Raw genomic sequence first — 57,671 nt, 5'->3', positions numbered from 1 at the left:
GAGCGGCAGGCCGAATGCGCGCAGGGCGTTGAGCTGGGCGTCCGTGGCGCCGGCCAGCGCCGCCCCGATCACGAGCGGCGCCTGAACGCTGTACTTCGCCGATTTGTAGACGATCACCCGCAGGGCCCGGTCGAGCAGCTCCGCTTCCGGCTGGGCCAGCCAGGCGCGTTCCTCGAGAATATCGAGGTATTGTCCGGCAATGACCTCGGTGCGCATGTGGTTGAATTCCAGCCGCGCCCGCCGGGCCGAGACCCGATCGGTGAGGTCGTAGAGCGCCTCGTCGAGCAGCTCATCGCTCCAGCCGAGCAGCAGGTCGCCGAGCAGAATCGCCGACGCCCGCCCGAACGAGACCGGATCGCCGGCCCAGCCCTCATTCTCGTGCAAACGTTCGAACAGTTTATGAGCGCTCGGCGCACCGCGACGAGTGTCGGAATTATCGATGATGTCGTCGTGCACGAGCGCCGCGGCATGAAAAATCTCCAGTGCGCTGGCGGCCGACACCACCGCCTCCGGCCCCGCCGTCAGCCCGGTCGCGGGGGGTGCCAGGGCAGCGGATGCGCCCCCCCGGTCGACCGCGGAATCCGATGATGCGCTCACCGTCGGCTGGCCCGGCTCCGGTCGGGAATCCGGGGCCAGAATGCTCTGGGTACCCCAGTAACAAAACTGGGCCCTGAAGCGCTTTCCACCGCTGAGAAACTGCCGTGAGTAGTCGATTAGAGGAGCCAAATCAGAGCTGATCAGGGTCACAATTGGTTCGCGGGACATGAGGTACTCGTCGATGCGGGATTGAACCAGATCGACCAGGCGTTTGCTTTCGGGCACCCGTATAGCCTAGCCATCACGGCGGGGTTAGAATTGGGCAGTTAGATTTAACTGATTTGAGCTTGTCCGGTCGATTATGTCAACCCACCCGCTCGATCCCGTAACTGGAGGGAATGAGATGCCGCTTTCGGAACAGGAGCAGCGACTCCTTGAAGAGATGGAGCGAAGCCTCTATCACAACGATGCCGACTTCGTCGCCAGCGTTGGAGCGTCGAGGCTTCGTCCGAACTATCGTTCCATCGCGATCGGCGTTCTGCTCGCCGTCGCCGGCATCGTGGCACTCATCGCCGGAGTTGCCATCGCGCAGTTGTGGCTGGGGATTCTTGGCTTCATCGTCATGTTCGGTGGTGTGCTCATCGCTGTGACGCCCGGCAAGGCCATTCGGTCCGTACCTGGACCATCCGCTCCCGGTCGTCGCCCGGCGCAAGCCAAGTCAAACCAGGGCTTCATGGATCGCCTCAATGATCGGTGGGATCGTCGTCAAGACGGTCAGTAACTCGACCGTTTCGAAACCCGGCCCCTCCATCGGGCTCCCATAACTCCATAGAAAAGCTGTTTCGCAGGGCCGATCATCTGATCGGCCCTTTTTTTATGCCCAAAACCAGGGCGGCGTCAGGTTTTTTGATGAAACACGCTCCATTTTCCTCCACTGGCAGATCGCAGTGAATTCGGGAATAAATCATGACAAATCGCGAAAATAGTCGCTAAATCTTAGGTTGGTGGTTGAAGGTGGAGTAAAGTGGAGTAAGACCTGAATCTGGCCGGAAGAAAGGGGTGGTGCGTGTTCCTTGGTACCTACGCCCCCCGGCTCGACGAAAAAGGTCGCATCATTCTTCCCGCGAAGTTTCGGGACGAACTCTCCACCGGCGTGGTGATGACGCGGGGACAGGAACACTGCATCTACGTGTTCAGCACCCGCGAATTCGAGACTCTGCACGACAAGATCCGCCAGGCTCCGGTCACGAGCAAGCAAGCGCGCGACTACCTCCGGGTGTTCCTGTCCGGGGCGAGTTCAGAAACGCCGGACAAACAAAACCGCGTCACCATCCCCGGCAACCTGCGCAGCTATGCGGGGCTTGACCGGGAACTGACCGTCATCGGTGCTGGCAGCCGTGTCGAGATTTGGGACAGCGAAGCGTGGGCCACGTACCTCGCCGAGCAGGAAACCTCGTACGCCAACACGACGGAGGAGGTGATTCCGGGACTCTTCTAGCCCCTGACGTCTGACTCCCAGCCGTTTTTGCCCTGACACACTTCCCCGGTGCCAGGACGAAATGGAGGGGAATCAGGCCTCACGGACTTTCCCGGCATTATGGCCAGCAACAATATTCCCAGCAATGAAATCCACACCCCGGTGCTGCTCGAACGCTGCGTCGAACTGCTCGCACCCGCGCTGGAACGGCCCGGCGCCGTGCTCGTCGACGCGACACTCGGCATGGGCGGCCACGCCGAAGCGATTCTGTCGCGCTTTCCCGACCTGACTCTCGTTGGCCTCGACCGCGACACCGAGGCCCTCGCCATCGCCGAGGAACGCCTCAAAGGTTTCGCAGGCCGGGTACACCTCGTGCACACCGTCTATGACGGCATCGGCGAGGCCCTCGACGGCCTCGGCATCACCGAGGTCGCCGGCATACTGTTCGACCTCGGCGTCTCCTCCCTGCAGATCGACCGCGTCGAACGCGGCTTCTCCTACTCCAAGGATGCCCCGCTCGACATGCGCATGGACGGCACCGCCGGCCTGACCGCTGAGAGCATCCTCGCCGATTACAGCGAACGCGATCTCAAACGCATCTTTCAGGACTACGGCGAGGAAAAACTGTCCGCGCGCTACGCGAAAGCCATCGTCGAAGCTCGCGAAACGACGCCCTTCGTGCGGTCGGCCCAGCTCGTCGACGTGATCACCAAGGCCACCCCGGTCGCCATCCAGCGACTCGGTCACCCGGCCAAACGGGTGTTCCAGGCCCTGCGCATCGAGGTCAACCAGGAATTGGCCGTGCTCGAACGTGCCATTCCCGCCGCGCTCGACCGGGTCGCCGTCGGCGGTCGCATCGTCGTCATGGCCTACCAGTCGCTCGAGGATCGCATCGTCAAGCGTGCCCTCGCCGCGGCATCCGGTTCAACGGCACCCGCCGGGCTTCCGGTGGAACTGCCCGAACACAAACCGCTCTTTTCCCTGCTTCTGCGCGGTGCCGAACTGGCGTCCGACGAAGAAAAGGCACTCAACCCCCGCGCGACGCCGGTTCGGCTGCGCGCCGCTGAAAGACTGAGAAGGGCCGCCGCATGAGCGACAACCTGGCACGCGCGTTCATCGAACACGAGTCGAGTGAACGTGAACCGTTCGCTGCGCCGGCCCGCCGCGGCTTTCGACTCGTCGCGCCCGCCCCGAGCCGCCGGGCCCGGCCGCGCATCTTCTACGCCCTCACCGCGGTGGCCGGCATGGCCGCAATCATCGTCGCGCAGCTGCTGCTCAGCGTCGGAATCTCCCAGGGCGCCTACGAGATTTCCAGCCTGCAGTCGAGCCAGTCCGAGCTGGGCCGCACGGCCGCAAGCGTGAGCGAAGACCTGGTGCGGGTGTCGTCCCCGCAAAGCCTGGCCGCCAACGCCGAGGCACTCGGTATGGTCACCAACTCCAACCCCGTCTACCTGCGCCTGTCCAACGGCGCTGTTTCGGGCGCTCCGGCCTCGGCGTCGGGTTCGCAGGCCGGAGCGGCCAGCCTCGTGCCCAACGCCTTGTTGACCGGCAGTACGCTGCTCACCCAGCTTCCCGATGACGCGGCCGCGACGAGCGGTGCCGTGACGATCACGAGCGCCCCGGTAGTTCCTGCGGGACTCGCGGCACCCACTACCCGATAGTTTGCTCGAGTCGACCATGATGGGCAGATGAGCGTGCGCAACAGCAGTGCCCGTACGACCGGCACCCGAAGCAACCCGACCAATTCCCGGTCCAGCCGTCGCCGCACCTTCTTCACCGTGGCTGTGCTGTTCGCGGTGATCGGCGTGTTCCTGGTGCGGCTCGTGGATATTCAGGTGGTGCAGGCCGATTCGCTCACCGCCGACTCCGTGGGAAACCGCTCGGTCGGTCAGGTCGTCTACGGTTCCCGGGGCGAGATCGTCGACGCCAACGGCGTCGTACTGGCCGGAACGGTCATGCGCTACAACATCACCATGTCCCCGGTGAACGCGACGCCGTTCAAGCGCATCGTCGACGGTGAGAAGGTGGAGATCTCGGTGGCTGAGGCCGCTGCCGAAATCGGTGCGGCGACCGGCCAGACCGGTGATGCCATCTTGTTGACCTTGTCGACGGCACTCGAAGCGAACGCCAAGGCGAACTTCGCTTATATCGCCCAGAAGGTCGACGTCGACGTGTTGCGCGCCGTGCAGGACCTCCACATTCCGTGGACCTACTCCGAGAACAGCCCGAGCCGGGTATACCCGAACGGAGCCGTCGCCGGAAACGTGCTCGGTTTTCTGTCGGGGGAGGGGGTGCCGCAGGCCGGCCTGGAGTCCGGGCAGGATGCCTGCCTGGCCTCCACGAATGGCTCGGAAACCTATGAGAAGGGTGCCGACGGGGTGCGCATCCCCGGCAGCAGCGTCACGAGCACCGCAGCGGTCGACGGCGGTGACGTCGTCACCACCATCGACTCCGACCTGCAGTGGTTCGTGCAGCAGACCCTCGCGGCGCGGGCGCAGGAGACCGGGGCGGCCTGGGCGACCGCGGTCGTGCAGGACGCCAAGACCGGCAAGCTTCTCGCCGTGGCCGACTATCCCTCGGTCGACCCGAACAACGTCGGCGGCACCGAGAACCCCGACGATCGCGGTTCGCGCGCGTTCACGCAGTCCTTCGAACCCGGCTCGACCTTCAAGGCGCTCACCGCGGCATCCGTTCTTGATGCCGGCGTCGCAACGCTCGGAACGGGTGTCGTGGCGCCGTACCGCTATCTGCCGTCTAACGGCGCCAACATCAACGACAGCCACTCACACCCCGACCAACAGATGACCATGACGGGTGTGCTGATCGACTCCAGCAACACCGGCATGTCCAAGTTCGGCGAACTGCTCACCGATCAGCAGCGCTACGACTACATGAAAGCCTTCGGCGTCGGCAGCACCACCGAAACCGGGTTCCCCCGCGAAGATGGCGGAATCCTGCATCCCGCCGGCGAGTGGGACAACCAGACCAGCTACGCGACCATGTTCGGGCAGGGGCTGACCACGACGGCCCTGCAGGTCTCGAGCATGTACCAGACCATCGCCAACGACGGCGTGCGGATGCCGGTGCAACTGGTGGAAGGCTGCCGCCAGTCCGACGGCACTGTGACCAACGTGCCGGATGCGACCGGCACCCGGGTGCTGTCGGAGAGCGCGGCGAACGACACGAGCGACATACTCGAAATGGTGTACCAGAAGAGCTGGGTACAGAGTAAGTGGAATATCCCGGGGTATCGCGTCGCGGCCAAAACCGGAACCGCGCAGATGCCCGACGGCAAGGGCGGGTACTCCAACGGGTATCTGGTCTCGGTATCGGGCTTCGCTCCCGCCGACGATCCGCAGTATGTCGTCTCGGTCAGCATCGCCGACCCTGTTAAACTGAATACGTCTGCCGCACCGGCTCCGGTCTTCCAGGAGATCATGAGCCAGGTGTTGAAAAAGTACCGGGCGGTTCCCTCGGGCGCGACTGCGCCTGACCTCCCTTCCACCTGGTAAGAAAGCGAGCCCTGCGTGTCTGAATTGGCGCCGTCGGCTCTCCGTCCCGAGCACCCCGTTCCGCGGTCGTTGTCGGGATTGGTTGCCGAATTTGATCTAGAACTACGTGGAGACATCGACGGTCTCGAAGTCACCGGTGTGAGCCTGAGCTCGCGCACGGTGCAGCCAGGCGACCTCTACGTCGGCGTCCCCGGCCAGCACCGGCACGGCGCGGCCTTCGCCGAGGCCGCCGCCGAGGCCGGAGCGGTGGCCATCCTGACCGATGAGGCCGGCGTGTCGCTCGCTGCAGCCAGCGGTCTGCCCGTGCTCGTGACACCGGATGCCCGCGCCGCGCTCGGCGCTGTCGCCGCCTGGGTCTACCGCACCGCCGACAACCCGGCGACCCTGTTCGCCGTCACGGGCACGAACGGAAAAACCAGCGTCGTCTACCTGCTCTTCGGCATCCTGAACCAGCTCGGCGTCGTCTCGGGGCTGACCTCCACTGCGGAACGCCGCATCGGCGACCTCGCCGTCACGAGTGCGCTGACCACCCCGGAGGCCAGTGAGCTGCACGCACTGCTGGCCCGCATGAACGAAGCTGAGGTGCGCGCCGTCGGCATCGAGGTGTCGGCGCAGGCGCTGAGCCGTTACCGGGTCGACGGCCTTGTTTTCGACGTCGCCGCGTTCACCAACCTCAGCCACGACCACCTCGATGACTACGCGGCGATGGACGACTACTTCCAGGCCAAGCTCGAGCTGTTCCAGCCCGACCGATCACACCGCGGCGTCGTCACCGTCGATACCGACTGGGGCCGGCGCCTCGCCGACGAGTGTCGCATCCCGGTGACGACCATCACCAATCGGGCCGATGTGGACGCCGACTGGCGCATGACCGTGGTCGGTGAATCCGCCAGCCACACCGAGTTCATACTCGACGGCCCCGACGGTCGCCGCCTGCACACCCGGGTGCCGCTGCTCGGCTGGTACATGGCCGCCAACGCCGCCCTGGCCATCGTCATGCTCGTCGAGAGCGGGTTCGACCTCGACGCGATCGCGCACACGCTCCGTCGGGACGGCGGCATCGTGGCTTTCATCCCTGGGCGCGCGGAGCGTATCTCCGGCGATCGAGGCCCGCTCGTCTACATCGACTACGGCCACAGCCCCGACGCTTTTCTCAACACGCTCGCGGCCCTGCGCAAATTCACCCCGGGCAAGCTCATCATGCTGTTCGGCGCCGACGGTGACCGCGACACCACGAAACGCGCCGATATGGGTCGCATTGCCGCCCAGGGCAGCGATATCGTGGTCGTGACCGACTTTCACCCGCGATTCGAAGATGCCGCGAGCATCCGTGCCGTGCTGCTGGCGGCAGCGCGCGACGCCGTGCCAGACGGCGAGTTCTACGAAGTGGCCAACCCGCGTGCGGCATTCCGCACGGCGTTGTCACTCGCACACGAAGGAGACACCATTTTGTACGCCGGCCCAGGCCACGAGGATTACCACGAGGTACAAGGCGTGAAATTGCCGTATTCGGCCAGAGAAGATTCCCGCCAGGCACTGCGCGACGCAGGGTGGCTGTAAATGATCGCCCTCTCCCTGGCCGAGATGAGCCAGGCCGTCGACGGTGCGCTGCACCTCACCGCCGGCGCTGCACACACCGACCTCGTCGACGGTTCGGTGCAGACTGACTCTCGGCTGATCGAACCCGGCTCCATCTTCGTCGCCAAGCCCGGAGCGGTCACCGATGGGCACCTGTTCGCGCCCATCGCCGCTGAGCGCGGTGCCGCACTGCTCATCGTTGAACGACTGCTCGACCTGCCGGTGACCCAGATCGTCGTCACCGATGCTGTCGCCGCGCTCGGCGACCTGGCCGCCGCGGTCGTCGCGCGGGTGCGCGCAGCCGGAGCGCTCAAAATTGTGGCCGTCACCGGGTCCAACGGCAAGACCACGACGAAGAACCTGCTGCGCAGCATGCTCGAACGGGTCGGTCCCACCGTCGCCCCACGCGGATCCTTCAACAACCAGGTCGGCGCGCCGATGACGATGCTCGAAGTGACCGCCGACACCCGGTTCCTCGTGATCGAGATGGGTGCCAGCAGCGAAGGCGCCATCGCGCACCTCGTGCGCCTGGCCCGGCCCGACGTCGGCATCGTGCTCACCATCGGGCTCGCCCACGCCGGCGAGTTCGGCGACCTCGACGCCACCGTGCGCGCCAAGTCGGAGATGGTCACCGACCTTCTCGAAACGGATGTCGCGGTGCTGAACGCCGACGACCCGCGCGTCGCGCAGATGGCCGCGCTCACCCCCGCCCGCGTCGTTCGCTTCGGCGAGTATGGCCAGGTCGACGTGCGCGCGAGCGACCTGCACCCCGGACGCACCGGTACCACTTTCACCCTGCACCTCGCCGACGGGCAGAGCGCCCCGGTCGCCTTCCCGGTGCTCGGCGAGCACCACGTCATGAACGCGCTGGCTGCCGCCGCCGCCGCCGAGGTACTCGGGGTGTCGTTGACGAACATCGTCGCCGCACTCGAAGCGACCACCAGGGCCGAACGCTGGCGCATGGAGGTGCTCGGCGGTAAAGACGATGTCACCGTTATCAACGACGCCTACAACGCGAGCCCCGACTCGATGAGCGCCGCACTGAAGACGCTCGCCCAGATCGGCACCCCCGGCCGACGCACCATCGCGGTGCTCGGTGAGATGGCCGAACTCGGAGAACTGGCCGGTGAGGAGCACGATCGCATCGGCCTGCTCGCCGTACGTCTGAACATCTCCCAGATGATCGTGGTGGGTCAGGGTGCGCGTCGCATGCACATCAGCACCATCAACGAGGGATCCTGGGACGGCGAATCGGCCTATGTCGACACGCCGGACGAAGCCTTCGAACTGGTGCGCAACAGCGTGAATCCGGGAGATACGGTACTGGTGAAATCGTCCAATTCCGCGGGTCTGCGATTTCTCGGCGATCGACTGGGAGACTTGTTCTCGTGAGAGTCCTTCTGCTGTCCGGCGCGTTCTCCCTCGCGTTCACGCTGTTTCTGACGCCGCTGTTCATCCGACTGTTCAAGAAATTCGGCTGGGGCCAGTTCATTCGCGACGACGGCCCCAAAAGCCACCACGCCAAACGCGGCACCGCCACCATGGGCGGCATCATCATCATCCTGGGCGTTCTGATTAGCTATTTCACCGCCATGCTGATCGAACAACGACCGTTCACGCCGTCGCCGCTGCTCGTACTGTTCATGATGGTCGGCCTCGGACTGGTCGGCTTTCTCGACGACTTCCTCAAAACCCGCAATCAGCGCAGCCTCGGCCTCGGCGGCTGGTCCAAGGTGCTCGGGCAGGTCATCGTCGCCGGTGCCTTCGGCATCCTCTCCCTACAATTCGCCGACCGCAACGGCCAGACTCCGGCATCGACCAGCATTTCGTTCATTCGCGACCTGCCGCTCGACTTCATGAAACTCGGCACCACTATCGGCGTCGCCGTGTTCCTGCTCTGGATCTGCCTGATTGTCGCCTCGACCTCGAACGGCGTCAACGTCGCCGACGGTCTCGACGGCCTCGCCACCGGGGCCTCAATTTTCGCCATCGGATCCTTCGTCGTGATCGGCTTCTGGCAGTCCAACCAGAGCTGCTTCGGAGGAGCGGATGCCGCCGACCAGTACAAGTGCTACCTCGGCCCCGACTCATTCGACCTCGCCATCGTGGCCGCGACCATCGTCGGCGGCCTGATCGGCTTTCTCTGGTGGAACACCTCACCGGCGAAGATCTTCCTCGGCGACACCGGTTCGCTCGCCCTCGGCGGCGCCCTGGCCGCCCTGGCGATCCTCAGCCGCACCGAACTGCTCCTCGTGCTCATCGGCGGCCTGTTCGTGATGGAAGCCGGATCGGTGATCGTGCAGCGCATCTACTTCAAAATCACTCACGGTAAACGCATCTTCCTGATGAGTCCGATCCATCATCATTTCGAACTCAAGGGCTGGGCCGAAGTCACCGTCGTCGTGCGGTTCTGGATCATCGGCGGACTGCTCGTCGCCGCCGGCGTCGGTTCGTTCTACCTCGAATGGCTGTCGCGCTAGTGAGTGTTGACGCTGCCTCACCCGACCGTCTGGATTTGCTCACCAGCTGGCACGCCGACTGGAGCGGTCTGCGCGTGGCCGTCCTTGGCCTCGGCGTGACGGGTTTCGCCGCCGCCGACACCCTCGCCGAACTCGGCGCCAACGTGCTCGTTCTGGCCTCACCCGGACCCGACGAACGGTTCGACCTGCTCGACGTGCTGGGGGTGCCGTTCGTGCAGGCTGACCTGCGCGAGGTGCCTGCGGAGCTCGCGGCGCAGCATCCGGAGGTCATCATCGTCTCGCCCGGCTTCCATCCCGACCACCCGCTGCTCAACTGGGCGGCCGCACACGACGTGCCGGTCTGGGGCGACATCGAACTAGCCTGGCGGCTGCGCGACAAGGTCGGTGCTCCGGCCGAGTGGATGCTGGTGACCGGCACCAACGGCAAGACCACCACCGTGCAGCTCACCGCCACCATGCTCGCCGCCCACGGCAGCCGCGTCGCCCCCTGCGGCAACATCGGTGTGCCCGTACTCGACGCCATTCGTGACCCACAGGGCTGGGACGTGCTCGTCGTTGAACTCTCGAGCTACCAACTGCACCACCTGCCGCAGAGCGGACCGGGTGCTCTGGCACCCTGGGCCAGCCTCTGCCTCAACGTCGCCGACGACCACCTCGACTGGCACGGTTCCGCCGCCGCCTATCGCGCCGCCAAAGCCAAGGTGTACCTGAACACCGCCGTCGCCTGCGTCTACAACACGGCGGATGCCGCGACCCTCACGATGGTGCAGGAGGCCGACGTTCAGGACGGCGCGCGGGCGATTGGGTTCGGCCTCGGCGTGCCCGGACCGAGCGAACTGGGCATCGTCGACGGTATCGTCTGTGATCGGGCCTTTCTCGAGGACCGGTTCGAACGCGCCCTCGAGCTGACCACCGTGCCGCACCTCGTCGAGGCCGGCCTCGGTGCCCCGCACGTGATCATGGACGTGCTCGCCGCGAGCGCCCTGGCGCGGTCGTACGGGGTGTTGCCGGCCACCATCCACACGGCGTTGGAAGACTTCCACCTCGACGCGCACCGCATCGAAACCGTCGCCGTCGGCGACGGCGTGGAATGGGTCGACGACTCCAAGGCCACCAACCCGCACGCCGCCGACGCCTCCCTCGCTGCCTACGAGTCGGTCGTCTGGCTGGTCGGCGGGCTGCTCAAGGGCGTCGACATCGACGAGCTCGTGCAGAAACACGTCGGTCGCCTGCGCGGCGCGATCATCATCGGCGTCGATCGCCTGGCATTGCGCGAGGCATTCGCGCGACACGCCCCCGACCTGACCGTGTTCGAGATCGACCCGGACGACACTGGATCGAACAGCAGCGGATCGAACGGTACCGAAGCGGTGATGACGGCGGCGGTGCGCTTGGCAGCTCGAATCGCCAGGGCCGGTGACACGGTGCTGCTCGCACCGGCGGCCGCGTCGATGGACCAGTTCGAGAGTTACGCCGAACGCGGCCGGCTTTTCAATCAGGCAGTACACGAACTTCTAGGCAGGTGACGCGGATGGTACAGGTGCCGCGCAACCCCGCTTCGCGTAACCCCGTCTCGCGCCCCTCCGCCGGGCGCCTCGGGCCGGTGGCTCACCAACCGGGCAGCACGCCGTCTCGCGTTTCCCGACCCACCCCCGGGGCGCGCCAGGCTGCAGGCGGGCGGCCGTTCGCCGCACCCACGAAACCGGCGGCGGAGCACACCCCGGCCGGGCCGCAGGTTCGCATCAACCTGGGTCGGGTGTTCAAAGCCGAAGGCGGCAACTACTTTCTGCTGCTCGGCACCACCCTGTTCCTGGTCATTTTCGGTCTCGTCATGGTGCTGTCCTCGTCGTCGGTGGACTCCTTTCTGGCCGACATGGGCTTCTTCGGCGGGCTGCTGCGGCAGGGCATGTTCGCCCTGATCGGCATCCCGCTCATGCTCGTCGTCAGCCGCCTGCCGCTCGCCTTCTGGCAGCGCGTGGCCTGGCCGTCGCTCGTGATCACCTGTTTTCTGCAGTTTCTGGTCGTGGCGACCGGGCTCGGACGCGGCACCGGAGGCAATACCAACTGGCTGAACATCTTCGGGATCCAGTTCCAGCCGTCTGAGGGCATCAAGGTGGCCCTGGTCATTTGGCTCGGCGTGATCCTCTCAAAAAAACAGCACCAGCTCGACGACTGGAAGCACGTGTTCATCCCGGTGTTCGGGGTCGGCGGCAGCGCGGTGCTGCTCGTCATGATCGGCGGTGACCTCGGCACGGTGATGATCATGGCCGGCATCCTGTTCGGGGCGCTGTTCTTCGCCGGAGTCAAGCTGCGCCTGCTCGCTGTGCCACTGCTGATCGGGGTTGGCGGTGCCGTCGTGCTGGCCATCGCGAGCCCCAACCGGCTGACCCGCATCATGAGTTTTCTCAACGAGGGCTGCACCGAGCTGAGTGGGGAGATTTCGCAGAGCTGCTGGCAGCCCCTGCACGGCACCTGGGCGCTGGCCAACGGGGGAGTGCTCGGTGTGGGCCTTGGCAACTCCAAGGCCAAATGGTCGTGGCTGCCGGCTGCCGACAACGACTACATCTTCGCCATCATCGGCGAGGAACTCGGCCTGATCGGCTGCGTCGTAGTGCTCGGCATGTTCATCCTGCTGGCCTTCGCTTTCCTCCGCATCATGCGCACGGCAACGACCGTGCAGGCGAAGGTCTCGACCGCCGCCGCCATGGTTTGGATCATCGGCCAGGCCTTCGTCAACATCGGCGTCGTGCTCGGAGTGTTCCCCGTGCTCGGGGTGCCGCTGCCGCTCATCTCGGCCGGTGGTACCGCTCTGCTCACCACCCTCGTCGCGATCGGCATCGTACTGTCCTTTGCCCGCGGCGACCGTTCGAGCGAACCCCCCAACGACTTCATCGAGGCTGACCGGGCATGACCACGTACCTTTTGGCAGGCGGCGGAACCGCCGGCCACGTCAACCCCCTGCTCGCGGTCGCCGACCGCATCCGTGCGCGTGAAGCGGATGCCACGGTCCTCGTTCTCGGCACCAGTGAGGGTCTCGAGGCGCGCCTGGTGCCGGCCCGCGGCTATGAGCTCATCGTCGTACCCCGGGTTCCGTTTCCGCGCCGGCCGAACGCGGCCGCCGTACGTTTTCTGCCGCGCTTCGCCGCCGCGGTGAACGCCGTCGCGCAGGTTCTGCGCTCGCGTCACGTCGATGTGGTGGTCGGCTTCGGCGGTTACGTCTCGACGCCCGCCTACCTCGCCGCCCGGCGGGCCGGGGTGCCGATCGTCATCCACGAGGCCAACGCCAAGCCGGGGCTGGCCAACAAGCTCGGTGCCCGGCTGACCCGGCATGTCGGTGTCGCCTTCGACGGCACCCCCATTCGGCACGCCCGGTTCGTCGGCATGCCATTGCGGCCCGAAATCGAAGAACTCGACCGTTCGTCGACCCGCGATGCGGCGCTCGGGTTCTTCAATCTCAGTGTGCACCGACCCGTGTTGCTCGTCACCGGCGGCTCGCTCGGCGCACGCCGACTCAACGCCACCATGGTCGAGTGCGCCCCCGCTCTCGCCGCCGCCGGCTGGCAGGTGCTCCACATCACCGGCCTCAAAGCTGAGGTGGTCGACCCCGGTCTGCCCGACTATCACCTGGTCGCGTATTGCGACCGGATGGACCTCGCTCTCGCCGCAGCCGATTTTGCCGTGACCCGAGCGGGTGCGGCGACGGTCAGCGAACTGTGTGCGCTCGGCATCCCCGCCGTGTACGTGCCCTACCCGGTCGGCAACGGGGAGCAACGCTTCAATGCCTCGCCTGTGCTGGCAGCCGGAGGGGGCCTGCTGGTCGACGACGCCGACTTCGTGCCGGCCTGGGTTCAGGGTGAGCTGGTGACATTGTTGGGTGACCGGGCGAAGGTGGCGGCTATGGCGCGGGGAGCGGCATCCGTTGGTGTGCGCGACGGAACGGCCCGCATGCTCGACCTCGTTCACGGCGCCCTCGCGTCGCCGCGCGAGCGGCCGCACGCGTAACGTAGTGCCCGCACGACCTGTTTTATTGGCTGCACATTTACTAGCCGACATCTGTTGGCTGCAATCGAGAAGAGCGCACCACCGTGATCAAACCAGACCTCACCCTCACCATCCCCGACCAGCTCGGACGTGTGCACTTCGTGGGCATCGGCGGATCCGGTATGAGCGGCATCGCCCGCCTCTTTCTCAACCGTGGCTACACCGTCACCGGCTCTGACGCGAAGGAATCGCCCAACGTGCAGGCGCTGCGCGACCTCGGTGCCACCGTGTTCATCGGGCACGACGCGGCCAACGTCGGCGCGGCTGACACTCTCGTCGTCACCGGCGCCCTCTGGCAGGACAACCCCGAGTACGTGCTCGCGAATGAACGCGGACTTCCGGTGCTGCACCGCGCCCAGGCCCTGGCCTGGCTCATTCGGGACCAGCGCCTGGTAGCGGTGGCTGGCGCGCACGGCAAGACCACGTCGACCGGCATGATCGTCACCGGGCTGCTCGGCCTCGGCCAGGACCCGAGCTTCGTCAACGGCGGCGTGATCGAATCCCTCGGGGTCAGCTCCGCGGGCGGCGCCGACGACCTGTTTGTGGTCGAAGCAGACGAATCCGACGGCTCCTTTCTGCTGTACCACACAGCGGTTGCGCTGGTCACGAACGTCGACCCCGACCACCTCGACCACTACGGCTCGCTCGAAGCGTTCGAGGCCGCCTTCGTCGAATTCAGCCGCAAGGCGACCGAACTCGTCGTCATCTCCTCCGACGATGTCGGCGCTGTGCGGGTCACCGAGGCGATCACAGCAGCGGATGCCGCGGCCCGCGTGATCACGTTCGGCGAGCACCCGGATTCCACCGTTCGGGTGCACTCCATCACCACGACCGGGCCGGTGAGCTTCAGCGTCGCCTGGCAGGGCCAGGATTACAGCGCCACCCTGCGCATCCCCGGCAAGCACAACGCCATCAACGCGGCCGGAGCCTTCGCCGTGCTGGTCGGCCTCGGCTTCGACCCGGTGGCCAGCCTCGACTCCATCGCCGGATTCGGCGGCACCCAGCGTCGGTTCGAACTGCACGGCACGGTCGGCGGCGTCAGCGTCTACGACGACTACGCCCACCACCCGACCGAGGTCGCCGCAGCCCTCGCCGCGGCCCGTACAGTCGTGGGTGAGGGCCGCATCATCGCGGTGCACCAGCCGCACCTGTACAGCCGCACCCGGCTGTTCGCCCAGGAATTCGCCGACACCCTCGAGGCCTCGGCAGACCAGACCATCGTGCTCGCCGTCTACGGCGCCCGCGAAGACCCGGAGCCCGGCGTCACCGGTGCGCTCGTCTCGGAAAAGTTCCGCGACCCGTCCCACGTCGCCTACGTGCCCGACTGGCAGGATGCCGCCGACTACCTGGCCAGCATCGCCCGCGACGGTGATTTCGTCGTGACCCTCGGCTGCGGCGACGTCAACCGCATCGTGCCGCAGCTGCTCGCCGCCCTCGAAACGGTTCGCGGATGAGGCGACGGTGAGGCGGCCGGCCGGCTTCGACCGCCCGGCGCAGCCGCCGCCCGAGCCGGCCCGGCCGGCGATTTCGGCGGCAAAACGGGCCGCGACAGCGGCCGATAAAGCGGGAGCGAAGGCGCCGCGCACCAAGCCGACGCCCGAGCCGCGGCCCTCGCCTGACGCTTCTGCACCGACGGTGCGGCCGCCGAAGACGACGCAGCCCGGCGGGACGCAGCCCGGCGGGACGCAGCCCGGCGGGACGCAGCCCGGTACGACGAAGCCCGATGCGACGAAGCCCAAGCGCGCGCGCCGCGGCGGCGGCACCGACCCTGCCCGCACGCCGAGAGCCTTCGACCCCTCGGACACGACGACGGAACCGATCCTGCTCACCGGGGGAGGCGCATCCGCTTCGCCGATCACGGTTGTTCCCACGCCGACGCTGCGGCCGACTGCTTCTGCGGTACCGGCAGCGAGGGCCGAGCCGGCCACGAGAGCCGAGCCGGCCACGAAGGCGGAGCCGACGACACAGCGGTCCGGCGGCACGGCGGGCGCGCGAGCGGCCCGGTCGGTGCTGCGGGCGGCGCAGCGTACCCGTAAGCGATTCGAACGCGCCGAGGTGCGCCGGTTCACCGGGCGCGCCCGGCGGCGGCGCACCGCGTGGATCGTCGGTCTCAGCTCGATCGTGCTCGCCTTCGGCCTCATCATCGGTGCGGCCTACTCACCCCTGATGGCCCTGCGCACGATCGAGGTCGTCGGAACCAGCCGCATCCCGGCGACGGACGTCTCGGCCGCCCTCGCCGACCAACTCGGAACCCCGCTGCCGCTCATCGATGCCGACGTGGTCAAGGGTGCGCTGTCGCAGTTCACGCTCATCCAGAGTTACGTCACCGAGAGCCGCCCGCCCGGCACACTGGTGGTGCGCATCATCGAGCGGGTGCCCGTGGGGGTGCTGGCCGGCCCGACCGGATTCGACCTGGTCGATGCCGCCGGCGTTGTCATCGCGACAACGCCGGAACGCACCGTGGGGTACCCGCTGGTCGACGCGCCGGACGGCATCGACAGCGCGGGGTTCAAGGCCGCCGCTGCGGTGCTCGCCGTGCTGCCGGACAGCATCCGTGTTCAATTGGATTCGGTGACCGCCGTCACCACGGACGACGTCACCCTGAGCCTGCTTGGCGGGGAACGGGTGGTCTGGGGCAGCCCGGAGAAATCTGAGTACAAAGCGGTCGTGCTCGCGGCCCTGCTCATCGGTCACCCGGCCGGCACCGTCAATGAGTACGACGTCTCCTCACCCGACAGCGCCGTACTGCGTTAGTCGCGGCGACTGCGATGGCGCCCGCTTTCGGCAGCCGCTACCGGATTCGCGTAGCGGCTGCCATTCTGGGTGCGGTCACGATCAGTGCGGCAGAGATTCGGCGAGTTCTTCGCGACACGCGGGCGCGCCTCCCCAGCGACGCGCCGGGTCCGCATACTTTCGTAATCAGGAATTGCATACTCAGCATAACTTTAAACTTCGACTAGAGGTTTAGAGTTCCACCCGGAGGCCGGACGTGTCAAACAATCAAAATTATCTAGCCGTCATCAAGGTTGTCGGCATCGGCGGTGGTGGCGTCAACGCCGTCAACCGCATGATCGAACTTGGCCTCCGCGGTGTCGAGTTCATCGCCATCAATACGGATGCCCAGGCTCTGCTTATGAGCGACGCCGACGTCAAACTCGACGTCGGTCGCGACCTCACCCGCGGCCTCGGTGCCGGCGCAGACCCCGAAGTGGGTCGCCGCGCAGCCGAGGATCACGCCGAGGAGATCGAAGAGGCCCTTGCCGGGGCTGACATGGTCTTCGTTACCGCGGGAGAGGGTGGTGGAACCGGAACCGGTGGCGCCCCCGTCGTCGCCCGCATCGCCAAGTCGATCGGTGCTCTCACCATCGGTGTGGTCACCAAGCCCTTCGGCTTCGAGGGCAAGCGTCGCCAGGCGCAGGCCGAAACCGGTGTCGCTTCGCTCAAGAACGAGGTTGACACCCTCATCGTCGTGCCCAACGACCGTCTGCTCGAGATCAGCGACCGCGGCATCAGCATGCTCGAAGCCTTCGCGACCGCCGACCAGGTGCTTCTCGCCGGTGTGCAGGGCATCACCGACCTGATCACCACCCCCGGCCTGATCAACCTCGACTTCGCCGACGTCAAATCGGTCATGCAGGGCGCCGGATCGGCCCTCATGGGCATCGGCTCGGCTCGCGGGGCCGACCGGGCGATCAAGGCGGCCGAACTCGCCGTCGCGTCGCCCCTGCTCGAGGCATCGATCGACGGCGCTCACGGAGTGCTCCTGTCCATCCAGGGCGGATCCAACCTCGGTATCTTCGAAATCAACGACGCGGCTCGCCTCGTGCAAGAGGCTGTGCACCCCGAAGCCAACATCATCTTCGGTGCCGTCATCGACGACACCCTCGGTGATGAGGTGCGGGTCACGGTCATCGCCGCCGGCTTCGACGGCGGAGAGCCCGGTGCCAAGGCGGTCGAGGTGCGGCGCGCCGACCTCGTCGCGGCAGGCATCGCTGCCGGTGCCGGAACGGCGGCGGCCGGAGCATCCGCTGGCAGCGCTGCCGGAGCCCCGTCGACCGACTCGGGCAGCTATAGCGATGGCGAGCTCGCGGCTTCCGTTTGGGGTGGCTCGGACTCCGCCAGCGGCGTGACCGTAGCCGACCCGGCCTTTGAAGAAGAGGCTGACGACCTGGACATCCCTGATTTCCTCAAATAGGTCGACGTGTTTCAGTCCCGGGGCCGGCGCATCGCTGTCGGCCCTGGGATGCAGCGTTTTTGTCACCTGCACCGAAACCGACCTCACGAACAGAGCAGCTTGAGCATGGCACTTCCGCACGCGGACCCCGCAGAACCGGCACCGAGCAGCACAGCGCCGGGGGATCTGTCCACCCGCCTGGGCGCGGTCAGCGCCGGTATTCTCGACGCCGCCCGTGTGGCCGATCGCGACCCGGCCGGCATCACCACGATCGTCGTCACCAAGTTCCATCCGGTGTCCCTGATCGAGCAGCTCTACGCTCTCGGCGTGCGCAACGTGGGGGAGAACCGGCATCAGGAAGCGCAGGCCAAGGCTGCTGCCTTGGTCGATCTCGACCTCGTCTGGCACTTCGTTGGGCAGGTGCAGGGCAAAAAGGCGCGCCAGGTGCGGGCCTATGCCGACGTCATCCACTCGGTTGATCGTGCGTCCCTCGTCACCGCACTGGGGTCGGACGAGTCGAACGTCGACTGTTTCATCCAGGTCAATCTCACCGATGATGCCGCGCGCGGTGGCGTGCATCCGCTGGAGATTTCAGCCCTCGTCGACAACGTTCTCGCCACCCCCGGGCTGCGCCTGCTCGGCCTCATGGCCGTGGCTCCCATCGGTGCAGAGCCGCGCCGGGCCTTCGCCCGGGTGCGTGACCTCAGCGAACAGATTCGCACCCAGGCGCCGGCCGCCACCGCACTGTCCATGGGCATGAGCCAGGACTATGCGGCGGCCGTGCTCGAAGGGGCGACACACCTAAGAATTGGCACCGCAATCACCGGCAATCGTCCGGTGCTCGGTTAATCTCGAAGTAGCAAACCAACACGGAGGTCGACATGTCCAACCCGCTCAAGAAAACCATGGTCTACCTGGGTCTGGCAGACGAAGAGCTGGAGTACCAGGCGCCCGCCGGTACGTCCAACAACAACGGCTCCGCGAGTCACGCCGGTGCCAATCAGGCTGGTGCCAATCACGCTGGTGCCAATCACGTCAGTGCCGTCCCGGCACGCGGACACGACAGTGCCGCTCACTCCAGTGCGGCCCAGAACCATGCCGGGCGTGCGCCGGTGACCCCCCTGCGCAAGACTTCGACCCCCCAAGATGTGGCTGCGTCCGAAATGAATGAAATTCTCACGGTTCACCCGCGCGCCTACAAGGACGCCCAGGTCATCGCCGAATCCTTCCGCGAAGGCATCCCGGTCATCATCAACCTGTCGCAGATGAGCGACGGCGATGCTCGCCGCCTCATCGACTTCGCGAGCGGCCTGTCGCAGGGCCTGTACGGCAAGATCGAGCGCGTGACCGCCAAGGTCTTCCTGCTGTCGCCGTCCCACGTCGTCGTCTCCGGCGATAGCACCACCGAAGAGGGCGCTGAGGACAGCTCCTTCTTCGCGCAAGGCTAGACTTAAGTGTGACTGGTATACCGATCCTGGGAAATCTTCTCTATTTCCTGTTCTTCATGTACTTCCTCGTGCTGTGGGGTCGATTCATCATCGACCTCGTGCGTGGCGTCAACCGGGCCTGGCGTCCGCAGGGCGTCCTGCTCGTCGCGGTTGAGCTCGTCTACACCCTGACCGATCCGCCGGTTCGTTTCTTCCGACGCCTGATCCCGCCGCTTCGCATCGGGCCCATCGCGCTGGATTTCGGTTTCACGCTCACCATGCTGTGTACCATCGTCGGAATGTCTCTGGCGGGGTTACTGTAATCGTCCAACCGGGGCATGTATCCTTGTCGGATGACTGGTTGGCCCTGAGCCCGCAATCGCTCGTCGGCAGCCCGTAGTCAATTTCAATACTTGAGTCACTCATCGGCTCAAGTCAGTCAAATGTTCACAATAAATTCAAGTTTTGAGGGTGAAAAGCCATGGCGCTAACTCCGGAAGATGTAGTCAACAAAAGGTTCCAGTCGACCAAGTTCCGTGAGGGATACGACCAGGACGAGGTCGATGACTTTCTCGACGAGGTCGTCGTCGAACTGCGTCGCCTGACCAAGGAGAACGAGGAACTGCGTGCCCAGGTTGGTGGAGGCGCTGCTCCCGCAGCCGATTCCGCCCCGGTCGCCGCAGCTCCGTCCGAACCGGTCGTCGTCGAGCCCGTCGCCGCTCCGGTTGCGCCCGTTGCCGCGCTCACGCCGATCGACGAGACGGCCGGCACGACCAACCTGCTGCAGCTGGCTCGCCGCCTGCATGAAGAGCACGTCAAGGAAGGCGCCGAGAAGCGCGACGCCCTGATCGCCGAAGGCCACGCCACTGCGGCACGCGTCATCGCCGAAGCCGAGACCCAGCAGCGCATTCAGCTGCAGAAGCTCGACCAGGAGCGCTCCACGCTCGAAGGCAAGATCGACGAGCTTCGCACGTTCGAGCGCGAGTACCGCCTGAAGCTTAAGAGCTACATCGAGGGTCAGCTGCACGACCTCGACGCGAGCTCGGTGGGCTCCACGGCCGACACCAACGCGCCGAAGCCCAGCTTCCAGGGCTTTGGAGCCTAGGGCAGGAACGAAGAAGCGTTCGCGAGCGCTTATCGTTCTAGCCCTCGTCGCGCTGGGCATTTACGCCCTCGATCAGTACAGCAAGTACCTCGTCGTCGCCTCGATGACCGAGGGCTCTGTGATTCGGGTTCTGAACGACGTGCTGCAACTGCACTTCGTTCGGAACCCGGGCGCGGCGTTTTCGCTCGCGAGCGGATCCACCTGGATCTTCTCGATCATCGCTGCCGCCGTCGTGGTGTTCATTATCTGGTTCGCCCGGCGCATCCGCTCACTGGCCTGGGGCCTCGTTTTCGGCCTGCTGCTCGGCGGTGTGCTCGGCAACCTGACCGACCGACTGCTGCGCGAACCCGGCTTCGGCGTCGGGCACGTGGTCGACTTCATCTCGACTCCCTGGCTGCTGCCGGCGATCTACAACGTCGCCGACATGGCCATCGTGACCAGCATGATCATCTTCATGATCCTGACCATCCGCGGAATCGGCCTTGACGGCAACAAGGTCGTGGCCGTCAGCAAGACCGCCACAGCGACCGTGCCGGTGGCAACTGCCATGCCCCTCGAAACTCCTCCTCTCATAACGGATGCTGTGACCCCCGAAACGCGCACCAGCGAGATTGTCACGCCCGATTCGACGGCCCGCGACCGGCAGGTACCCGGCGCTGAGGCTCTGCCATGAACGGCCCCATCGACCTGACCAGCCCCCCGGAACGGCGATCACTGCCACTCCCGGACGGCTTGGAAGGCGTGCGGGTAGACGCCGGTCTGGCCAAACTGTTCGGCTTCTCGCGCAGCTTCGCCGCCGAGGTCTCCGAGGCCGGCGGCGTCGTGCTCGACGGCACCGTCGTCGGCAAATCCGATCGCCTGCGAGCCGGCAGCTGGATCGAAGTGACCTGGCAGCCCAAGCAGCCGCTGCGCGTCATTCCGATCGCTGTCCCTGATCTCACCGTCGTGCACGACGACGAGAGCATCATCGTCATCAACAAACCGGCCGGAGTGGCCGCCCATGCGAGCGTCGGGTGGACCGGCCCGACCGTGCCCGGCGCCCTGTTGGCTGCTGGCTTTCGCATCGCGACCTCGGGCGCAGCCGAACGTGCCGGCATCGTGCACCGGCTCGACGTGGGCACGAGCGGCCTCATGGTCGTCGCCAAGTCGGAGACGGCCTATACGGCGCTCAAGAAGGCTTTCCACGACCGCGAGGTCGAGAAGATTTATCACACCGTCGTGCAGGGCCACCCCGACCCGCTCACCGGCACCATCGATGCGCCGATCGGCCGCCACCCGCGGTCGGATTGGAAGTTCGCGGTCATGGCCGACGGTAAGCCTTCGATCACCCACTACGAGACCCTGGAAGCCTTCCCCTACGGTTCCCTGCTCGAGGTACACCTGGAGACGGGGCGCACCCACCAGATCCGGGTGCACATGACCGCCCAGCGGCATCCGTGCGTCGGCGACGCCATGTACGGCGCCGATCCGTCGATCACCGCCCGGCTCGGGCTGAAGCGGCAGTGGCTGCACGCCAAGCAGCTTGCCTTCACCCATCCGGACAGCCACGAATGGGTGACCTACAACGCCGACTACCCGGCCGACCTCACCCACGCCCTCGCGGTGCTGCGCGGAGACTGACCCGGGGCTCGCCCCTAACCGTTTCATCAACTCGTCGGAGTCATTGTGAGTAACCCGGTAACCGCCACCGACAATTTCGTGCACCTGCACGTGCACAGCGAATACTCCATGCTCGACGGAGCCGCCCGGGTGAAACCCCTGATCAAGGCCGCCGTCGAGCAGGGGATGCCGGCGGTGGCGATCACCGACCACGGCAACGTGTTCGGCGCCTTCGACTTCTGGAAGAGCGCGACCGACGCCGGCATCAAGCCGATCATCGGTACGGAGGCGTATATCACCCCCGGCACCGATCGCCGCGACAAAACCCGGGTGCGGTGGGGCACGAGCGGGCAGAACCGGGACGACGTCGGTGGCGCCGGCTCATACACCCACATGACGCTGCTCTCCGAGAACACCGCGGGCATGCACAACCTGTTCCGGCTGTCGTCGAAGGCGAGCCTTGAGGGCTACTACTTCAAACCGCGCATGGACCGCGAACTGCTCAGCCAGTATTCGAAGGGCCTGATCGGTACGACCGGCTGCGTCGGTGGCGAAGTGCAAACCCGGCTGCGCCTCGGCCAGTACGACGAGGCGAAGAAGGCCGCCGGGGACTTTCAGGACATCTTCGGCAAGGAGAATTTTTTCTGCGAGATCATGGACCACGGCATCGACATCGAACGCCGCACCATGACCGACCTGCTGAAACTGGCCAAGGAGCTCGACCTTCCGCTGCTGGCCAGCAACGACCTGCACTACACCCACGCCCACGACGCCACCGCCCATGCGGCGTTGCTGTGCGTGCAGTCGGCGTCGACCCTGGACGACCCGAACCGGTTCAAGTTCGACTCCAACGAGTTCTACCTGAAGACCGCGGCGCAGATGCGGCACCTGTTCCGCGACCACCCCGAATCCTGCGACAACACCCTGCTCATTGCCGAGCGCTGCGAGGTGGAATTCAACACCAAAGCCAACTACATGCCGCGCTTTCCTTGCCCGGAGGGTGAGAACGAGGAAAGCTGGTTCATCAAGGAAAACGAGATCGGGCTGGCCAAACGCTACCCGAAGGGCATCCCCGCCGATGTGCGCACGCGCGCCGACTACGAAATCGGCATCATCGTGCAGATGGGTTTCCCCGGCTACTTCCTCGTCGTCGCCGACTTCATCATGTGGTCGAAGCAGCAGGGTATCCGCGTCGGTCCCGGCCGTGGTTCGGGCGCCGGCTCCATGGTCGCCTACGCGATGGGTATCACCGACCTCGACCCGCTCGTGCACGGCCTCATCTTCGAACGGTTCCTCAACCCTGACCGCGTCTCGATGCCCGACTTCGACGTCGACTTCGACGAGCGTCGCCGCGGTGAGGTCATCAAGTACGTCACCGAGAAGTACGGCGAGGAACGCGTCGCCCAGATCGTCACCTACGGCACGATCAAGGCCAAGCAGGCACTGAAAGACGCCTCGCGTGTGCTCGGCTTTCCCTTCGGCATGGGCGACAAGCTCACCAAGGCCATGCCGCCGGCCATCATGGGAAAGGACGTGCCCCTCACCGGCATGTTCGACAAGGACCACCCGCGCTACCGTGAAGCGGCCGACTTTCGCGCCGTCATCGAGAGCGACCCCGAAGCCCGAACCGTGTTCGACACCGCCCTCGGCCTGGAAAACCTGAAACGTCAGTGGGGCGTGCACGCCGCCGGTGTGATCATGTCGAGCGACCCTTTGATCGACATCATCCCCATCATGAAGCGTGAAGCGGATGGCCAGGTCGTCACGCAATTCGACTACCCGGCCTCCGAGGCCCTCGGACTGATCAAGATGGACTTTTTGGGGCTGCGCAACCTCACCATCATCGACGACACCCTCGACAACATTGCGGTGAACCGCGGTCACCGGCCCGTACTCGAAGACCTCGGCCTGGAAGATCCCGCCGCCTATGAACTGCTTGCTCGCGGCGACACGCTCGGCGTGTTCCAGCTCGACGGCGGCCCGATGCGAGCCCTGCTGCGGCTCATGAAGCCCGACAACTTCGAAGACATCTCGGCCGTCATCGCCCTATACCGTCCCGGGCCCATGGGTGCCAACTCGCACACGAACTATGCGCTGCGCAAGACCGGTGTGCAGGAGATCATTCCCATTCACCAGGAGCTCGAAGAGCCCCTCAAAGACGTCATCGGCACCACCTACGGCCTGATCGTGTACCAGGAGCAGGTTATGTCGATTGCTCAGGTGCTCGCCGGCTTCACGCTCGGTGAAGCAGACCTGCTGCGCCGCGCCATGGGTAAGAAGAAGAAGTCGGAGCTGGACAAGCAGTTCGAGGGTTTCTCGAAGGGCATGCAGGACCGCGGCTACTCCATGGACGCCGTCACCACGGTCTGGAACATTCTCTTGCCGTTCTCCGACTACGCCTTCAATAAGGCGCACTCGGCCGCCTACGGGGTTCTCTCCTACTGGACCGCCTACCTGAAAGCGGTGTACCCGGCCGAGTATATGGCCGCGCTGCTCACGAGCGTCGGTGACTCCCGCGACAAGCTCGCGCTCTACCTCAACGAGTGCCGCCGCATGGGCATCCAGGTGCTGGCGCCCGACGTGAACGAGTCAATCGGGTTCTTCGCGGCGGTGGGCACCGACATCCGCTTCGGTCTCGGTGCCGTGCGTAACGTCGGCTTCAACGTGGTCGAGGCCATTCGCGGCGCACGCGAGGAGAAGGGCCGATTCGAGTCGTTCCACGACTTTCTGCGCAAGGTGCCGTTGCCGGTCGCCAACAAGCGCACCATCGAATCGCTCGTCAAGGCCGGGGCCTTCGACTCGCTCGGCGCCACCCGGCGCGGCATGGTTGAGATTCACGAATCCGCCGTCGAGTCGGCCGTGAAGATCAAACGGGAAGAGAGCAACGGCAATATCGGGTTCGACTTCGACAGCCTGTTCGACGAACCGCAGGACACCGAGCAGGTGCCGGACCGACCGGAGTGGAGCAAGAAAGAGAAACTCGCCTACGAACGCGACATGCTCGGGCTGTACGTGTCCGACCATCCGCTTGCCGGGCTGGAGATTCCGCTCGCCAAGCATGCCAGCACCACCATCGCGGACCTGATCGCGTCGGAATCGACCGAAGACGGCGACACGGTCACCGTGGCCGGCCTGATCACGAGCGTGCAGCACCGCATCGCCAAGAAGTCCGGTAACCAATACGGCATGATCCAGGTTGAGGACTTCGGCGGGGAGATCACCGCCATGTTCATGGGCAAGGCCTACCTCGAGTTCGCGCCGGAGCTGATCAGCGACTCGGTCGTGGTCGTGCGCGGCCGCGTCAGCCTGCGCGACGACGGAATGAACCTGCATGCGTTCAGTGTGTTCCAGCCCGAGCTCGGGCAGGGCTCTGACCAGAGCATGGTCTCGATCACGGTGGGGGAGGCCAGGGCGACCACCGACACGGTGAGTGCGCTCGGCGAGATCCTCAAGCGCCACGCCGGCGAGGCCGAGGTGCGCCTCAAACTGGTCAAGAACGATGTGGCGCGGGTATTCGAGCTGCCGTACCGGGTGAAGGTGAGCGCCGACCTGTTCGGCGAGCTCAAAAGCATCCTCGGCCCCAACTGCCTCACCTAATTCTTCAGCCCTGGCCGCAGATTACTGACAGGACTCCCGCCTAGGCTGGAAGCATGCACAAGCGAGAGCCGATCTACCAGGTCGCCATCGGGGCCGGTCGCGCCCTGTTCGGCGTGCTCCGGGTGCGCCCGGCCGTGACCGGTCTCGAACGCCTGCCGGTCTCAGGCGGCGCCGTGCTCGCCATCACCCACTTCGGCTATCTCGACTTCGCCCTGGTCGAGTGGGTCACCTGGCGGCACAACCGGCGGCACATCCGTTTCATGGCCAAGAAGGGTGCCTTCGACCAGCCACTGGTCGGACCCCTGCTGCGCGGCATGAAACACATCTCGGTCGACATGGACAGCGGTCACGAAGCCTACGCCCAGGCCGTGACGGCCCTGGTCAGCGGTGAACTGCTCGGTGTGTTCCCCGAGGGCGGCGTCAACGCCTCGTTCACCGTGCGCGAACTCAAGTCGGGCGCGGTGCGCATGGCGCAGGCCGCGAACGTACCGATCATCCCGGTCGCCGTGTGGGGCGGGCACCGGCTGATGACCAAGAACCACCGGTCGCGTCTGCGGGAGCGCATGGGCGTGCCGGTCAGCATCCGTTTTGGTGAGCCCATCCGAGCGGATGCCGCTGCCGCCGTGGACGACGTCGCTGCGGCCACGCTGAGGCTGCACGACACCCTGCAGCGCCTCGTCGACGCGGTGCAGACGGAGTACCCGGTGCCGGGCGCCGGCCAGTGGTGGCAACCCGCGCACCTCGGCGGCACCGCGCCGACCCCCGAACAGGCTGCGATCGCCGAAGCCGAGCGTCGCCGCCGCAAGGCTGCCGCGAAGTCGGCTGCGGAGAAGTAGCCTCGCGGCTCAACGTGGCCCGCACCCTGGGCGCCGACCGCAGCGAGCTGCCACTTTTGGCCCCTTGACGGCCCGCCAAGGGGCCGAAGTTGGCACCTCGGTGCGCCCGAGACGAGTTAGACGGCGAAGCCCGGTACCCGGTAGGTGCGCTCGTGGTAGAGCAGTGCCTCATCGTCGGTGCCCATGCCGCCGCCCTCGATCTGCACGACGACCACGGCGTTGTTGTGCACCGACACCCGTTCCACGATGCGGCCGATCATCCAGCTGGTGACGCCGTGCAACACCGGGAGCCCGTAGGGTCCCGGCTGCCAGTGCTCGCCGACGAATCGGTCGGCGTGCGGGCCGGCGAGTTTCTCGGCGACGCGGCGATTGTGGGCACCGAGCATGTGGATGACCACGCGGTCGGCGGCGGCGATCGCCGTCCAGGAACTCGCCGACCTGGCCATGTTGAACGTGGCGAGGGGGGGAACCGCGGACAGTGACGCCAGGGAGGTGGCCGTGAAGCCGACCGGGGTGCCATCGGGCGCGAGGGTCGTTATCGCCGCGACGCCGGCGGCATGGCGGCGAAACGCGTGCTTGAACGCGGCCAGGTCGTCGGGAGCGTTGGGATCGGCGTCGAGCCGGGGCGCTGCGGGCAGGGCGATCGCGGGCCCGGTCGCGACGGCGGGCACAGGCAATACGGGCACAGCGGTGACGGCGGGCACGGGGGTTACGGAGGGTTCAACGTTGCTTTGCATACTCAACCAACAATCTCTTTCAGCATCAGCCTATTCCCGCGCGCGGATTGTGACGCGGGTTCACGGATAGGCTGGGGCACGATGATTCAGACTATTGACCTTCGCGGGAGCGAGCCGACACCGGCCGAGCTTCTGGCTTCCGTTCCGCGCGCCCTGACCAGCGTCGCCGTCGCCTCCGATATCGCGGCCGAGCTCATCGCCGACGTGCGTGAGCGCGGCGGAGTGGCCCTGCTCGACCAGGCCGAGCGCCTCGACCGGGTGCGCCCCGGACAGGTGCGAGTACCCGCGAGCCACATCATCGACGCGGTCGCCGCACTCGACCCGGCCGTGCGCACCGCGATCACCGAGACCATCCGCCGGGTGCGCCTGGCCAGCGCGGCGCAGGTGCCCGCGCACGTGACCACCACGATCGAAGCCGGGGCCACCGTCACCCAGCGCTGGCAGCCGGTGAATCGGGTCGGCCTCTACGTTCCCGGCGGCAAGGCCGTCTACCCCTCGAGCGTCGTCATGAACGTCGTGCCGGCTCAGGTCTCCGGGGTGCGGTCGATCGCGCTCGCCTCGCCGCCTCAGAGCCACTTTGACGGTCGCGTGCACCCCACCATCCTCGCCGTCGCCGGTCTGCTCGGTGTCGACGAGATCTACGCGATGGGCGGCGCCGGAGCCATCGGCGCCCTCGCCTACGGTGTCGACGATATCGGCCTCGAGCCGGTGCAGATCGTCACCGGCCCCGGTAACGTCTACGTCGCCGCCGCCAAACGACTCATTCGAGGGCAGGCCGGCATCGATTCCGAGGCCGGTCCCACCGACATCCTCGTGATAGCGGATGCTGACGCCGACCCGCTGCTGATCGCCGCCGACCTGGTCAGCCAGGCCGAGCACGACGAACTCGCCGCCGCCGTGCTGGTGACGGATTCACCCGAACTCGCCGACGCCGTCGCGGCGCGACTGGTCGTGCTGGCGGCATCCACTACCCACAGCGAACGGGTGAGTGTGGCTCTGCGCGGACGCCAGTCGGCGATCGTACTCGTCGACAACCTGCAGGTCGCGGCCGCGTTCAGCAATGCCTTCGGGCCGGAGCACCTCGAGATTCAGACGAGCGATCCCGACGCGGTGCTCGAAACGATCGAGAACGCCGGGGCCATCTTCCTCGGGCCGTATTCTCCGGTGAGCCTCGGCGACTATGTCGCCGGTTCCAACCACGTGCTTCCCACCGGGGGACAGGCCCGGTTCTCCTCCGGCCTCGGCGCCTACACCTTTCTGCGACCGCAGCAGGTCGTGCGCTACAGTCGCGAGGCGTTGCAGGGTGTCGCCGGCCACATTGCCGCCCTCTCCAACGCCGAGGCCCTGCCGGCGCACGGCGACGCCGTCACGGCCCGGTTCGCCGCCGACCGCTAGGCTGGCAGCACCATGTTCTGCCCGTTCTGTCGCCATCCAGATTCCCGAGTCGTCGACTCGCGTACGAGCGACGACGGACTGTCCATTCGCCGCCGTCGGCAGTGCCCCGAATGCGGGCGCCGGTTCAGCACTACCGAAACGGCGAGCCTGAACATCATCAAGCGCAGCGGCGTGGTCGAACCGTTCAGCCGCGAGAAGATCGTCTCCGGCGTGCGCAAGGCCTGCCAGGGGCGGCCCGTCACCGACTCCGATCTGGCCATGCTGGCCCAGAAGGTCGAGGAAACCATCCGCCAGACCGGTGCTTCCCAGGTCGACGCCAACGACATCGGCCTGGCCATCCTGCCGCCGCTGCGTGACCTCGATGAGGTCGCCTACCTGCGGTTCGCGAGCGTCTACCAGGGCTTCGATTCCCTCGACGATTTCGAGAGCGCCATCACCCAGCTGCGCACCGAGCACAGCAATCGTTCCAAGACCCGCACGACCGCGGATGCCGCTTCGGCCGGCACCATTCCCACCGCCACCAGCACCCCGAAAGCGTAGGCGTAGGGCCCGATGTATCCGCTGTTCTTCAAGCTCGTGCTCACCCGGATCGATCCGGAGCGCGCCCACCACCTCGCCTTCACCGTCATTCGGCTGCTGCCGACTCTGGGACTCGGGCGTCTCGTGCACCGGTTCACCCGCCCTCGCACCGACCTCAGCGTGAACACCCTCGGCCTGCATTTCTCGTCGCCGTTTGGCGTCGCGGCCGGTTTCGATAAGGACGGCGAGGCCGTGCTCGGCCTCGGCCAGTTGGGTTTCGGTCATGTCGAGGTGGGCACGCTCACCGCGCTGGCCCAGCCCGGTAACCCCACCCCGCGTTTGTTTCGCTTCGTGGCCGACCGCGCGGTCGTCAATCGCATGGGCTTCAACAACCACGGGGCCGACGCCGCTGTCGCCCGGCTGACCCGGGTGCGCACCGTGGCCGGACGCCCGGTGCTCGGCATCAATATCGGCAAGAGCCGCGTCACCGCCGTCGAGAACGCCACGGCCGACTACCTGCGCAGCGCGCAGATCCTTGCCCCCGTGGCCGACTACCTCGTGGTCAACGTGAGTTCACCCAACACCCCAGGCCTGCGTGGACTACAGGAACTCGACCAGCTCGCACCGCTGCTGACCGCGGTCAAGGGCGCCGCCGGCGCCACCCCGTTGCTCGTGAAGATCGCCCCCGACCTCGAGGATGTGGAAGTTACACGCATCGCGGCTCTCGCCGTTGAGCTCGGCCTCGACGGCATCATCGCCACCAACACCACTCTTTCGCGCAGCGGCCTGAAAACGGATGCCGCCACCGTCGCCGCCGCCGGAGCCGGCGGCTTGTCCGGCGCCCCGCTGCACGCCCGGTCGCTCGCCGTTCTGCAGCAGATTCGCGCCGTCGTGCCCGCTGAATTCTGCGTCATCTCTGTCGGCGGTGTGGACACGGCCGAGCAGGTGGCCGAACGTCTCGCGGCGGGAGCCACCCTCGTGCAGGGCTATACGGCATTCCTCTACCGTGGTCCGCTCTGGGCTCGCCAAATCAATCGCGGGCTCGACCGTCTGCGCTCCGCCCGCTGACGAATCCGGCCACGAGCCACCGGGCTGCAGGCCGGCCGAGCTGCGCATGCCGTCAGCGGAGGGTTCCCTCCCATTCTGGACATCCGTTCGAAACAAAGTCGAACTGGAACCGATACATGCCACGCCTAAACTGCCACTTCCGGGCCCGTCGTACGGCTCGACAGCATCCGCAGACCGGCGGTTCACCCCCCACAGCAGCTGCATCCCCGCAGCGCCGTGCACGCACGAGAGGAATCCCGCAATGACACCATCCAGAGGCTTGTTCAGTCGTCGATCGGCGACCCGGGTGGTGCGCGGCGTCGCTATCGCAGCCGTCCTGACGCTCTCCCTGGCCGCGTGCGCGGGCAGCGACACGGAAGAGGCCGGGGCAAACGAAGCCGCATCATTCGGGGATGCGAGCGTTCAGTTCAGCTGGATCAAAAACGCCGAGTTCATGGGCGAATACCTCGCCGACGAGAACGGATACTTCACCGAGGCCGGCTTCGACTCCGTCGACATGATCGAAGGGCCCGCCTCGATCGAAGCTGCGGTCATCTCGGGCAACGTCGACATGGGTATCGGCAACGCAATCTCGACCGGCACCATCATCGCCAATGAGGGTGCCCCGTTGAAGATCATCGGTGCGACCTACCAGAAGAACCCTTTCACCATTCTTTCGCTGGCCGATAAGGGCAACATCGCGGCCCTCGACGATCTGAAGGGCAAGACCATCGGCGTGCAGGCCAGCAACCTCAGCCTCTGGGAGGCCTTCCTCGAGATCAACGACATCGATGAGGACTCACTGACCACCCTTCCGGTGCAGTACGACCCGACCCCACTGTTCAACGGGGAGGTCGACGGCTGGTTCTCCTACCTCACCAATGAATCCATCGACGCGGAACTGCTCGGACTCGACCCGGTCAACCTGCCGCTGGCCGACTTCGGCCTGCCCTTCGTGGCCGAGACCCTCACGGTCACCGACGACGCGATCGAAAACGACCGGGATAAGCTCAAGGCCCTGCTGGTGGCCGAGATTCGCGGGTGGACCGACGCGATCAACGACCCCGAAGCCGCCGCCAAACTCACGGTTGACACCTACGGGCCCACCTTCGACCTCACGATCGAGAAGGAGACCCGCCAGGCCGAGATCCAGTCCGTCGATCTCGTCGTGAGCGCAGACACACTCGCCAACGGACTGTTCTCGATCAGCTCCGAGCTGCAGCAGCAGAGCATCGACACGCTCGCAGCGACCGGCCTCACGATCACGGCCAGCCAGCTGTTCGACATGACCCTGCTCGACGAGGTCTATGCCGAAAACCCCGACCTGCTCGCCTACAGCAAGTAGCAGCGGATGCCCGGCCGGAACCTAAACTGGTCACCTGCCCAAAAATATTCCCGCAGACCCGCCAGCGCTGAGGAGCGAACCACGTGAGTAGTACTGATGCCGGCGTTCGCGACGCGGTGGTCGACCAGGACGCCGCTGGCCAGACCGGTGGCACGGGTCTGCACATCTCCGGGTTGCACAAGGTGTTCCCGGTGGGGCGCAAAGAGGTCGTCGCCCTCGACAACGCCAACCTGCACACCGACAAGGGCAGCTTCCTGTCGCTCCTCGGGCCGTCCGGCTGCGGCAAATCCACCATCCTGCGCATTCTGGCCGGCCTGGAAGCGCCTACGAGCGGCACCACCCGGGTCGATGGCAAGAGCCCGCAGCAACTGCGGCAGGGACATCAGCTCGGCATCGCCTTTCAAGACTCCGCCCTGCTGCCCTGGCGCAGTGTGCGCGCCAACATCCGCCTCCCGTTCGAGGTCGCCCGCGTTCCCGTCGACGAGGCGTACATCGATGAACTGATCGCCCTCGTCGGCCTGCAGGGATTCGAGAAGGCCAAGCCCGCCCAGCTGTCCGGCGGCATGAAGCAACGGGTGTCGATTGCCAGGTCACTCGTACTCAAGCCCTCGGTGCTGCTGCTCGACGAACCCTTCGGCGCCCTCGACGATATGACCAGGCAGCGGCTCAACCTCGAGCTGCTGCGTATCTGGACGCAGAAGCCCGCCACGACCCTCATGGTCACCCACGGCATCGCCGAGGCCATCTTCCTCTCCGACCACGTCGCGGTCATGAGCGCCCGCCCCGGCCGGGTCAAGGAAGTCATCGACGTCGACCTCCCGCGGCCCCGGCTGCCCGAGATGATGCGGTCACCCGAATTCCACGCCCTGCACGACCGCGCCTCCGACCTGCTGTTCAGCGATGCCGCCGCCTCGGGCGACGACCGGTGATCCGCAATCAGCTGCGCGCCCTGCCCGCCTGGGCGACCGGCCTGATCGGGGCCGCGATCGTCCTGGCCCTGTGGTGGATCGGAGCCGTCACCGTGTTCGCCGACGTCGGCTCGATGCCCGGCGGCGCGGTACCGACCCCGCTCGATGTGCTCGTGCAGCTCGTCAGCGACGGGCCGGCGTTCTACCTGCCCCACGTCAGCGTCACCATACTGGAAGCGCTCATCGGCTTCGCCTGGGGTAACGGGTTGGCACTGGCCCTCGCCGCGCTCGTTCTGCTGCTGCCACGCATCGAAAAGATTGCGATGCAGGTCGCCGTCATCACCTATTGCATTCCGATCGTGGCAATCGGCCCGATCGCCTACATCGTGATCGGGGCGCCGAGCGCGGGCGACCCGGCCGGAACGGCGGTCTTTCTTGCCGCCATATCGGTGTTCTTCACCACGGTCATCGGGTCGCTCGTCGGCCTCAAGGCAGCGGATGCCGCCAGCCTCGACCTCATCACCGTCTACGGCGGCAGCAGATTCACCCAACTGCGCAAGGTGCGCCTCATCGCCGGGCTGCCCAGTGTGCTGACCGCCCTGCAGGTCGCCGCGCCGGCCGCCTTCATCGGGGCCATCCTGGGGGAGTACCTCGGCGGGGTCAGCCGCGGGCTGGGCATCGCCATGCTCGTGGCCGGGTCAACGGCCAACGTGGACCGCGTGTGGAGCCTCGCGCTCGTCGCCGGCGTCACCGCGGGGCTCGGCTACGCGATCTTCGCCGTCGTGCTGCGGTTCGCGACACCGTGGACGACCGGACGGAACAATCGATGAGCTTTACCCGGATAGCTCTCATAACGGTCGCGCGCGGCCTGCGAACCGGACTCATCACCCTGGTGCTGGTTCTGGTCGCCTGGCAGGGCCTGCTCCTGCTGCTCGACATTTCGCCGTTCCTGGCCAAGGGACCCCTCGACGTGTGGACCTGGCTCGTGACGGTCCCCGATGCCGCCGACAATCGGGCCCTCATCCTGGGCAACCTCGTGGTGACCCTCGGCGACGCTTTTCTCGGTTTCGTGGCCGGTCTCACCTGCGCCCTGCTCCTCGCCGTGCTGTTCACGCTGTCGCGGGGCATCGAGCACGCCCTCATGCCCATCGCCCTGCTGCTGCGATCGGTGCCGCTCGTGGCCCTCGTGCCGATCATCAGCCTCATCACCGGACGCGGCCTCACGACAGCCGTGGTGATGGGGGCTATCGTCGTGTTGTTCCCGGCACTCGTGAACATCGCGTTCGGGCTGCGTTCGAGTTCACCGCAGATCGGCGACGTGATCACCGTCTACGGCGGCAGCGCGTTCACGACACTGCGCAAGGTCGCGCTGCCGAGTTCGCTGCCATCCTTCTTCGCCGCGGTGAAGATCTCGGTGCCGGGGGCGATCACCGGGGCGCTGCTGGCCGAGTGGCTCACGACCGGCCAGGGACTCGGAAACTCCATCGTCGCCGCTGTCGCGAAGGTGCAGAATTCCGAGGTGTGGGCATCCGTCGTGGTGATCACCATCGTCTCCCTCGCCCTCTACGGCCTGGCCCAGGTGGTCGAGAACCTGGTCCTTCGACGCATGAGCATGGAGCAGAGCACCGCGGGCTGACGCAGCCCCGGGATTGGTCTCTGGTGTACAGGCGACCGGGCTTACAGCAGACCGTGCTCGGCGAGTTGGTTGGCGAGGCTCGATCCGTCTGGACCGTAGACCCACGGTGCCTCAGGGCCGCCCTCGATCAGCACGGCGTCGCGTGAGCGCCCGCCGGCGAGCACTGCTTCGCTCGGGGACAGCTGGCGGATGGCCACGGCCGCGACGCTGCCCGGATAGTCACGCTGGAAGTCGCTGTAAATGGCTTCGTCGTGCTGGCCGTCGTCGCCGATGAGAATCCAGCGCATGTTCGGAAATTGTTCGGCGAGCCGGCGCAGGTTATCCCGTTTGTGGGCGCTTCCGCTGCGGAACCAGCGGTCGTGGGTGGGGCCCCAGTCGGTCAGCAGCAGCGCCCCGGCCGGGTAGAGGTTGCGGGAGAGAAAGCGCGACAGTGTCGGGGCCACGTTCCAGGCACCGGTGGAGAGGTAGATCACCGGGGCTCCCGGCGTGTTCGACGCCAGTCGTTCCAGAAAGACAGCCATGCCGGGCGTCGGTACCCTGGCATGCTCGTCGAGCACGAAGGTGTTCCAGGCGGCGAGGAGCGGGCGGGGAAGTGTGGTGACCATCACGGTGTCGTCGACGTCGGAGACGATACCGTAGCCGATCGTGGGTGCCACGATGAAGAGGGGCGCTTCGACGACGGCTGAGGATTCGGTGTGCAGCTGGGCAGCGTGCCACCCGGCCGGCAGTGACACCAAAACGACGGTGTCGACGACCCCGCCCCGATCCGCCTGCACGCGATGGGTCTGGCCGCCGATCTCGATGGTGACGGTCACGTCGTTGACCGGAACGCTGGTGAAGCTGCGCCATCCACGAATGCCGGCGTCACGGCCATCCGCTCGGGGCCGCTTCTGACGTTTCGAGGGCTTTTCGGGCTTGGCCAGGAGTACCCGGCAGAGGATGCGCACCCAGGCGGTCGAGCCGTAGCCGGTGTAGGGAATGACGGTCGGCTGGTATCCGCGGCGGCGGGCGGAATGCTCACGGCGGTCATGCAGCCAGTCTTCGATGCGGGCCGCGCGGTGCATGATTCGCTCGGGACTGGGAGCACGCGGCGTGGCGTCTGGAGACTCTGGCACTCCTTCATTCTGCCACGTTGCTGTGCATCCCCCGATCAGCCCCGTGGGATTGGGGTTTTACCCCGTAGGATGGTGACGTATCTTCAAGGGGGATAAATGTCGCTTGGTGGCCTATTGGGTGAAGAGACCGGTGCAGCACTGCAGCAGGTGCGCACCGAGCCGATTCAGCAGCGCAGCGCTGCACGTCTGTCCGGTCTGCTCGATGCGGCTGCCGCCGTCGTGGACGAGGTCGGTTTTGACCGCATCACGACCGCGATGATCGCGGAACGTGCCGGTGCGTCCATCGGTACTGTGTACCGCTATTACCCCGACCGGGTCGCCGTTTTACACGCCCTGCACGAGCGTGCCGTGGTGCGCTTTCGCCAGCGCGTCGTCGACGAACTCGGCTCGAGCTCCCTCACCTCCTGGTGGGACGCGGTGGACTGTGTCGTGACGGCTTTCGTCGGCCTGTACCGCTCCGAACCGGGCTTTCGCATCGTCAACTTCGACGACCGGGATGGCGCTCCCAGCGCCGACGCTGTAGCGGATGCCGACTTCTTCGCGCGTCGCCTCGCTGATGTCCTCGTGAACGAGTTCGACCTGCCGGCCGGCGACGAACTGATCTTCCGCCTCGAAGTCGCCGTTGAAATGGCGGACGCCCTGCTTGCCCGGGCCTTTCACACCGACCCGGTCGGTGAGGAGCGGTTCATCGCCGAGTGCCGTCTCGTGCTGCGCAACTACCTCGACGGGTTCTACAGCCCGCACGCCCTGGGCCTTCTCGCCGCCGCCTCCTGATCATCGCTCACCGCCGGGCGCCCCACCGGGGTGCCCGGCTTTCTCGTCGGTGGAGGGCTGTGTTCGCTGCTGGATAAATCTTTTTGCGCAATCTGTTTTGCCTGTCGCCGCGAATAGTGATTGGGTTAGCATCTGCTGTGTGTTGACCCGACCCGACCCGAGGAGCGCGCCACCAGGATGATCGAATTCCACTCGGTGACCAAACGTTTCCCCGACGGCACCATCGCCGTGGACGACTTCAGCCTCGTGGTGCCCTCGCACAAGACCACCGTGTTCGTGGGTACCTCCGGGTCGGGAAAGACGACGCTGCTGAGAATGATCAACCGCATGGTTGACCCGACGAGCGGCTCCATTGACATCGACGGGGCCGACATCGGCACCCTGGAGCCGGTCAAGCTGCGGCGAAGCATCGGCTACGTCATGCAGAACTCGGGGCTGCTTCCCCACCGCAAGGTCGTCGACAACGTCGCTACCGTCCCCATGCTGCGGGGAATGCCCAGGAAGAAGGCCCGCGAGCAAGCGCTCGCGCTGCTCGACACGGTCGGTCTCGACCGATCTCTCGCTGAGCGCTATCCGAGCCAGCTATCGGGCGGTCAGCAGCAACGAGTCGGCGTGGCTCGCGGGCTCGCCGTCAACCCCAATATTCTGCTCATGGACGAGCCATTCGGTGCGGTGGATCCGATCGTGCGCGCCGAACTTCAGCAGGAGCTGCTGCGGCTGCAACGCGAACTCGGCAAGACCGTGGTCTTCGTCACCCACGACATCGACGAAGCCTTCCTGCTCGGCGACCAGGTGGTCATCCTGCGCACCGGGGGCAAGGTTGCCCAGGTCGGCTCCCCGGCACAAATTCTCGCGAACCCGATCGACGATTTTGTCTCTACCTTCGTCGGCGCCGAGCGTGGCAAACGCTCCCTGCACGTCGAAAACCACGGCAATGGCAACATTGTCGTCGACGAAACCGGGCGCCTGGCCGGGGTCCTCGTCGCATCACAATCAACGGCAGCGACTGCATCGGGTTCCGAGTCAAGGGCCGGTCCGCGCGGACCGGGTGCTTCGGTGCAGGGTGGGGATTCGCGGTGACCTGGATCTGGTCGAACCTGGACCTCATTTGGGATCGCACGTTCGATCACCTCATCCTCAGCGTGCCCTCGATCATCCTGAGCTTCGTGATCGCGCTTCCGTTCGGCTGGCTGGCGTATCGCTACCGGTCGAGTCGCGCGGTCATCCTCACCACGGTCGGGTTGCTCTATGCAATTCCGTCGCTGCCCTTGTTCATCGTGCTGCCCTTTATCGTGGGCACCAGCATCCGCTCACCGCTGAACCTGATCATCGCACTCACCCTGTATGGGGTTGCCCTGATGGTGCGGGTGGTAGCCGATGGGCTCGGTTCCGTCGACCGGGACGTGCGCCAGTCCGCGACGGCCGTCGGCTTCTCGGGCTGGTCCTCCTTCTGGCGGGTCGAGTTCCCTCTGGCCGGCCCCGTGTTACTGGCCGGTCTGCGCGTTGTGGCAGTCAGCACCGTGAGCCTCGCCACCGTCGGTGCCGTGATCGGCGCGCAGAGCCTCGGCAGCCTGTTCACCGACGGCTTCCAGCGCGGAATTGAGGCGGAGATCATCGTGGGCATCGTCGCCACCGTGCTGCTCGCCCTCGCCCTGGACGCGGCGCTTGTGCTGCTCGGACGCCTGCTGATGCCGTGGACCCGGCGCAGCGCGATCGGCGTCACTGCCCGCCCCGCCCCCGTCATCAGGGAGGTTGCGGCGTGACTTTTCTCACCGAAACGCTGGCCTGGCTGCTCGACCCCGCGCACTGGGTCGGAGCCGGTGGAATTCCCACGCGCCTGGCTCAACACTTGCTGTTCACTCTGGTGACCCTTGTCGTGGCCGCGGTGATAGCCGTGCCGATCGGCTTCCTCATCGGGCACACCGGTCGCGGTCGCGGGCTGGCCGTGGCCATCTCCGGCGCATTCCGCGCAATTCCCACCCTGGGACTGCTCACCCTCGTCGCCCTCTGGGTCGGCATCGGTCTGAACGCGCCGTATGTGGCGTTGACCGTTCTCGCTATTCCGCCCATTCTGGCCGGCGCCTACACCGGCTTCGAAGCCATTGATCGAAAAATTATCGATGCTGCCAGAGCGGTCGGCATGTCCGAGATGCAGATCGTGCTCAAGGTCGAGCTGCCGCTCGGGCTTCCCCTGCTGATCGGCGGCCTACGCTCCGCGACCCTGCAGGTGGTTGCCACGGCCACTCTCGCCGCCTACATCGCAGATTTCGGCCTGGGTCGTTACCTCTTTGAGGGTCTGCGAATTCGCGATTACGGTGAAATGCTCGGCGGTTCCATCTTGGTGATCCTGCTCGCGATCGTCTTGGAGGGCCTGTTCGCCCTCGCACAAAAATTGGTCGTTCCCCGTGGTGTCACGGCGGGGCGCCCCACAGACATACCGGGCGGATCATCCCGATCCCGCCCGGTGATGGAACTCACCATCGAGGAAGGAAACAGTCATGTTCGCAATGAATAGAGGCCGGCTCACGCTCATCGGCGCCGTCGCGGTTGGGGCCGTCGTAGCCCTTGCAGGGTGTGCGTCGGGGGACCCCCTGGCGGAACCGTCGAATAGCGCCGCCGCCGACACCATCGTGGTCGGATCTCAGGCGTACTACTCCAACGAGATCATCGCGGAGATCTACTCCCAGGCACTCGAAGCCGGCGGATTCACCGTCGACCGGCAGTTCCAGATCGGCCAGCGCGAGGTGTACCTGCCCGACATCGAGGCGGGCAAGATCGACGTCTTCCCCGAGTACAGTGGAAGCCTCCTCCAAGCCCTCGACAAGGAAGCAGTCGGCGGTACCAGCGACGAGACCTACGACGAGCTGCAGGCCGCCCTGCCCGACAACCTGCGGGTTCTTGACAAAGCCGACGCCTCCGACCAGAACTCCTGGACCGTCACCGACGCTTTTGCGAGCCAGTACGGCCTCACCGACATTGCCTCGCTCACCAAGGTCACCGAACCGATCACCGTGGGTGGCAATTCTGAGCTTGAAACCCGGCCCTACGGGCCAACTGCCCTGAAAGAGAAATACGGCATCAACATCGCCGGCTTCGTTCCGGTTGAAGACAGCGGCGGACCGCTGACCCTTAAGGCCCTCGTCGACGGTGATATCCAGCTCGCCAATATCTACACGGCCGACCCGAACATCAAGACCAACAATCTGGTCGCCCTCGCCGACCCCGACGGACTGTTCTTTCCGGACAACGTCGTGCCTGTCGTCTCCGAGAAGGTGGATGACAGTGCGGCAGCGATTTTGAACAAGGTCAGCGCGGCCCTGACGGCCGACACACTCGTGGACCTGAACTCACAGAGCAAGAACGACCAGCTGTCGGCCGACAAGATCGCAACAACCTGGCTGACCCAGGAAAAGCTCCTTTAGTCGACGTCGGCCTACGCCGCGAACAAAATGAATGCCGGCCCGGCCAAGAGCACCACCGACACGGTGAGTGCTCCGGCCGTGGCCGAATAGCGCAGCGGTACGGCCGGGTTCACCAGCCGCGCCACGCGCGGCATCACCTGCTGCGCCGCGTGCTCGGGCGCTGCCACCGGGCCCTTCTCGGTGAGTGAAGCGGATGCGGCGGCGCGCGCCGTCGCATCCGCTTCACCGAGAGAGGGGGCGGCGAAACCGGCCAGCGCGAAGCCGGTGAGGGCGATCGCGCGGGCCAGGGTGTGATCGTCTACTACGCGGCGGGCGTGATCGTCCGCAAGCATCTCCACCAGCAGCGCGACAGCATTCTCGGCGCGATTGGCGATGGGAAACCACGGCAGGGCGCTGTGCCAGCTCTTGAAGGCGAGCAAGACCAGATGGTGCTGCTGCACGAGGTGAGCTTGCTCGTGGGCGATGACCGCGCGCACCTGTTCCGCATCGAGCAGGCGCAGCAGGCCGTTGGAGAGCACGGTCGCTGAGTGACCCGCTCCGGGCAGGCAGTACGCGACCGGGGCCGGGTGGTCGATGACGCGCATGCCCGGTTGTCCGTGCAGCGGATCGCTCAGCAGCGCGATGAGGGTGTGGTGACGGCGCCGCTGGCGCTCGGCCCGCACGAACGTTGCCAACAGGTTCAGCAGCAGGTGCGTGCCGAGCAGAATGGCCGCTCCGAGCGCGAGCACGTGGCTGACGCTCGTGCCGACCGGAAGGGTTCCGGCCCGCAGGTCGCCACTGAGGGCGCTGACACCAGCGCCGAGATCGGCCCCGAAAGGAACGAGGCCGTAGAGCAGCAACGAGCCGATCATAGACAGTCCGCCCGACAATGCGATGGCCTGCCACAGCACGAGGGCCACGCCGGGGGAGCGTGCCGGCCAGCCGGCGCGAGCCAGGGCCAGCGGGACCGGCCAGGCCAACAGCAGGGCGATGACGCCGAGCAGGGCGGCGGCGGTGATCACGGGGAGTGCTGGCTGGCCCGGGTGGGTCAGTCGTTGTCGACGGTCGCCGTGCCGAGCAACTGGCGCAGGGTTTCTGCCTCCTGCGGGGTGACACCGCCGATGAAGCGCACGAGGGCCGCGTGGCGATCGGGCACCTGACCGAGTACCTCGTGCATGAGGCCGGCCGTGTGGGCGGCCCGGCTCATGGCTGCGGTGTAGGCGTGCGGGCGCACAGTGCGATCGCGGGTTACGAAGCCTTTGCCCTCGAGCCGGGACAGCACGGTCAAAATGGTGGTCGTCGCCAATGGCTTGGCCGGCCGCTCCGAGATCCGGGGGTTGATCAGGGCATCTTTGAGCTCGTTGGCCGTCAACGAGGTCGGGGAGTCCCACAGGACATCCATCATCAGCCTCTCGAGCACACCCAAACTTCCCATGTTGTGTACAGTACGCTGCGAAACTGTGATTTCTACGAGTTGTAGAAGAGTAGTGTTCTACGTAGCGTAGAAAAGTCAGCGCGCGTAACACAAACTTGCTGGAGGGCACATGAACGAGTGGTTGGATCCTTTACTCCTCTCACGGTGGCAGTTCGGTCTCACGACCATTTACCACTTTCTCTTCGTCCCACTCACCATTGGAATGGCCCTCACGGTCGCCATCTTCCAAACGGCGTGGGTACGCACCGATAAGGCCAAATACCTGCAGCTGACGCACTTCTTCGGCAAAATCTTTCTGATCAACTTCGCCATGGGCGTCGTGACCGGCATCGTGCAGGAGTTCCAGTTCGGCATGAACTGGTCGGACTACTCGCGCTTCGTCGGTGACGTCTTCGGCGCCCCGCTCGCATTCGAGGGCATCACCGCATTCTTCCTGGAGGCCACGTTCATCGGCCTCTGGATCTTCGGCTGGGACAAACTGCCCAAAAAGATCCACCTGGCGACCATCTGGCTCACCGTGATCGGCTCGATCACCTCGGCCTACTTCATCCTCGCGGCGAACGCGTTCATGCAGAACCCGGTAGCGTTCGAGATGAACGCCGAAAAGGGTCGCGCTGAACTCACCAGTATCGGTGAGCTCCTGACCAACCCGATCGTGCTGGCATCCTTTCCGCACACGATCTTTGCCTGCTTCATGGTCTCGGCCGGCCTGATTATCTCGGTCGCCGCCTGGCACCTCGCCCGCAACCAGCACTTCGAAACCATGCGGCCGGCGCTTAAGTTCGGCATGTGGATGATGATCATCGCCGGAATTCTCACGACGGTATCCGGCGACCAGCTCAGCCTGATCATGACCGAAGTCCAGCCGATGAAGATGGCCTCGGCCGAGGCCATGTACGTCACCGCGACCGGTGCGAACGCCTCGTTCTCGATCTTCACCCTCGGAACCCCCGACGGTGTGAGCGAGCTGTTCTCGGTGCGCATCCCATACCTGCTCTCGTTCCTGTCGACGCACACAATGGACGGAACCGTCGAGGGAATCAACAACCTGCAGGCACAGTATGTCGACGTCTACGGCCCCGGCGACTACACCCCGACCATCTGGGTCACCTACTGGTCCTTCCGCTGGATGATCGGCCTCGGCCTCGCCCACATGCTGGTGGCTATCGCCGGCCTGTTCTTCACCCGCAAGAATGCCGCCAAGCCGGCCCGCCCGTGGATGTGGAAGGTCGCCATCTGGAGCTTCCCGATGTCGCTGCTCGCCATGAGCGTCGGCTGGACCTTCACCGAAATGGGCCGCCAGCCCTGGATTGTGTTCGGACTCATGCGCACCGAAGACGGCATCTCGCCCGGCGTGACCGGTCTGGAAATTCTGATCTCGCTGATCGTCTTCACCCTGCTCTACGGAATTCTCGCGGTGGTCGAGTTCAAGCTCATCCTCAAGGCCGTTCAGAAAGGCCCGGACGATGCTCCGGTTCACGATGCTGAATCCGGCGTCGCCAAGCAAGCTGTCACGGTCTACTAGAACGGTTAGCAGGAATACAAGATGGATCTCACAATTCTCTGGTTTTGGATCATCGCCGCGTTGTTCATCGGGTACTTCGTACTCGACGGCTTCGACTTCGGGGTTGGCATGTCCCTGCCGTTCCTCGGCAAGGATGACACCGATCGCCGCGTTCTCATCAACACCATCGGTCCGGTCTGGGACCTCAACGAAACCTGGGTCATCGTGGCCGGCGCGGCCCTGTTCGCGGCCTTCCCGGAGTGGTACGCCACAATGTTCAGCGGGTTCTACCTGGCCCTGCTGCTCATCCTGGTCGCACTGATTTTGCGCGGTGTCTCGTTCGAATACCGGCACCAGCGCCCCGAATCCACCTGGAAGAAGTGGTTCGACGGCATGATCATCGTCGGCTCGGCCGTACCGGCCCTGCTTTGGGGTGTGGCCTTCGCCAACGTCGTTCGCGGCGTGAAGCTCGATGCGGACCACGACTACATCGGCACGTTCTTCGACCTGCTCAACCCCTACGCTCTGCTCGGTGGCGTCACCACGTTGCTGCTGTTCTTCGTGCACGGGGTGGTGTTCATCTCGCTCAAGACCGAGGGCGACATTCGCGTTCGAGCACGCAAACTGGCCACCAAAGCCGGAATCGTCACGATCGTCGTCGCGGCCAGCTTTCTGGCCTGGACGACCCTCGCCTACGGCACCCTGGCATCCACTCTTTTCGCCGCCCTTGCCGCTGTCGCACTGATCGCATCGTTCCTGGCCAACCTGCGCGGCGCCGAACGGCTCGCTTTCGGCTTGATGGCCGGCACGATCGCTTTCGCCGTCCTCACCCTGTTCGCGTCGCTCTTCCCCGACGTCATGCCGGCCAGCAACGACCCGGCGAACAGTCTCACCATTGCCAACGCCTCCTCGTCGTCGTACACGCTCGGCGTAATGAGCTGGACCGCACTGATCGGGATGCCCGTCATCCTGCTCTACCAGGGCTGGACCTACTGGGTGTTCCGCAAGCGCATCGGCCGGGCCCACATCGAGGTCGCCGTACACTAAAGCAGTGCGCCCCCTGGATCCTCGCCTTCTTCGTTACGCCTCGGCAGCGCGCCGGTTTCTTCTGATCGGTGCGCTGCTGGGTTTCGCACAAACCCTTGTCGTGATCGCGTTCGCCTGGCTGCTGACCCGGGCGATCACCCTCGCGATCGCTGGACAGTTCGTCGGCGAGATCATTCCGACCCTGGCCGCTTTGGCCGGGGTCGTTGTGCTGCGATCGGTGCTCATCTGGCTGCTCGAACTCGCAGCCAATCGCGGCGCCGCCCAGGTGAAGAGCCAGTTGCGGGCCCTCGTCCTGGCCAAGCTGGCAGACCGAGGCCCCGACTGGGTCGCGTCCCGGCAGAGCGCACGCCTCTCCACCGTCGTGACGACCGGTCTCGACGCGCTTGACAACTACTTCGCCCGGTATCTGCCACAACTGCTGCTGACCGTGATCGCGACCCCGATCCTGATCGCGGTCATGCTCTGGCAGGACCTCGGCAGCGGTCTCACCGTGCTCATCGTGCTGCCGGTCATTCCCGTTTTCATGATTCTGATCGGCCGGGCCACCCAGTCGGTGCAGCAGGAACAATGGCAGGCGCTGCAACGCCTCTCCACCGGATTCCTCGACGTGGTCGGCGGGCTTGGAACCCTCAAGATCTACGGCCGGGAACGGCGCCAGTTCGATCGCATCCGTTCCATCACCGAGGAATATCGCACCCGCACCATGAAGGTGCTGCGGGTATCCTTCCTGAGCGGCTTCGTGCTTGAACTCGCCGCGAGCCTCTCGGTCGCCATCATCGCCGTGTCGATCGGTCTGCGACTCATCGACGGCGCGCTGCTGCTCGGCGTCGGCCTGTTCGTTCTGCTGCTCGCCCCGGAGGCGTTTCTGCCGTTGCGCCAGGTGGGCGCACAATTCCACGCCGCGGCCGACGGCCTCGCCGCCGCCGAAGAACTGTTCGCGATTCTCGACGACGAGGCCGTGCCGGCAGCGACTGCACTTTCGTCAGCGCTTTCGACGGTGCCTCCGACAGCGGATGCCGCGGGCGCTCGCACCGCTGCTCCGGTCGAGCAGCTCGGCCCCCGTCCCGGTTCCGGGTCGGGGGCGCTCCGCCTGGCGGGCGTCTCGGTACTGCGTGGCGACACCATCGTGATCGACCGGCTGCACGCAGAATTTGCCCCCGGCGAGCTGAGCGTCGTGCGCGGCGTGAGCGGCGTCGGCAAATCCACCCTGGTTGCGGCCCTCCTCGGTTTTGTGCCGGTGACCGGCGAGCTCAGTCTCGGCGGCGTGGCCGTACCGGCCGGGCCCGGGCGGCCGTGGCTCGCCTGGGCCGGCCAGAAGCCCGGCCTCTTTCGGGGAACGGTGGCCGAGAATGTGGCGCTCCGCGCGGCATCCGCTGACCCGACGGTGCCCGATCAGATGGCACCATCGCGGACGGTACCCGACCCGGTCCTGATCGCACAGGCGCTGCTCTGGGCTGGTGCCGCTGACGTTTCGCCCGCTACGGTGCTGGGGGTGAACGGTGACGGCCTGTCGGGCGGTCAGGCGCAACGCGTCGCAGCAGCCCGGGCAATCTACCGTGCGCTCGCGAACGATTGTCACGTGCTGATTCTGGACGAACCGAGCTCGGCGCTCGACGCCGCCGCGGAAGCCGGTCTGCTGGCCGGGCTCCGCCGCCTGGCCGACCAGGGGCGCGTCGTGATCGTCGTCAGTCACCGTTCGGCCGTTGCGGCCGAGGCCGACCACGAGATCGAATTGCAGGAGCTGATTCATGTCTGACTCGATGCCGGGCGCGGCGGCCCGCGACGTGTTGCGCCTCGCCCAGCCGCGCCCGCGCTGGTTTACCCCGGGACTGATCGCGGGCATCGGGAGCGCCGTCATGGCCGTGGCACTGCTGGCCTGCTCGGCCTGGCTGATCACCCGCGCGGCCGAAATGCCGTCGCTGGCCTTTCTCGGGCTGGCCGTCGTCGGGGTGCGCGCCTTCGCCATCTTTCGGTCGGTGTTGCGCTATCTGGAACGGTTGACCAGCCACGATGCGGCGTTCCGGCAGCTGGCCGAACTGCGGCTGGGTATCTTTCGACGCATCGTTCCGGTCGCCCCGGCCGGGCTCGCGAGCACCGGACGCGGCGACCTGCTCACCCGCCTGGTGCGTGACGTCGACGACCTGCAGGACCTGCCGCTGCGCGTCGTGCAGCCGCTTCTCGTGGCCGGCCTGACCGCCCTGCTGAGCGTTATCGGCATCTGGCTGATCGTTCCGGCCGCCGGCCTCACCCTGCTCGTCTGCCTGCTGCTCGCCGCAGTTCTCGGAACGATCCTCTCCGGCAGACTGGCGGCCACGGCCGACCGCGAGCTCGCACCGCTGCGCGGAGCCCTCGCCGATGAAGTGCTCGAGGTCATCGAGAACCTGGACGTGCTCACCGCCTTCGACGCCCTGAGCCCGCGCCTGGCTCAGCTCGCTCGCACCGATGCGCGCCTGCGCCGCGCCACTCTGCGCCGGTCGGTCGGGGTGGGCGTACAGTCCGCCGTCGTCTCGCTGTTCGCCGGTCTTGCGACACTCGGCGCGCTCTACTTCGGCATCCCGGCGCTCGGTACCGGCGGCGGGCTGCTCAGCCCCAACCTGCTCGCCCCGACCCTGGTCGTGGCCGTACTGGTACCCATGGCCGTGTTCGAGGTCTTCGGCATGATTCCCCTCGCCGCGTCGGCCTGGCGTCAGGTGCGGGTGAGCGCGCGACGCGTGGCTGATGTCGTGCCGGCTTCCCCGCCCGCTGAGATTCCGGTCGACATCGAAAATTCGTTGGCGCTGCCTGAGTACGACCGGGATGAGTTCGTGCTGGAACTGACCGACGTCGGCGCGCACTGGCCAGGCCAGACGGAACCCGGCGTGGCCGGCGTGAGCCTGCGCCTGGCTCCGGGTGACCGCGTGCACCTCGCCGGGCCGAGCGGCGCCGGAAAGACCACTCTCGCCCAGGCCCTCGTTCGGTTTCTCGACTACACCGGGTCGTATCGGCTCGGCGGGGTCGAGGCACGGCTGCTCGCCCAAACCGAGGTGCGGCGCATGGTCGGACTGTGCGAGCAGCGACCGTGGTTGTTTGACGACAGCATCCGTCAGAATCTGCTGTTCGCCCGCGATACCGCCACCGACGCCGAGCTTCTGGCGGTGCTGGCCCGAGTCGGACTGGCCGACTGGGCCGCGCAGCGCGGCGGCCTCGACGCCCGTGTCGGCGAGCGTGGGGCGCTCGTCTCCGGGGGGCAGGCCCAGCGCATCGCGCTCGCGCGGGCGCTGCTCGCCGACTTTCCGGTGCTCATCGTCGACGAACCCACCGCCAACGTCGACAGTGCAGGGGCGGATGCCCTCGTGCGCGACATCCTCACCGCGGCGGCCGACGCCCACCGCGCGGTGCTGCTCATCTCGCATACCCCCGTGCCCGACGACCTCATCACCAGCCGCGTGACCATGCCGTTTCGCGGGTGAGCAGCCGCAGCGCTCAGTCCATGTGGCGCGATTCAAGGCGGTGCAGCCACTTCTTGATCAGATAGACGAGCAGCACGAACAGGGCGATGACGCCGACGAACAGGTAGCCGGCGAAGTGCAGCTGCCCGCTCAACTCGCGGTAGCCGCCGGCCGCCGCCGATCCGACGCTCACGTAGGTGAGCGACCAAAGGACGCAGGCGGGGACCGTCCAGGCCATGAAGGTGCGGTACCGCATGCGACTCGCGCCGACGGTCACCGGAATGAGCGAGTGCAAAACAGGAAGAAACCGGGAGATGAAGACGGCCACACCGCCGCGCCGATCCAGGTAGTTCTCGGCCCGAATCCAGTTGCGTTCGCCGATGCGTCGACCGAGTCTGCTGCCCCGAATGAACGGGCCGAAGTGGTGCCCGAGGGCGAAACCGATGCTCTCCCCAGCCAGGGCGCCGACGATGACGGCCACGACGAGGGTGACGAATTCGACCGGGCCGGTGACCGCCGTGCTGGCCACGATCACGATGGTGTCGCCGGGGACGACCAGACCGACGAGCACCGAGGTCTCCAGCAGCATGCCCAGAAAGGCAAGCAGCGTTCGAAGGACCGGGTCGACGCCGGAGACGGTGTCCAGAATCCAAGTGAGGATGTCATTCATTTCTCCCAGCCTACGTGCACGGCGTGATTCGACAAGGTCGCCCGACCAGCGCCGTCGCCGTCGTGCCCGCGCGGCAAAGCTAGGCTGGTCAGGTGACCGTGCAGAGCAAGCTCCTGGCCGGCTGGTGGGACCCCGCGGCCGTATTCGCGGCGCTCTACGCCGACGAGGGGTATGCCTTCTGGCTCGATGCCGGCCCGGGAACACGCACCGGCGTCAGCTACCTCGGGGCCGCCTCGCCCCGTTCCCGTTTCGTCACGGCGTCGGTCGGAGCCGGAACGGTCACCAGCCGGTACCTCCACCCAGCGGATGCTGCGCCGCCGGACGTCACGCACGAGACAATTTTCGAGTTCCTGCGTCGCGATCTGGCCGGGTGTGACGACGCGCCGAGCGCGAGCGACGGGTTCGAGCTCGGCTGGGTCGGCTGGCTCGGCTACGAACTCGGCTCAGCCACCGTCGGCACGCCAGCGCACCCGTCGCGCTACCCCGATGCGGCATTGCTCGAAATCGACCGCCTCATCCGGTTCGACCATCATGAACGCACGGTGACCCTCGTGGCCCGCCCGAACGCCGGGTGCGCAACCGCGGTCGCCGACTGGTTCGGCCAGACGCTTGCTGCCCTGGCGACGATTCCGGCGGCGACCGCGCCGACCCGTGCAACCGCGCCGGCGGCATCCGCTGTTCCGCGCTGGCGTCACCAGCCCAGCGACTATACCGCCCTGATCGAGACCTGTCTGGCCGCCATCCGCGACGGCGATGCCTACCAGCTGTGCCTGACCAACGAGATTCGGGTACCTGGGCGGTGGCATCCGGTCGACACCTACGGCGTCTTGCGCTCCGGCAGTCCGAGCCACCACGGCGGTCTGCTGCGATTCGGCGATCTGGCGCTGCTCAGCGCGAGCCCCGAACAATTTCTTCACGTCGGGCGGGACCGGCGCATCCGCACCAAGCCGATCAAGGGCACCCGCCCGCGCTCGACCGAGCCGAGCGAAGACGACCGGCTTAAACGTGAACTTGCCGCGAGCGACAAGGAACGCGCCGAAAACCTGATGATCGTCGACCTCATGCGCAACGACCTCGGACGCATCGCCGAGCTTGGCACGGTCGCGGTGTCAACGCTGCTCGCGGTGGAGAGCTACCCGCACGTGCACCAGCTGGTCAGCACCATCGAGGCTCAACTGTCACCGGGGGTCACCGGGCTGGACGCCATCGAGGCGTGTTTTCCGGCCGGCTCCATGACGGGCGCTCCGAAACGAAGCGCGATGACTATTCTCGACGCGCTCGAGGGGGGCCCGCGGGGCATCTATGCCGGTTCCTTCGGGTATATCGGGCTTGGTGGCAGCATTGATCTGGCCATCGTCATTCGCAGCATCGTGCTCGATCCCGCCGGCGCGAGCATCGGCACCGGCGGCGGAATCACCGCCCTCTCCACCGCCGCCGAAGAGATCGAAGAGACCCGAATCAAGGCGGCCGCACTGCTGGCGGCCCTCGGTGTCGCCGCGTCCGAGTAATCTAAGGGGTGTGCCCGTGCGCTTTGTCGTGCGTGCGCCCGAGCGCATGCACCGCCGTGCACTCGAACCATCCCCGCAATGAATGAGAGTCACGTGGCACACGAGCACGAAAGCGTACGCATTGACGCGCGCGACGAGAGCGACGAAGAAGTGTACGACTTCTCGGCGATCCAGGCGAAGTGGCAACCCATCTGGGACGAGCTCGCTCCGTTCAAGACCAGCGCCGAGGGTGACACCCGCCCCCGCAAGTATGTGCTCGACATGTTCCCCTACCCGTCCGGCGACCTGCACATGGGGCACGCCGAGGTGTACGCCCTCGGCGATGTCGTGGCACGCTACTGGCGCCACCAGGGGTTCAATGTGCTGCACCCCATCGGCTGGGACTCCTTCGGGCTGCCAGCCGAGAACGCCGCCATCAAGCGGGGCATCGACCCGCGCGGCTGGACCTACGACAACATTGCGCAGCAGAAGAAGAGTATGAAGCTCTACGCGACCAGCTTCGACTGGGACCGCGAACTGCACACGAGCGACCCCGAATATTACAAGTGGACCCAGTGGCTGTTCCTGCAGTTGCACAAGAAGGGCCTCGCCTACCGCAAGGACAGCTGGGTGAACTGGGACCCGATCGACCAGACCGTGCTCGCCAACGAGCAGGTGCTGGCCGACGGCACGAGCGATCGCAGTGGCGCCGTCGTGGTGAAGAAGAAACTCACCCAGTGGTATTTCAAGATCACCGACTACGCCGACCGCCTGCTCGACGACCTCAACCAGCTCGAAGGTACCTGGCCGGCCAAGGTGCTCAACATGCAGCGCAACTGGATCGGGCGCTCCATCGGAGCGGACGTCGACTTTCAAATCGAAGGTCGCACGGAACGCGTCACCGTGTTCACGACCCGGCCGGACACCCTGTTCGGTGCCACGTTCATGGTCGTCGCGCCGGACTCCGACCTCGCCGCCGAACTGGTCGCCGGCTCCAGCGCCGACGTTCAGGCCGCGTTCGGGGACTACCTCGTGCAGGTGCAACGCAGCACCGAGATCGAGCGTCAGGCCACCGATCGGCCCAAGACCGGCGTGTTCCTCGGGCGCTACGCGATCAACCCGGTCAACGGCGAACGCCTGCCCATCTGGGCGGCCGACTACGTGCTCGCCGACTACGGCACCGGCGCGATCATGGCCGTTCCGGCCCACGACCAGCGCGACCTCGACTTCGCCCGCGCCTTCGACCTGCCCGTGCGCGTTGTCGTCGACACGAACTCCCCGGCCACCGGCATGATCCCGGTGATCACGCCGGGCATGCTCGACGGCACCGAAGAACTGCCCGAGCTCGACCCGCTGAGCACCGGCATCGCCCTGGCTGGCGAAGGCCGCCTGATCAACTCCGGTGCGCTGAACGGGCTGAGTAAGATCACCGCCATCAAGCGCATCATCGAGAAGTTGGCCGCCGACGGGCTCGGCCGGGCCGCGAAAAACTACCGCCTGCGCGACTGGCTCGTCTCCCGTCAGCGCTACTGGGGTGCTCCGATCCCGATCATCCACGGCGCCGACGGTGCCGAGATCCCGGTGCCGGAAGACCAGCTGCCGGTGCTGTTGCCGCCGGCCGAGGGCCTCGATCTGAAACCCCGGGGCACGTCGCCACTGGGCGGCGCCGCCGACTGGGTGAACGTGCCGAACCCGATCGACGGCACTCCGGCGACCCGCGACGCTGACACCCTGGACACCTTCGTCGACAGCTCCTGGTACTTTCTGCGGTTCCTCAACCCGAACGATGACACCAAGGCCTTCGACCCGAAGGAAGCCGAGAAGTGGGCGCCGGTCGACCAGTACGTCGGCGGTGTCGAGCATGCCATCCTGCACCTGCTTTACGCGCGCTTCATCACGAAGTTCCTGTTCGACGAGGGCTACGTGAGCTTCACCGAGCCCTTCACCGCGCTGCTGAACCAGGGCATGGTCATTCTCGACGGCGCCAAGATGAGCAAGAGCAAGGGAAACCTGGTCTACTTCACCGAGGAGATCGCACAGTACGGTGTCGACGCGGTGCGCCTCACGATGGCGTTCGCCGGCCCGCCGGAGGACGACATCGACTGGGCCGACGTCTCGCCCGTTGGCTCGGCCAAATTCCTGGCCCGCGCCTGGCGGGTCGCCCGTGACGTCACGAGCGCGCCCGACGTTGAGTGGAAGACCGGCGACGTCACCCTGCGCCGCGTCACTCACCGCTTCCTGGCTGATGCGCCCGGCCTGGTGGAATCGTTCAAGTTCAACGTCGTCGTCGCACGTCTGATGGAACTGGTCAACGCCACCCGCAAGGTGATCGACACCGGTGCCGGGCCAGCGGATGCCGCCGTGCGCGAAGCCGCCGAGGCCACCGCCATGGCGCTGAACCTTTTCGCCCCCTATGCGGCCGAAGACATGTGGGAGCATCTCGGCTACGAGCCGTGCATCGCCCTCGTGCCGTGGCGCAAGGCCGAGCAGACCCTGCTCGTGCAGGAGTCGGTCACCGCGGTCGTTCAGGTCGACGGCAAGATGCGCACCCTGCTCGACGTCTCGCCCAAGATCTCCAGCGAAGACCTCGAAAAGCTGGCGCGGGACTCGTCCGCGGTCATCCGCTCGATCGGTGAGCGCGAAATCATCAAGGTGATCGTGCGCGTACCCAAGCTCGTCTCGTTCGTCACCCGAGGCTAACGCCCAGCGCGGAAGGGTCGGGGACCTCCTCCACAAAGGTTTCCCCGACCGGGCTGTGCACAAATAGTTCGGCCGCCGGCCAGTGGATGCCCCGCACGCTCTAGCCTGCGAACATGCAGCCCGACCGATCCCCGCTCGATTTGGAGCGTCTCGCGCCCGCCGCCCGGGGCCGCCCGCGCCTCCGGGTCGGCGTCGGCGCGGCCGTCGTGTTGCTGCTGCTGGCCCTCGTCGTGGCCGTCATCGTATCCGCCATCGGCCAGCAGGCCGGGCAACGCACGGTGGGTTCAGCAACCGTCTCCATTCCCTCCGGCAGTTCGACGGCCGACTCGTTCGACGCGGGGGCTGGCGCAGCGCCAGACGCTGACGTGGGCGTGATTATCTTCGTGCACGTGCTGGGAGCGGTCACCCGGCCCGGACTGTTCGAGTTGCGCGACGGCGCCCGGGTGATGGATGCTATTGCGGCCGCCGGAGGATTGACCGTTGAGGCCGATCCCGCGGGGGTGAACCTGGCCCGCATCCTCAGTGACGGCGAGCAATTCTATGTTCCCCGTCAGGGTGAAGTGCCACCGGCAATCCCGGCTGCCGGTTCCGGTTCCGGGGGCGCGAACGCCCCAGCTGCCAAGGTCAACCTCAACTCCGCCACGGTGGCCGATCTGGATTCCCTGCCCCGCATCGGCCCGACCATGGCGCAGCGCATCGTCGACTTTCGCACGACCAACGGCCGGTTCACCAGCGTCGACGGACTGCGTGACGTCGCCGGCATCGGCGACAAAACCTTCGAGGCGCTCAAAGACCTCATCACCATATGAACCTCGACCTGCGGTTAATGCTCCCGGCACTGGCCGTCTGGCTGACCGCCGGCGTGCTCATCGCAGTGCCCGCGGGCGCCGGTATGGTTGCCGTGACCCTGTGGCTGGTCGCCGGAGCGTGTACCGCGCTGCTGGTCGTACGCCGGATGCCGCGGCGCCGGCAGTGGCCGACGGCGCCGCCCGCCGCGCGCTGGCAGAAACTGGGCGGCAGTATCGTGCTCTGCTGCGCCGGCGCAGCACTCGCAGCCACCGCCGTCGGTGTCTGGGCGCCGGTACGGCTGCCGCCCGAGGTGCGAACTGCCGCCGCAGCCCACGCAACGGTCACGGCCACCGTCACCGTATGGTCGGTTCCGGTCGCCGCGAAAGCGTTCATCGGCAGCGGCACCTCGGGGCGGGTGCGCTATCGGGCCACGCTGACCGAGATCGACAGCTGCGGGGAGACGACCCGCGTCTCGAGCCCGATCGTGGTCTTCGCGGAAGCAGCCGGAGACGGCACCGAACCGGAGATCGGCACCACCCTGGCCGTGCGCGGTACCCTGCGAATGACCGAACCCGGTGATGCCACGGTGGCCCTCCTGTTCGCCACCGGCCCAGCCCCCAACACCGAAGCAAACAGTGTCACTCCACCGCCATGGTGGCTGCACTGGGCCAATGACCTGCGCGCCCGCTTTACAACGGCGGCGACGAACCTCAGCGGTGACGGGGGAGACCTGCTTCCCGGGTTGGCCATCGGCGACACAAGCTCGGTCAGCCCCACCCTCGACTCCGCGATGAAGACCAGCTCCCTCAGCCACCTCACGGCGGTTTCCGGTGCCAACTGCGCCATCGTGATCGCGTCGATCATGCTGCTCGGCGGCTACCTTCGGCTGCGTCGTTCCTGGCGCATCGGGCTGTCGCTCCTGACGCTGCTCGGCTTCACCGTTCTGGTCACCCCGGAACCGAGCGTGCTGCGCTCGGCTGTCATGGCCACCGTCACCCTGTTGTCGATCGGGGCCGGCCGCCCCGGACGTGGTGTGCCCACCCTGCTCGCCGTCGTGATCGGTCTGCTCGTGACCGATCCCTGGCTGGCCCGCAACTATGGCTTTGCCCTGTCGGTGCTCGCGACGGCCGGGCTTCTCGTGCTCGCCGGCCCACTGGCACGCGTTCTCGCCCAGTGGATGCCGACGGCCCTCGCCGCGATCATCGCCATTCCGCTGGCTGCCCAGCTGGCCTGCCAGCCGGTGCTGATCCTGCTGAACCCCAGCCTGCCGCTCTACGGGGTACCGGCCAACATTCTGGCCGGGCCCGCCGCACCGATTGCGACGGTGGTCGGACTGGTCGCCTGCCTGACCCTCCCGGTGCTCCCCGGCGTCGCAGTGGCACTGCTCGGCCTGGCCTGGCTGCCGTCCGCGTGGATCGCGGCCGTCGCCCAGGGGGTGTCCCTGCTGCCCGGCACCCGACTGCCCTGGCCGGGCGGTGCACCGGGCGTGCTGCTGCTCGCGCTCGTCACCCTCCTCACGCTGGTCGTGGTGCTGCGCGGCCCGACCGCCCGCCCGGCCCGCTGGCCCGCCGCGGTGCTCGCCGTACTCTTGGTCGGTCTCGGGGGCTATGCCGGATCGCTCATCGGTGCGGGGATCGGCCGGGTCGCCTCCTTCCCGCCCGACTGGCAGATCGCGGCCTGCGACATCGGGCAGGGTGACGCCGTCGTCGTGCGCGACGGCGATCAGTACGCCCTCGTCGATGTGGGGCCGGACCCGCAGCTGCTCACCGTCTGCCTCGCCACCCTCGGCATTTCCCGCATTAATCTGCTCGTGCTCACCCACTACGACCTCGACCACATCGGCGGGGTCGATGCCGTCCTCGGCAAGGTCGACACGGCGCTGGTCGGAGTGCCGGAGAACGCGCAGGATGAACGCCTGCACGAACGTCTCGCAGCTGGTGGCGCCACGGTCCACCAGGGTGCCCGCGGAGATTCCGGCACCCTCGGCGGGCTGCGTTGGAACATCCTCTGGCCCATTCGCGGCGCGACGACGATGCAGGTGGGAAACCCGGGAAGCATCACGATCATGTTCGACGGGCGGGGCATCCGTTCGATCTATCTCGGCGATCTCGGCGAGGACTCGCAGAATGCCCTGCTGCGGGCGTCGCCGCCCGGGCGAGTCGACGTCGTGAAGGTCGCGCACCACGGTTCGGCCGACCAGAGCCCGAAACTCTACGCGCAGCTGCAGGCGCGGATCGGGCTCATCTCGGTCGGCGCCGCGAACAGCTACGGGCATCCCACCGACGCCCTGCTGAACACTCTCGCAGCGGTGGGAACACTGCCGATGCGCACCGACCGGGAAGGCCTGGCCGTCGTCGCGCCGGGCGCCAACGGCACCCTCGTACTGTGGACCGAGAAGGTCGGCGACCGCGGTCCCCCCGCCACTTCCACGCCCACGCAAACCGTGGCACCGGATGCTGCCGGACCGGTCGGTGCTGCGGGTTAAGCTTGATCGACCCCACCAAAATCGAGGAGAGCGCATTGGCTGCACGACCCGCCACCACCGGTTCCCGCGCCGGCAAGGCTGCGCCCGCCCGAACGAACAAGGGCACCGTCATTCCCCAGCTCGGTTGGCACCAGGTGCGTCCGGCGCCGATCGTGCTCGTCACGGGAACCGAAACTTTCCTCGCCGAACGCGCCATCCGCCAGCTGCGCGACTTTCTCAAGCTGGAAGATCCGAGCCTCGAGATCAGCGACGTGCAGGCCGACAGCTATGCTCCCGGCGAGCTGCTCACCCTCGCGAGCCCGTCGCTGTTCGGTGAGCCGCGCCTGATCAGGGTCAGCAACGTTGAAAAATGCAGCGACACGTTTCTGGCGGAGGCGCTCGACTATCTCGAGAACCCCGCCGACGACACCTACGTCGTGCTGCGTCATGGTGGGGGAGTGCGCGGCAAGAAACTGCTCGACACCATCCGCGGTGGCCTCGGCGGCGCCATTGAGATCGTCTGCACCGAGCTGAAGAAAGACACCGAGAAGTACGAATTCGCCTCCAACGAGTTCAAGGCGGCCGGCAAACGCGTCACGGCCAGCGCTCTGCGCCAGCTCGTCGCCGCGTTCTCCGACGACCTGGCCGAGCTCTCCGCCGCGTGCCAGCAACTCATCGCGGACGCAACGAGCGAGGTCACCGAGACCACCGTCGACCGCTACTACGGCGGTCGGGTCGAGACCAACGCGTTCAAGGTTGCCGACTGGGCCATCGCCGGCCGCAACGGCGAAGCATTGATCACGCTCCGCCATGCCCTCAGCTCCGGCGCCGACCCCGTGCCGATCGTCGCGGCGTTCGCCATGAAGATTCGCACCATGGCCAAGGTGTTCGGGGCTCGGGGCGGTTCCGCCCAGCTCGGCGCCCAGTTCGGCCTCGCCCCGTGGCAGGTGGAACGCGCCCAAAAAGACCTCCGGGGCTGGAGCGACGAGGGCCTCGCCCGCTGCATCCTGATGCTCGCCGAGACGGATGCCGCCGTCAAGGGCGCAGGCCGCGACCCGGTCTTCGCGCTCGAACGCCTGATCGGCGTCATCGCCCGGCGTGGCGAGCAGTAGCCCGAACCAGGCCGGTCAGCGGTCGTCGGCGTCCGCGACCGTGATGGTGGAGCGGTTCAGGTAGAGCCACACTCCGTTTTGAAAGCTCGGGTTGCCGCAGACCCGGCTGGCCACCCAAACCGGCAGCAAGGTGGTCGACGCGGAGAGGTCGGCCGGCTTGGCCAGGGCCTCGAACGACGAGGGCAGGCTCGGGCAGAATTCGAGCTGCACCCGACCGGTGATGTCGGAGAACTGCACCGACACCGGCCGCTCGGCGGGCGGCACCAGAACTCGCAGGGCGCCGAGTCCGGCGACGGCCAGCAGAGCCGCGACGGCGAACACCGCTCCGAGCGCCGACAGCGAACGGATGCGCCGAATCGTTCGCGCAGACCCGTCAGCCTCGACAGTGCCGCTGCCGGGACGGGCGGGGCCGTGATTGTCGGGGCTGCGGGGTCCCGAGACCACCGCTGCCGCGAGGTAGAACGTGATTCCACCGAGAAACAGTGCGAGCGCGACCAGCGCCACCAGCCGCTGGTCCTGCGGAGTGACCGACACCCCGTCGCTCGCGTTGAACGCGAGCCACCCGGCCACAGCCAACGCCCCGGCGCTGAGCAGGGCGGCGAGAACACGAGCGTGTACGCGGCGATGCGGGCCGCTGGCGTCGGGGACAGAACTAACCGGTGGGGTGCTCTTCACCGCGTCAGTCTAGTGGGGCGCACCACTCCAGCACCCGTACCTCAACTATCTGCGCTGCCCGCCGGTGGAAACCAGAAAACCCCCACCGGAACGGCGAGGGTTTTCGGGTCTGAGGTGCAGCATCCGCTCAAACAAGACACTGCGGCCGCTCAGCGTGCTGGATGAAACCAGAACGGATCAGACGAGGGCGCTGATCAGACCAGTGCGCCGACAGCCTTAGCGATGGCCGACTTCTTGTTCGCAGCCTGGTTCTGGTGGATGACACCCTTGCTGACGGCCTTGTCGAGCTTCTTGGAAGCAAAGGCGAGACCGACGACGGCCTTGTCCTTGTCGCCAGCGGCAATCGCGGTGCGCGTCGCGCGGATCGCGGACTTGAACTCGCTCTTGACGGCTTTGTTGCGCTCCTGGGACTTCTTGTTGGTGCCAATTCGCTTGATCTGCGACTTGATATTTGCCACGTTTTTTACGCTTTCGTTAGGTTGTAGTACGGACAGCCGCTCAGCGGGTAGAGGGCGCTTGAGCGGCGAAAATCGTGCGGGGTGGGACCCAACACGCAAGCCAACCACTAACGCTACCAGCAATTGCTCGCACCCCCAAACCGGTCCGCTCCCTCAGCGGATGCCCGCCCCCGCTTCGCCGATGGACGCTCCCGCAGCGGATGCCCACGCTCGCTTCCCGCTGGTCGCCCGCCGCAGCGGATGCCCACGCCCAACCCGGACTCCACCAAGCGCGTGCGGTGGCCGACCTCACGCGGCGCTGGACACCCGCTCGGCGATCCGCAGGAGGATGGCCGTGAAACGTTCCGGCTGGGCCAGACTCGACAGGTGCGTCGCCCCCGGCACCATGAGGACCTGGCCGTTGCGGCAGGCGGCCAGAAAGCGTCGCTCGTTCAGTCGAAAATGATCGAGGGCGCCGTTGACCAGCCAGATCGGACCCGGATACGCGGCCAGGCTGGCCAGGGGAGTCAGCGTCGCGGTCGCGCGCAGTCCGGAATCCATCACGTCGAGGGCGGCGCCGCCCGCGAGCACATCGCGCGCTCCCGCCGCAGGCAGGAGCAGCCGTGCCATGGTCTCGTGTAGCCAGAGCCCCCGGTCGGGCAGTCGGTGAATGGTGCGAGCAA

General features: G+C 66.4%; 52 protein-coding genes (2 of these 52 cut by a window edge). 43 read left to right on the top strand and 9 right to left on the bottom strand.

Annotated features, from left to right (window positions below; genetic code table 11):
- Positions 1-822 carry the 5' portion of a polyprenyl synthetase family protein gene (locus tag E3O25_RS07735; protein WP_092110087.1) on the bottom strand. Its footprint begins 369 nt before the window's first position, so 822 of the gene's 1,191 nt are visible here — the first part of the coding sequence; its start codon is at positions 820-822; its stop codon lies beyond the left edge, outside the window.
- A 118-nt stretch (positions 823-940) separates the two neighbouring features.
- On the opposite strand from E3O25_RS07735, the gene E3O25_RS07730 reads away from it, so the two are divergent.
- The 22 genes from E3O25_RS07730 to E3O25_RS07625 all read left to right on the top strand — a co-directional run bounded on the left by E3O25_RS07730 (position 941) and on the right by E3O25_RS07625 (position 26,363).
- Positions 941-1,318, top strand: coding sequence for a DUF3040 domain-containing protein (locus E3O25_RS07730; protein WP_092110085.1), 378 nt, complete (start codon positions 941-943; stop codon positions 1,316-1,318).
- 285 nt (positions 1,319-1,603) lie between these two features.
- Positions 1,604-2,035: a division/cell wall cluster transcriptional repressor MraZ gene (gene mraZ, locus E3O25_RS07725; protein WP_092110083.1), complete on the top strand. Its 432-nt coding sequence runs from the start codon at positions 1,604-1,606 to the stop codon at positions 2,033-2,035.
- A 99-nt stretch (positions 2,036-2,134) separates the two neighbouring features.
- Positions 2,135-3,106: a 16S rRNA (cytosine(1402)-N(4))-methyltransferase RsmH gene (gene rsmH / locus E3O25_RS07720; protein WP_092110081.1), complete on the top strand. Its 972-nt coding sequence runs from the start codon at positions 2,135-2,137 to the stop codon at positions 3,104-3,106.
- The gene (locus tag E3O25_RS07715; RefSeq protein WP_092110079.1) at positions 3,103-3,675 is read left to right on the top strand and encodes a hypothetical protein; all 573 of its coding nucleotides are present in this window, start codon (positions 3,103-3,105) and stop codon (positions 3,673-3,675) included. Before rsmH ends, E3O25_RS07715 begins: the two co-directional genes overlap by 4 nt.
- Before the next feature lie 27 nt (positions 3,676-3,702).
- Positions 3,703-5,526, top strand: a complete 1,824-nt coding sequence (locus E3O25_RS07710) for a penicillin-binding protein 2 (RefSeq protein WP_134360862.1) — start codon at positions 3,703-3,705, stop codon at positions 5,524-5,526.
- A 15-nt stretch (positions 5,527-5,541) separates the two neighbouring features.
- Positions 5,542-7,086, top strand: coding sequence for a Mur ligase family protein (locus E3O25_RS07705; RefSeq protein WP_092110075.1), 1,545 nt, complete (start codon positions 5,542-5,544; stop codon positions 7,084-7,086).
- Positions 7,087-8,496, top strand: coding sequence for a UDP-N-acetylmuramoyl-tripeptide--D-alanyl-D-alanine ligase (gene murF / locus E3O25_RS07700; protein WP_092110073.1), 1,410 nt, complete (start codon positions 7,087-7,089; stop codon positions 8,494-8,496).
- Positions 8,493-9,584: a phospho-N-acetylmuramoyl-pentapeptide-transferase gene (mraY, locus tag E3O25_RS07695; protein WP_092110071.1), complete on the top strand. Its 1,092-nt coding sequence runs from the start codon at positions 8,493-8,495 to the stop codon at positions 9,582-9,584. The genes murF and mraY overlap by 4 nt, the downstream gene beginning before the upstream one ends.
- Positions 9,584-11,110: a UDP-N-acetylmuramoyl-L-alanine--D-glutamate ligase gene (murD, locus tag E3O25_RS07690; protein ID WP_241984050.1), complete on the top strand. Its 1,527-nt coding sequence runs from the start codon at positions 9,584-9,586 to the stop codon at positions 11,108-11,110. Before mraY ends, murD begins: the two co-directional genes overlap by 1 nt.
- A gap of 5 nt (positions 11,111-11,115) precedes the next feature.
- Entirely contained in the window at positions 11,116-12,495 is a 1,380-nt protein-coding gene (gene ftsW, locus E3O25_RS07685; RefSeq protein ID WP_092110067.1) for a putative lipid II flippase FtsW, read from the top strand.
- Positions 12,492-13,586, top strand: a complete 1,095-nt coding sequence (locus E3O25_RS07680; RefSeq protein ID WP_092110065.1) for a glycosyltransferase — start codon at positions 12,492-12,494, stop codon at positions 13,584-13,586. The genes ftsW and E3O25_RS07680 overlap by 4 nt, the downstream gene beginning before the upstream one ends.
- A gap of 83 nt (positions 13,587-13,669) precedes the next feature.
- Positions 13,670-15,079 (top strand): UDP-N-acetylmuramate--L-alanine ligase, encoded by a 1,410-nt coding sequence (murC, locus tag E3O25_RS07675; RefSeq protein ID WP_092110063.1) that lies wholly within the window; start codon positions 13,670-13,672, stop codon positions 15,077-15,079.
- Positions 15,080-15,086: 7 nt separating this feature from the next.
- Entirely contained in the window at positions 15,087-16,379 is a 1,293-nt protein-coding gene (locus E3O25_RS07670; protein ID WP_134360861.1) for an FtsQ-type POTRA domain-containing protein, read from the top strand.
- 235 nt (positions 16,380-16,614) lie between these two features.
- On the top strand, positions 16,615-17,820 hold the full coding sequence (ftsZ, locus tag E3O25_RS07665; protein ID WP_092110059.1) for a cell division protein FtsZ: 1,206 nt from the start codon (positions 16,615-16,617) through the stop codon (positions 17,818-17,820).
- Positions 17,821-17,925: 105 nt separating this feature from the next.
- On the top strand, positions 17,926-18,648 hold the full coding sequence (locus tag E3O25_RS07660) for a YggS family pyridoxal phosphate-dependent enzyme (protein ID WP_092110057.1): 723 nt from the start codon (positions 17,926-17,928) through the stop codon (positions 18,646-18,648).
- Between the two features lie 32 nt (positions 18,649-18,680).
- Entirely contained in the window at positions 18,681-19,247 is a 567-nt protein-coding gene (locus tag E3O25_RS07655) for a cell division protein SepF (protein ID WP_092110055.1), read from the top strand.
- Between the two features lie 8 nt (positions 19,248-19,255).
- Entirely contained in the window at positions 19,256-19,549 is a 294-nt protein-coding gene (locus tag E3O25_RS07650; protein WP_134360860.1) for a YggT family protein, read from the top strand.
- Positions 19,550-19,707: 158 nt separating this feature from the next.
- Entirely contained in the window at positions 19,708-20,331 is a 624-nt protein-coding gene (locus E3O25_RS07645; protein ID WP_092110053.1) for a DivIVA domain-containing protein, read from the top strand.
- A complete protein-coding gene (gene lspA, locus E3O25_RS07640; RefSeq protein ID WP_092110051.1) occupies positions 20,321-21,004 on the top strand; it encodes a signal peptidase II in 684 nt (227 codons plus the stop codon). The genes E3O25_RS07645 and lspA overlap by 11 nt, the downstream gene beginning before the upstream one ends.
- Positions 21,001-21,951, top strand: coding sequence for an RluA family pseudouridine synthase (locus E3O25_RS07635; RefSeq protein ID WP_092110049.1), 951 nt, complete (start codon positions 21,001-21,003; stop codon positions 21,949-21,951). The genes lspA and E3O25_RS07635 overlap by 4 nt, the downstream gene beginning before the upstream one ends.
- A 108-nt stretch (positions 21,952-22,059) precedes the next feature.
- Complete coding sequence (dnaE, locus tag E3O25_RS07630; protein WP_092110225.1) at positions 22,060-25,527, top strand: DNA polymerase III subunit alpha; 3,468 nt, start codon at positions 22,060-22,062, stop codon at positions 25,525-25,527.
- 53 nt (positions 25,528-25,580) lie between these two features.
- Complete coding sequence (locus E3O25_RS07625) at positions 25,581-26,363, top strand: 1-acyl-sn-glycerol-3-phosphate acyltransferase (RefSeq protein WP_092110047.1); 783 nt, start codon at positions 25,581-25,583, stop codon at positions 26,361-26,363.
- 116 nt (positions 26,364-26,479) lie between these two features.
- Here the strand turns inward: E3O25_RS07625 and E3O25_RS07620 are convergent, their stop codons facing one another.
- The gene (locus E3O25_RS07620) at positions 26,480-27,100 is read right to left on the bottom strand and encodes a flavin reductase family protein (protein ID WP_134360859.1); all 621 of its coding nucleotides are present in this window, start codon (positions 27,098-27,100) and stop codon (positions 26,480-26,482) included.
- An 81-nt stretch (positions 27,101-27,181) separates the two neighbouring features.
- On the opposite strand from E3O25_RS07620, the gene hisD reads away from it, so the two are divergent.
- The 7 genes from hisD to E3O25_RS07585 all read left to right on the top strand — a co-directional run bounded on the left by hisD (position 27,182) and on the right by E3O25_RS07585 (position 33,950).
- The gene (gene hisD, locus E3O25_RS07615) at positions 27,182-28,495 is read left to right on the top strand and encodes a histidinol dehydrogenase (protein ID WP_134360858.1); all 1,314 of its coding nucleotides are present in this window, start codon (positions 27,182-27,184) and stop codon (positions 28,493-28,495) included.
- A gap of 12 nt (positions 28,496-28,507) precedes the next feature.
- Positions 28,508-29,035, top strand: a complete 528-nt coding sequence (gene nrdR, locus E3O25_RS07610) for a transcriptional regulator NrdR (RefSeq protein ID WP_092110042.1) — start codon at positions 28,508-28,510, stop codon at positions 29,033-29,035.
- Between the two features lie 12 nt (positions 29,036-29,047).
- The gene (locus tag E3O25_RS07605; RefSeq protein ID WP_134360857.1) at positions 29,048-30,082 is read left to right on the top strand and encodes a quinone-dependent dihydroorotate dehydrogenase; all 1,035 of its coding nucleotides are present in this window, start codon (positions 29,048-29,050) and stop codon (positions 30,080-30,082) included.
- A 241-nt stretch (positions 30,083-30,323) separates the two neighbouring features.
- Positions 30,324-31,406 (top strand): ABC transporter substrate-binding protein, encoded by a 1,083-nt coding sequence (locus E3O25_RS07600; protein ID WP_092110038.1) that lies wholly within the window; start codon positions 30,324-30,326, stop codon positions 31,404-31,406.
- A gap of 116 nt (positions 31,407-31,522) precedes the next feature.
- Positions 31,523-32,335: an ABC transporter ATP-binding protein gene (locus tag E3O25_RS07595; RefSeq protein WP_134360903.1), complete on the top strand. Its 813-nt coding sequence runs from the start codon at positions 31,523-31,525 to the stop codon at positions 32,333-32,335.
- Positions 32,332-33,144, top strand: a complete 813-nt coding sequence (locus E3O25_RS07590) for an ABC transporter permease (protein WP_241988535.1) — start codon at positions 32,332-32,334, stop codon at positions 33,142-33,144. Before E3O25_RS07595 ends, E3O25_RS07590 begins: the two co-directional genes overlap by 4 nt.
- Positions 33,141-33,950, top strand: coding sequence for an ABC transporter permease (locus tag E3O25_RS07585; protein WP_092110035.1), 810 nt, complete (start codon positions 33,141-33,143; stop codon positions 33,948-33,950). The genes E3O25_RS07590 and E3O25_RS07585 overlap by 4 nt, the downstream gene beginning before the upstream one ends.
- A gap of 41 nt (positions 33,951-33,991) precedes the next feature.
- Here the strand turns inward: E3O25_RS07585 and E3O25_RS07580 are convergent, their stop codons facing one another.
- Positions 33,992-35,014 (bottom strand): App1 family protein, encoded by a 1,023-nt coding sequence (locus E3O25_RS07580; RefSeq protein WP_092110033.1) that lies wholly within the window; start codon positions 35,012-35,014, stop codon positions 33,992-33,994.
- 147 nt (positions 35,015-35,161) lie between these two features.
- On the opposite strand from E3O25_RS07580, the gene E3O25_RS07575 reads away from it, so the two are divergent.
- The 5 genes from E3O25_RS07575 (at position 35,162) to E3O25_RS07555 (ending at position 39,261) form a co-directional block, all read left to right on the top strand.
- On the top strand, positions 35,162-35,839 hold the full coding sequence (locus E3O25_RS07575; RefSeq protein ID WP_092110030.1) for a TetR/AcrR family transcriptional regulator: 678 nt from the start codon (positions 35,162-35,164) through the stop codon (positions 35,837-35,839).
- A 177-nt stretch (positions 35,840-36,016) separates the two neighbouring features.
- Entirely contained in the window at positions 36,017-36,919 is a 903-nt protein-coding gene (locus E3O25_RS07570; RefSeq protein ID WP_092110028.1) for an ABC transporter ATP-binding protein, read from the top strand.
- Positions 36,916-37,602, top strand: a complete 687-nt coding sequence (locus E3O25_RS07565; protein WP_134360856.1) for an ABC transporter permease — start codon at positions 36,916-36,918, stop codon at positions 37,600-37,602. The genes E3O25_RS07570 and E3O25_RS07565 overlap by 4 nt, the downstream gene beginning before the upstream one ends.
- Positions 37,599-38,354, top strand: coding sequence for an ABC transporter permease (locus tag E3O25_RS07560; protein ID WP_092110024.1), 756 nt, complete (start codon positions 37,599-37,601; stop codon positions 38,352-38,354). Before E3O25_RS07565 ends, E3O25_RS07560 begins: the two co-directional genes overlap by 4 nt.
- Complete coding sequence (locus E3O25_RS07555; protein ID WP_241984053.1) at positions 38,338-39,261, top strand: ABC transporter substrate-binding protein; 924 nt, start codon at positions 38,338-38,340, stop codon at positions 39,259-39,261. Before E3O25_RS07560 ends, E3O25_RS07555 begins: the two co-directional genes overlap by 17 nt.
- An 11-nt stretch (positions 39,262-39,272) precedes the next feature.
- Here E3O25_RS07555 and E3O25_RS07550 read toward each other — a convergent pair whose 3' ends face one another.
- On the bottom strand, positions 39,273-40,262 hold the full coding sequence (locus E3O25_RS07550) for a M56 family metallopeptidase (RefSeq protein WP_134360855.1): 990 nt from the start codon (positions 40,260-40,262) through the stop codon (positions 39,273-39,275).
- 26 nt (positions 40,263-40,288) lie between these two features.
- On the bottom strand, positions 40,289-40,675 hold the full coding sequence (locus E3O25_RS07545) for a BlaI/MecI/CopY family transcriptional regulator (protein ID WP_092110020.1): 387 nt from the start codon (positions 40,673-40,675) through the stop codon (positions 40,289-40,291).
- Positions 40,676-40,784: 109 nt separating this feature from the next.
- On the opposite strand from E3O25_RS07545, the gene E3O25_RS07540 reads away from it, so the two are divergent.
- Genes E3O25_RS07540 through cydC form a run of 4 tightly spaced genes read left to right on the top strand, consistent with a single transcriptional unit; the run spans position 40,785 to position 46,675 of the window.
- The gene (locus E3O25_RS07540) at positions 40,785-42,200 is read left to right on the top strand and encodes a cytochrome ubiquinol oxidase subunit I (RefSeq protein WP_134360854.1); all 1,416 of its coding nucleotides are present in this window, start codon (positions 40,785-40,787) and stop codon (positions 42,198-42,200) included.
- Positions 42,201-42,221: 21 nt separating this feature from the next.
- Positions 42,222-43,226, top strand: coding sequence for a cytochrome d ubiquinol oxidase subunit II (cydB, locus tag E3O25_RS07535; RefSeq protein ID WP_092110016.1), 1,005 nt, complete (start codon positions 42,222-42,224; stop codon positions 43,224-43,226).
- Positions 43,227-43,230: 4 nt separating this feature from the next.
- A complete protein-coding gene (gene cydD, locus E3O25_RS07530; protein ID WP_092110013.1) occupies positions 43,231-44,982 on the top strand; it encodes a thiol reductant ABC exporter subunit CydD in 1,752 nt (583 codons plus the stop codon).
- Positions 44,975-46,675 carry a thiol reductant ABC exporter subunit CydC gene (cydC, locus tag E3O25_RS07525; RefSeq protein WP_241988534.1) on the top strand — a complete coding sequence of 567 codons (1,701 nt, stop codon included), beginning with the start codon at positions 44,975-44,977 and terminating at the stop codon, positions 46,673-46,675. The genes cydD and cydC overlap by 8 nt, the downstream gene beginning before the upstream one ends.
- A 13-nt stretch (positions 46,676-46,688) precedes the next feature.
- Here cydC and E3O25_RS07520 read toward each other — a convergent pair whose 3' ends face one another.
- Positions 46,689-47,324 carry a DedA family protein gene (locus tag E3O25_RS07520; protein ID WP_092110011.1) on the bottom strand — a complete coding sequence of 212 codons (636 nt, stop codon included), beginning with the start codon at positions 47,322-47,324 and terminating at the stop codon, positions 46,689-46,691.
- A 92-nt stretch (positions 47,325-47,416) separates the two neighbouring features.
- Here E3O25_RS07520 and E3O25_RS07515 point away from each other — a divergent pair, with 92 nt between their 5' ends.
- The 5 genes from E3O25_RS07515 (at position 47,417) to holA (ending at position 55,876) form a co-directional block, all read left to right on the top strand.
- A complete protein-coding gene (locus tag E3O25_RS07515; RefSeq protein WP_241984055.1) occupies positions 47,417-48,832 on the top strand; it encodes an anthranilate synthase component I family protein in 1,416 nt (471 codons plus the stop codon).
- A 78-nt stretch (positions 48,833-48,910) separates the two neighbouring features.
- Complete coding sequence (gene leuS, locus E3O25_RS07510) at positions 48,911-51,511, top strand: leucine--tRNA ligase (RefSeq protein WP_092110009.1); 2,601 nt, start codon at positions 48,911-48,913, stop codon at positions 51,509-51,511.
- A 113-nt stretch (positions 51,512-51,624) separates the two neighbouring features.
- Positions 51,625-52,320, top strand: a complete 696-nt coding sequence (locus E3O25_RS07505; protein WP_092110007.1) for a helix-hairpin-helix domain-containing protein — start codon at positions 51,625-51,627, stop codon at positions 52,318-52,320.
- Complete coding sequence (locus tag E3O25_RS07500) at positions 52,317-54,785, top strand: ComEC/Rec2 family competence protein (RefSeq protein ID WP_134360853.1); 2,469 nt, start codon at positions 52,317-52,319, stop codon at positions 54,783-54,785. The genes E3O25_RS07505 and E3O25_RS07500 overlap by 4 nt, the downstream gene beginning before the upstream one ends.
- A 35-nt stretch (positions 54,786-54,820) precedes the next feature.
- Positions 54,821-55,876: a DNA polymerase III subunit delta gene (gene holA / locus E3O25_RS07495; RefSeq protein ID WP_092112406.1), complete on the top strand. Its 1,056-nt coding sequence runs from the start codon at positions 54,821-54,823 to the stop codon at positions 55,874-55,876.
- 15 nt (positions 55,877-55,891) lie between these two features.
- On the opposite strand, the gene E3O25_RS07490 is transcribed toward holA, so the two are convergent.
- From E3O25_RS07490 to E3O25_RS07480, 3 genes are all read right to left on the bottom strand, one after another.
- Positions 55,892-56,551 (bottom strand): hypothetical protein, encoded by a 660-nt coding sequence (locus E3O25_RS07490; RefSeq protein WP_134360852.1) that lies wholly within the window; start codon positions 56,549-56,551, stop codon positions 55,892-55,894.
- A 194-nt stretch (positions 56,552-56,745) separates the two neighbouring features.
- Positions 56,746-57,009, bottom strand: a complete 264-nt coding sequence (gene rpsT / locus E3O25_RS07485) for a 30S ribosomal protein S20 (RefSeq protein ID WP_092112360.1) — start codon at positions 57,007-57,009, stop codon at positions 56,746-56,748.
- Positions 57,010-57,297: 288 nt separating this feature from the next.
- Positions 57,298-57,671: the 3' portion of an alpha/beta fold hydrolase gene (locus tag E3O25_RS07480; protein WP_134360851.1), read on the bottom strand. Its footprint extends 355 nt past the window's final position; 374 of the gene's 729 nt are visible here — the last part of the coding sequence; its start codon lies off the right edge, out of view — the gene reads right to left on this strand; the stop codon is at positions 57,298-57,300.

Source organism: Cryobacterium sp. TMT1-3 (genome assembly GCF_004402315.1).
In the GTDB taxonomy this organism is placed as follows: Bacteria; Actinomycetota; Actinomycetes; order Actinomycetales; family Microbacteriaceae; genus Cryobacterium; species Cryobacterium luteum.
Note: the sequence above shows the minus strand (reverse complement) of the source record. Positions and strands in the feature narration are given on the sequence as shown.

What these genes read in the sequence shown, in the direction of transcription:
- E3O25_RS07625 (WP_092110047.1), top strand. Translation starts at nt 25,581, where the DNA reads ATGCACAAGCGAGAGCCGATCTACCAGGTCGCCATCGGGGCCGGTCGC.
- E3O25_RS07620 (WP_134360859.1), bottom strand. Translation starts at nt 27,100, where the DNA reads ATGCAAAGCAACGTTGAACCCTCCGTAACCCCCGTGCCCGCCGTCACC.
- E3O25_RS07555 (WP_241984053.1), top strand. Translation starts at nt 38,338, where the DNA reads ATGTTCGCAATGAATAGAGGCCGGCTCACGCTCATCGGCGCCGTCGCG.
- E3O25_RS07605 (WP_134360857.1), top strand. Translation starts at nt 29,048, where the DNA reads ATGTATCCGCTGTTCTTCAAGCTCGTGCTCACCCGGATCGATCCGGAG.
- murF (WP_092110073.1), top strand. Translation starts at nt 7,087, where the DNA reads ATGATCGCCCTCTCCCTGGCCGAGATGAGCCAGGCCGTCGACGGTGCG.
- E3O25_RS07710 (WP_134360862.1), top strand. Translation starts at nt 3,703, where the DNA reads ATGAGCGTGCGCAACAGCAGTGCCCGTACGACCGGCACCCGAAGCAAC.
- E3O25_RS07635 (WP_092110049.1), top strand. Translation starts at nt 21,001, where the DNA reads ATGAACGGCCCCATCGACCTGACCAGCCCCCCGGAACGGCGATCACTG.
- E3O25_RS07585 (WP_092110035.1), top strand. Translation starts at nt 33,141, where the DNA reads ATGAGCTTTACCCGGATAGCTCTCATAACGGTCGCGCGCGGCCTGCGA.
- E3O25_RS07520 (WP_092110011.1), bottom strand. Translation starts at nt 47,324, where the DNA reads ATGAATGACATCCTCACTTGGATTCTGGACACCGTCTCCGGCGTCGAC.
- ftsW (WP_092110067.1), top strand. Translation starts at nt 11,116, where the DNA reads ATGGTACAGGTGCCGCGCAACCCCGCTTCGCGTAACCCCGTCTCGCGC.
- nrdR (WP_092110042.1), top strand. Translation starts at nt 28,508, where the DNA reads ATGTTCTGCCCGTTCTGTCGCCATCCAGATTCCCGAGTCGTCGACTCG.
- E3O25_RS07545 (WP_092110020.1), bottom strand. Translation starts at nt 40,675, where the DNA reads ATGGGAAGTTTGGGTGTGCTCGAGAGGCTGATGATGGATGTCCTGTGG.
- E3O25_RS07580 (WP_092110033.1), bottom strand. Translation starts at nt 35,014, where the DNA reads ATGCACCGCGCGGCCCGCATCGAAGACTGGCTGCATGACCGCCGTGAG.
- dnaE (WP_092110225.1), top strand. Translation starts at nt 22,060, where the DNA reads ATGCTCGACGGAGCCGCCCGGGTGAAACCCCTGATCAAGGCCGCCGTC.
- E3O25_RS07680 (WP_092110065.1), top strand. Translation starts at nt 12,492, where the DNA reads ATGACCACGTACCTTTTGGCAGGCGGCGGAACCGCCGGCCACGTCAAC.
- cydB (WP_092110016.1), top strand. Translation starts at nt 42,222, where the DNA reads ATGGATCTCACAATTCTCTGGTTTTGGATCATCGCCGCGTTGTTCATC.
- hisD (WP_134360858.1), top strand. Translation starts at nt 27,182, where the DNA reads ATGATTCAGACTATTGACCTTCGCGGGAGCGAGCCGACACCGGCCGAG.
- E3O25_RS07505 (WP_092110007.1), top strand. Translation starts at nt 51,625, where the DNA reads ATGCAGCCCGACCGATCCCCGCTCGATTTGGAGCGTCTCGCGCCCGCC.
- rsmH (WP_092110081.1), top strand. Translation starts at nt 2,135, where the DNA reads ATGGCCAGCAACAATATTCCCAGCAATGAAATCCACACCCCGGTGCTG.
- E3O25_RS07570 (WP_092110028.1), top strand. Translation starts at nt 36,017, where the DNA reads ATGATCGAATTCCACTCGGTGACCAAACGTTTCCCCGACGGCACCATC.
- E3O25_RS07715 (WP_092110079.1), top strand. Translation starts at nt 3,103, where the DNA reads ATGAGCGACAACCTGGCACGCGCGTTCATCGAACACGAGTCGAGTGAA.
- E3O25_RS07540 (WP_134360854.1), top strand. Translation starts at nt 40,785, where the DNA reads ATGAACGAGTGGTTGGATCCTTTACTCCTCTCACGGTGGCAGTTCGGT.
- E3O25_RS07730 (WP_092110085.1), top strand. Translation starts at nt 941, where the DNA reads ATGCCGCTTTCGGAACAGGAGCAGCGACTCCTTGAAGAGATGGAGCGA.
- E3O25_RS07660 (WP_092110057.1), top strand. Translation starts at nt 17,926, where the DNA reads ATGGCACTTCCGCACGCGGACCCCGCAGAACCGGCACCGAGCAGCACA.
- leuS (WP_092110009.1), top strand. Translation starts at nt 48,911, where the DNA reads ATGAATGAGAGTCACGTGGCACACGAGCACGAAAGCGTACGCATTGAC.
- E3O25_RS07645 (WP_092110053.1), top strand. Translation starts at nt 19,708, where the DNA reads ATGGCGCTAACTCCGGAAGATGTAGTCAACAAAAGGTTCCAGTCGACC.
- E3O25_RS07500 (WP_134360853.1), top strand. Translation starts at nt 52,317, where the DNA reads ATGAACCTCGACCTGCGGTTAATGCTCCCGGCACTGGCCGTCTGGCTG.
- E3O25_RS07600 (WP_092110038.1), top strand. Translation starts at nt 30,324, where the DNA reads ATGACACCATCCAGAGGCTTGTTCAGTCGTCGATCGGCGACCCGGGTG.
- E3O25_RS07655 (WP_092110055.1), top strand. Translation starts at nt 18,681, where the DNA reads ATGTCCAACCCGCTCAAGAAAACCATGGTCTACCTGGGTCTGGCAGAC.
- cydC (WP_241988534.1), top strand. Translation starts at nt 44,975, where the DNA reads ATGTCTGACTCGATGCCGGGCGCGGCGGCCCGCGACGTGTTGCGCCTC.
- E3O25_RS07575 (WP_092110030.1), top strand. Translation starts at nt 35,162, where the DNA reads ATGTCGCTTGGTGGCCTATTGGGTGAAGAGACCGGTGCAGCACTGCAG.